The sequence below is a fragment of the Streptomyces sp. NPDC048352 genome (genome assembly GCF_040651895.1).
In the GTDB taxonomy this organism is placed as follows: domain Bacteria; phylum Actinomycetota; class Actinomycetes; order Streptomycetales; family Streptomycetaceae; genus Streptomyces.
The window spans coordinates 1-56,203 of the sequence record NZ_JBEZKZ010000028.1 but is presented as its reverse complement, the minus strand read 5'-3'; the positions used below and the strand labels follow the sequence as shown (position 1 = coordinate 56,203).

Annotated in this window: 49 protein-coding genes, 1 other RNA gene and 1 riboswitch (1 of these 51 cut by a window edge); of the genes, 21 read left to right on the top strand and 29 right to left on the bottom strand. The window is 74.5% G+C overall.

Translation table 11 applies throughout. From position 1 onward, the window contains the following. Positions 1 to 242, top strand: the final stretch of a protein-coding gene (locus AB0D45_RS17005; RefSeq protein ID WP_362459509.1) for a bifunctional DNA primase/polymerase. The gene continues 508 nt to the left of window position 1, outside the view; only the last 242 of its 750 coding nucleotides appear in the window; the start codon falls outside the window, past its left edge; the stop codon is at positions 240 to 242. Positions 243 to 336: 94 nt separating this feature from the next. Here the strand turns inward: AB0D45_RS17005 and yaaA are convergent, their stop codons facing one another. Then, positions 337 to 1,137, bottom strand: coding sequence for a peroxide stress protein YaaA (yaaA, locus tag AB0D45_RS17000; RefSeq protein ID WP_362459506.1), 801 nt, complete (start codon positions 1,135 to 1,137; stop codon positions 337 to 339). Between the two features lie 116 nt (positions 1,138 to 1,253). On the opposite strand from yaaA, the gene AB0D45_RS16995 reads away from it, so the two are divergent. Then, complete coding sequence (locus tag AB0D45_RS16995; protein WP_362459504.1) at positions 1,254 to 2,696, top strand: RNB domain-containing ribonuclease; 1,443 nt, start codon at positions 1,254 to 1,256, stop codon at positions 2,694 to 2,696. A 182-nt stretch (positions 2,697 to 2,878) separates the two neighbouring features. After that, positions 2,879 to 3,793 (top strand): helix-turn-helix domain-containing protein, encoded by a 915-nt coding sequence (locus AB0D45_RS16990; RefSeq protein WP_362459501.1) that lies wholly within the window; start codon positions 2,879 to 2,881, stop codon positions 3,791 to 3,793. Between the two features lie 114 nt (positions 3,794 to 3,907). Here the strand turns inward: AB0D45_RS16990 and AB0D45_RS16985 are convergent, their stop codons facing one another. After that, a complete protein-coding gene (locus tag AB0D45_RS16985; RefSeq protein ID WP_362459498.1) occupies positions 3,908 to 4,717 on the bottom strand; it encodes a hypothetical protein in 810 nt (269 codons plus the stop codon). Beyond that, positions 4,714 to 5,448, bottom strand: coding sequence for a MerR family transcriptional regulator (locus AB0D45_RS16980; protein WP_362459495.1), 735 nt, complete (start codon positions 5,446 to 5,448; stop codon positions 4,714 to 4,716). Before AB0D45_RS16980 ends, AB0D45_RS16985 begins: the two co-directional genes overlap by 4 nt. A gap of 77 nt (positions 5,449 to 5,525) precedes the next feature. Here AB0D45_RS16980 and rnpB point away from each other — a divergent pair. Further along, positions 5,526 to 5,928: RNase P RNA component class A (rnpB, locus tag AB0D45_RS16975), an RNA gene on the top strand. Between the two features lie 418 nt (positions 5,929 to 6,346). Here rnpB and AB0D45_RS16970 read toward each other — a convergent pair. Further along, on the bottom strand, positions 6,347 to 7,054 hold the full coding sequence (locus tag AB0D45_RS16970) for a hypothetical protein (RefSeq protein WP_362459492.1): 708 nt from the start codon (positions 7,052 to 7,054) through the stop codon (positions 6,347 to 6,349). A 187-nt stretch (positions 7,055 to 7,241) separates the two neighbouring features. Between AB0D45_RS16970 and AB0D45_RS16965 the strand changes: the two genes are divergently transcribed. Beyond that, complete coding sequence (locus AB0D45_RS16965; RefSeq protein ID WP_362459489.1) at positions 7,242 to 9,269, top strand: serine/threonine-protein kinase; 2,028 nt, start codon at positions 7,242 to 7,244, stop codon at positions 9,267 to 9,269. A 62-nt stretch (positions 9,270 to 9,331) separates the two neighbouring features. Here AB0D45_RS16965 and AB0D45_RS16960 read toward each other — a convergent pair whose 3' ends face one another. From AB0D45_RS16960 to AB0D45_RS16950, 3 genes are all read right to left on the bottom strand, one after another. Continuing rightward, positions 9,332 to 10,729: a bifunctional RNase H/acid phosphatase gene (locus AB0D45_RS16960; protein WP_362459486.1), complete on the bottom strand. Its 1,398-nt coding sequence runs from the start codon at positions 10,727 to 10,729 to the stop codon at positions 9,332 to 9,334. Next, positions 10,729 to 11,109 (bottom strand): C4-type zinc ribbon domain-containing protein, encoded by a 381-nt coding sequence (locus tag AB0D45_RS16955; protein WP_361604925.1) that lies wholly within the window; start codon positions 11,107 to 11,109, stop codon positions 10,729 to 10,731. The genes AB0D45_RS16960 and AB0D45_RS16955 overlap by 1 nt, the downstream gene beginning before the upstream one ends. Positions 11,110 to 11,468: 359 nt before the next feature. Beyond that, positions 11,469 to 12,329 (bottom strand): Nif3-like dinuclear metal center hexameric protein, encoded by an 861-nt coding sequence (locus tag AB0D45_RS16950; protein ID WP_361604928.1) that lies wholly within the window; start codon positions 12,327 to 12,329, stop codon positions 11,469 to 11,471. Positions 12,330 to 13,015: 686 nt separating this feature from the next. On the opposite strand from AB0D45_RS16950, the gene AB0D45_RS16945 reads away from it, so the two are divergent. Beyond that, positions 13,016 to 14,089, top strand: a complete 1,074-nt coding sequence (locus AB0D45_RS16945) for a hypothetical protein (RefSeq protein WP_362459482.1) — start codon at positions 13,016 to 13,018, stop codon at positions 14,087 to 14,089. A 397-nt stretch (positions 14,090 to 14,486) separates the two neighbouring features. Here AB0D45_RS16945 and AB0D45_RS16940 read toward each other — a convergent pair whose 3' ends face one another. Further along, positions 14,487 to 14,978 (bottom strand): SRPBCC family protein, encoded by a 492-nt coding sequence (locus AB0D45_RS16940; RefSeq protein ID WP_362459479.1) that lies wholly within the window; start codon positions 14,976 to 14,978, stop codon positions 14,487 to 14,489. Positions 14,979 to 15,162: 184 nt separating this feature from the next. Between AB0D45_RS16940 and AB0D45_RS16935 the strand changes: the two genes are divergently transcribed. Beyond that, entirely contained in the window at positions 15,163 to 17,514 is a 2,352-nt protein-coding gene (locus tag AB0D45_RS16935) for an arylsulfatase (RefSeq protein WP_362459476.1), read from the top strand. Here the strand turns inward: AB0D45_RS16935 and AB0D45_RS16930 are convergent. The 3 genes from AB0D45_RS16930 to AB0D45_RS16920 form a co-directional block, all read right to left on the bottom strand. Beyond that, on the bottom strand, positions 17,501 to 18,385 hold the full coding sequence (locus tag AB0D45_RS16930; RefSeq protein WP_362459571.1) for a formylglycine-generating enzyme family protein: 885 nt from the start codon (positions 18,383 to 18,385) through the stop codon (positions 17,501 to 17,503). The genes AB0D45_RS16935 and AB0D45_RS16930 overlap by 14 nt on opposite strands. A gap of 135 nt (positions 18,386 to 18,520) precedes the next feature. After that, positions 18,521 to 20,173 (bottom strand): SulP family inorganic anion transporter, encoded by a 1,653-nt coding sequence (locus AB0D45_RS16925; RefSeq protein WP_362459473.1) that lies wholly within the window; start codon positions 20,171 to 20,173, stop codon positions 18,521 to 18,523. 212 nt (positions 20,174 to 20,385) lie between these two features. Then, entirely contained in the window at positions 20,386 to 21,132 is a 747-nt protein-coding gene (locus tag AB0D45_RS16920) for an NAD(P)-binding domain-containing protein (RefSeq protein WP_362459470.1), read from the bottom strand. Positions 21,133 to 21,153: 21 nt separating this feature from the next. On the opposite strand from AB0D45_RS16920, the gene AB0D45_RS16915 reads away from it, so the two are divergent. Further along, complete coding sequence (locus tag AB0D45_RS16915) at positions 21,154 to 21,567, top strand: helix-turn-helix domain-containing protein (RefSeq protein WP_362459467.1); 414 nt, start codon at positions 21,154 to 21,156, stop codon at positions 21,565 to 21,567. Here the strand turns inward: AB0D45_RS16915 and AB0D45_RS16910 are convergent. The 3 genes from AB0D45_RS16910 to AB0D45_RS16900 are packed head-to-tail and all read right to left on the bottom strand — an operon-like array spanning position 21,564 to position 24,523. Continuing rightward, positions 21,564 to 22,505, bottom strand: coding sequence for a 3-oxoacyl-ACP reductase (locus AB0D45_RS16910; protein WP_362459464.1), 942 nt, complete (start codon positions 22,503 to 22,505; stop codon positions 21,564 to 21,566). The two genes, AB0D45_RS16915 and AB0D45_RS16910, sit on opposite strands and share 4 nt — an antisense overlap. Before the next feature lie 46 nt (positions 22,506 to 22,551). Then, positions 22,552 to 23,628 (bottom strand): Zn-dependent alcohol dehydrogenase, encoded by a 1,077-nt coding sequence (locus tag AB0D45_RS16905; RefSeq protein WP_361604946.1) that lies wholly within the window; start codon positions 23,626 to 23,628, stop codon positions 22,552 to 22,554. A 22-nt stretch (positions 23,629 to 23,650) separates the two neighbouring features. Continuing rightward, positions 23,651 to 24,523 carry a MaoC/PaaZ C-terminal domain-containing protein gene (locus AB0D45_RS16900; protein WP_362459461.1) on the bottom strand — a complete coding sequence of 291 codons (873 nt, stop codon included), beginning with the start codon at positions 24,521 to 24,523 and terminating at the stop codon, positions 23,651 to 23,653. A 249-nt stretch (positions 24,524 to 24,772) separates the two neighbouring features. Here AB0D45_RS16900 and AB0D45_RS16895 point away from each other — a divergent pair, with 249 nt between their 5' ends. Further along, positions 24,773 to 25,132, top strand: coding sequence for a DNA-binding response regulator (locus tag AB0D45_RS16895; protein ID WP_362459568.1), 360 nt, complete (start codon positions 24,773 to 24,775; stop codon positions 25,130 to 25,132). 60 nt (positions 25,133 to 25,192) lie between these two features. Here the strand turns inward: AB0D45_RS16895 and AB0D45_RS16890 are convergent, their stop codons facing one another. After that, positions 25,193 to 26,434: a cytochrome P450 gene (locus AB0D45_RS16890; RefSeq protein WP_361604952.1), complete on the bottom strand. Its 1,242-nt coding sequence runs from the start codon at positions 26,432 to 26,434 to the stop codon at positions 25,193 to 25,195. Positions 26,435 to 26,732: 298 nt separating this feature from the next. On the opposite strand from AB0D45_RS16890, the gene AB0D45_RS16885 reads away from it, so the two are divergent. After that, positions 26,733 to 27,911 carry an amidohydrolase family protein gene (locus AB0D45_RS16885; RefSeq protein ID WP_362459458.1) on the top strand — a complete coding sequence of 393 codons (1,179 nt, stop codon included), beginning with the start codon at positions 26,733 to 26,735 and terminating at the stop codon, positions 27,909 to 27,911. A gap of 16 nt (positions 27,912 to 27,927) precedes the next feature. Here AB0D45_RS16885 and AB0D45_RS16880 read toward each other — a convergent pair whose 3' ends face one another. From AB0D45_RS16880 to AB0D45_RS16855, 6 genes are all read right to left on the bottom strand, one after another. After that, positions 27,928 to 29,112 carry a beta-ketoacyl synthase N-terminal-like domain-containing protein gene (locus AB0D45_RS16880; RefSeq protein ID WP_362459455.1) on the bottom strand — a complete coding sequence of 395 codons (1,185 nt, stop codon included), beginning with the start codon at positions 29,110 to 29,112 and terminating at the stop codon, positions 27,928 to 27,930. A 12-nt stretch (positions 29,113 to 29,124) separates the two neighbouring features. Next, positions 29,125 to 31,263 (bottom strand): acyl-CoA dehydrogenase family protein, encoded by a 2,139-nt coding sequence (locus tag AB0D45_RS16875; RefSeq protein ID WP_362459452.1) that lies wholly within the window; start codon positions 31,261 to 31,263, stop codon positions 29,125 to 29,127. A 98-nt stretch (positions 31,264 to 31,361) separates the two neighbouring features. Then, complete coding sequence (locus tag AB0D45_RS16870; protein ID WP_362459449.1) at positions 31,362 to 33,143, bottom strand: protein kinase; 1,782 nt, start codon at positions 33,141 to 33,143, stop codon at positions 31,362 to 31,364. A 10-nt stretch (positions 33,144 to 33,153) separates the two neighbouring features. Continuing rightward, positions 33,154 to 34,764, bottom strand: a complete 1,611-nt coding sequence (locus AB0D45_RS16865) for a serine/threonine-protein kinase (RefSeq protein ID WP_362459447.1) — start codon at positions 34,762 to 34,764, stop codon at positions 33,154 to 33,156. Next, on the bottom strand, positions 34,761 to 36,350 hold the full coding sequence (locus AB0D45_RS16860; RefSeq protein WP_362459444.1) for a serine/threonine-protein kinase: 1,590 nt from the start codon (positions 36,348 to 36,350) through the stop codon (positions 34,761 to 34,763). The genes AB0D45_RS16865 and AB0D45_RS16860 overlap by 4 nt, the downstream gene beginning before the upstream one ends. Before the next feature lie 32 nt (positions 36,351 to 36,382). Next, complete coding sequence (locus tag AB0D45_RS16855; protein ID WP_362459441.1) at positions 36,383 to 37,387, bottom strand: WYL domain-containing protein; 1,005 nt, start codon at positions 37,385 to 37,387, stop codon at positions 36,383 to 36,385. 114 nt (positions 37,388 to 37,501) lie between these two features. On the opposite strand from AB0D45_RS16855, the gene AB0D45_RS16850 reads away from it, so the two are divergent. The 5 genes from AB0D45_RS16850 (at position 37,502) to AB0D45_RS16830 (ending at position 41,808) form a co-directional block, all read left to right on the top strand. Further along, complete coding sequence (locus AB0D45_RS16850; protein ID WP_362459439.1) at positions 37,502 to 37,915, top strand: DUF3224 domain-containing protein; 414 nt, start codon at positions 37,502 to 37,504, stop codon at positions 37,913 to 37,915. 96 nt (positions 37,916 to 38,011) lie between these two features. Beyond that, a complete protein-coding gene (locus AB0D45_RS16845; protein WP_361604227.1) occupies positions 38,012 to 38,659 on the top strand; it encodes a class I SAM-dependent methyltransferase in 648 nt (215 codons plus the stop codon). Positions 38,660 to 38,759: 100 nt separating this feature from the next. Continuing rightward, on the top strand, positions 38,760 to 39,752 hold the full coding sequence (locus tag AB0D45_RS16840; protein WP_362459436.1) for an N-acetylmuramoyl-L-alanine amidase: 993 nt from the start codon (positions 38,760 to 38,762) through the stop codon (positions 39,750 to 39,752). A 117-nt stretch (positions 39,753 to 39,869) separates the two neighbouring features. Then, positions 39,870 to 40,661, top strand: coding sequence for a hypothetical protein (locus AB0D45_RS16835; RefSeq protein WP_362459433.1), 792 nt, complete (start codon positions 39,870 to 39,872; stop codon positions 40,659 to 40,661). A gap of 136 nt (positions 40,662 to 40,797) precedes the next feature. Beyond that, positions 40,798 to 41,808 carry an LLM class F420-dependent oxidoreductase gene (locus AB0D45_RS16830; RefSeq protein ID WP_362459430.1) on the top strand — a complete coding sequence of 337 codons (1,011 nt, stop codon included), beginning with the start codon at positions 40,798 to 40,800 and terminating at the stop codon, positions 41,806 to 41,808. Here AB0D45_RS16830 and AB0D45_RS16825 read toward each other — a convergent pair. The 5 genes from AB0D45_RS16825 to AB0D45_RS16805 all read right to left on the bottom strand — a co-directional run bounded on the left by AB0D45_RS16825 (position 41,798) and on the right by AB0D45_RS16805 (position 46,167). After that, on the bottom strand, positions 41,798 to 42,184 hold the full coding sequence (locus tag AB0D45_RS16825; RefSeq protein WP_362459427.1) for a hypothetical protein: 387 nt from the start codon (positions 42,182 to 42,184) through the stop codon (positions 41,798 to 41,800). The two genes, AB0D45_RS16830 and AB0D45_RS16825, sit on opposite strands and share 11 nt — an antisense overlap. Positions 42,185 to 42,208: 24 nt before the next feature. Continuing rightward, a complete protein-coding gene (locus AB0D45_RS16820; protein ID WP_362459426.1) occupies positions 42,209 to 42,847 on the bottom strand; it encodes a hypothetical protein in 639 nt (212 codons plus the stop codon). A 97-nt stretch (positions 42,848 to 42,944) separates the two neighbouring features. Then, positions 42,945 to 44,033: a prenyltransferase/squalene oxidase repeat-containing protein gene (locus AB0D45_RS16815; protein WP_361604245.1), complete on the bottom strand. Its 1,089-nt coding sequence runs from the start codon at positions 44,031 to 44,033 to the stop codon at positions 42,945 to 42,947. Continuing rightward, positions 44,030 to 44,773, bottom strand: coding sequence for a class I SAM-dependent methyltransferase (locus tag AB0D45_RS16810; protein ID WP_361604248.1), 744 nt, complete (start codon positions 44,771 to 44,773; stop codon positions 44,030 to 44,032). The genes AB0D45_RS16815 and AB0D45_RS16810 overlap by 4 nt, the downstream gene beginning before the upstream one ends. Before the next feature lie 83 nt (positions 44,774 to 44,856). Next, entirely contained in the window at positions 44,857 to 46,167 is a 1,311-nt protein-coding gene (locus AB0D45_RS16805; protein WP_362459425.1) for a glycosyltransferase family 4 protein, read from the bottom strand. Between the two features lie 227 nt (positions 46,168 to 46,394). On the opposite strand from AB0D45_RS16805, the gene AB0D45_RS16800 reads away from it, so the two are divergent. After that, positions 46,395 to 47,033, top strand: a complete 639-nt coding sequence (locus tag AB0D45_RS16800; protein ID WP_362459422.1) for a TetR family transcriptional regulator — start codon at positions 46,395 to 46,397, stop codon at positions 47,031 to 47,033. A 483-nt stretch (positions 47,034 to 47,516) separates the two neighbouring features. Here AB0D45_RS16800 and AB0D45_RS16795 read toward each other — a convergent pair whose 3' ends face one another. The 3 genes from AB0D45_RS16795 to AB0D45_RS16785 form a co-directional block, all read right to left on the bottom strand. Next, the gene (locus tag AB0D45_RS16795; protein ID WP_362459419.1) at positions 47,517 to 48,116 is read right to left on the bottom strand and encodes a DJ-1/PfpI family protein; all 600 of its coding nucleotides are present in this window, start codon (positions 48,114 to 48,116) and stop codon (positions 47,517 to 47,519) included. Between the two features lie 448 nt (positions 48,117 to 48,564). Then, positions 48,565 to 48,798, bottom strand: coding sequence for a ferredoxin (locus tag AB0D45_RS16790; RefSeq protein ID WP_361604260.1), 234 nt, complete (start codon positions 48,796 to 48,798; stop codon positions 48,565 to 48,567). Then, positions 48,798 to 50,249, bottom strand: a complete 1,452-nt coding sequence (locus AB0D45_RS16785; RefSeq protein ID WP_361604263.1) for an aldehyde dehydrogenase — start codon at positions 50,247 to 50,249, stop codon at positions 48,798 to 48,800. Before AB0D45_RS16785 ends, AB0D45_RS16790 begins: the two co-directional genes overlap by 1 nt. A 205-nt stretch (positions 50,250 to 50,454) precedes the next feature. Between AB0D45_RS16785 and AB0D45_RS16780 the strand changes: the two genes are divergently transcribed. From AB0D45_RS16780 to AB0D45_RS16760, 5 genes are all read left to right on the top strand, one after another. Continuing rightward, positions 50,455 to 51,540 (top strand): MBL fold metallo-hydrolase, encoded by a 1,086-nt coding sequence (locus AB0D45_RS16780; RefSeq protein WP_362459416.1) that lies wholly within the window; start codon positions 50,455 to 50,457, stop codon positions 51,538 to 51,540. A 130-nt stretch (positions 51,541 to 51,670) separates the two neighbouring features. Beyond that, positions 51,671 to 51,801, top strand: a riboswitch (cobalamin riboswitch). Positions 51,802 to 51,914: 113 nt separating this feature from the next. After that, positions 51,915 to 53,162 carry a prenyltransferase/squalene oxidase repeat-containing protein gene (locus tag AB0D45_RS16775; RefSeq protein ID WP_362459413.1) on the top strand — a complete coding sequence of 416 codons (1,248 nt, stop codon included), beginning with the start codon at positions 51,915 to 51,917 and terminating at the stop codon, positions 53,160 to 53,162. Between the two features lie 17 nt (positions 53,163 to 53,179). Then, on the top strand, positions 53,180 to 53,845 hold the full coding sequence (locus AB0D45_RS16770) for an SCO2322 family protein (protein WP_362459565.1): 666 nt from the start codon (positions 53,180 to 53,182) through the stop codon (positions 53,843 to 53,845). Continuing rightward, positions 53,842 to 55,137 carry an energy-coupling factor transporter transmembrane protein EcfT gene (locus AB0D45_RS16765; protein WP_362459410.1) on the top strand — a complete coding sequence of 432 codons (1,296 nt, stop codon included), beginning with the start codon at positions 53,842 to 53,844 and terminating at the stop codon, positions 55,135 to 55,137. Before AB0D45_RS16770 ends, AB0D45_RS16765 begins: the two co-directional genes overlap by 4 nt. Then, a partial coding sequence (locus AB0D45_RS16760) for an ATP-binding cassette domain-containing protein (RefSeq protein WP_362459407.1) occupies positions 55,134 to 56,203 on the top strand: 1,070 nt, incomplete at its 3' end. The genes AB0D45_RS16765 and AB0D45_RS16760, both read left to right, overlap by 4 nt.

The window sequence follows — 56,203 nt, the reverse complement described above, 5'->3', positions numbered from 1 at the left end:
TGGACTGCCACCCCGAGACGATGGACGAACACCCCGGCCTGCGCTGGCACTGCCGCGGCAGCTACGTCCTGCTCCCCCCGGCGGCCCTCCCGGGCGACCACGCGGTGAGCTGGCTGCGCGACGTGCGCCACCCGCTGCCGGACCCGCTGACGCTCCTGGAGACCCTCACGGACGCCTGCGCCCAGTACGCGGGTGCGGCGGACCAGACCCCGGCGGCAGTGGCCTGGCCCCTGGGCCGGTAACCGCCCCGCCTCCGTGACGCGCCGCCCGTCGCAGCGGCGCCACGCCGGGGAGGCCCCCCCGGGGCCGAGCGGCGCGTCACGAAGGAGAAGGGGCTCAGTGGATGTGGGAGACCACCACGTCCAAGGACCACGCCTTGGCCGGCTTCGCCGGCGCCTCGGCCTCCACCACGTACCCCAGGTCCCGCAGCGCCGTCACCAGCTCCGCCGGCGACGCCGGCACGGCGCCGGTCAGCAGCAGGTCGCGTACCAGGCGGCCCTTGGTGGCCTTGTTGAAGTGGCTCACCACCGACCGCTTCTCCACGCCGTCCACGATCTGCGCGTGCAGCACCCGCACCGTCGCCGTCCGCCCCGCGAGCTCGCCCTTCGGCTTCCACGCGGACGCGTAGGCCGCCGAGCGCAGGTCGAGCACCAGCCCGTCCCCCGCCGCCCCGGGCATCACCTCCGCCATCGGCGTACGCCAGTAAGCGCCCAGCGCACCCAGCCCGGGCAGTTTGACGCCCATCGAGCACCGGTAGGAGGGGATCCGGTCCGTCACCCGCACCGCGCCCCACAGCCCCGAGAACACCAGCAGCGTCCGCTCGGCCAGCTCCCGCGCGGGCGCCGGCAGCCCCGCCAGGTCGAGGGCGTCGTAGAGCACCCCGGTGTAGACCTCCCCGGCCGGGCGGGCGGGCGCCGACCGCAGTGCGGCGTTCTTCGCGACCTCCCCGCGCAGGCCCTCGCTGAGCCCGAGCACCTCGCGCGCCTTCAGCTCGTCCCCCGCGCACAGCTCGACGAGCTCCTCCAGTACGGCCGCCCGCGCGCCGGCCAGCCCCGGCAGCGACAGGGACGCCGGATCGAGCGGTGCGCCGGAGCCGCCGGCGGCCTTTCCCTCGGAGGGCGGCAGCAGCACGAGCACGGTGGTTCTCCTTCATACGACGCGGCGCAGGGGGTGCGGCCCCCGAGCCAGGGTAGACGGCCCGCCCCCGGGTCCGGGCCCGCGCGGATCCGCCGGGCAGGGCCTAGGCTCGGTCCATGCCACGCCGTCACATGCACATGGCCGGAGCGGACGGGGCGGTCCTGCGCGCCGCGCTGGGCGACCTGCGGATCCGCCTCGGCGTGCCCGCGGCCTTCCCGGCCGAGGTCCTCGCCGAGGCCGGGCGGGCGGCCGCCGCTCCCCGGATGCCGTCCGAGGACATGACCGGCCTCCCCTTCTTCACCGTCGACCCGCCGTCCTCCGTGGACCTCGACCAGGCCCTGCACCTGGTGAAACGATCCACCGGCGGCTACCGCGTCCACTACGCCATCGCCGACGTCGCCGCCTTCGTCGACCCCGGCGGCGCACTCGACGCCGAAGCCCACCGCCGGGTGACCACCCTCTACTTCCCCGACGGGAAGGTCCCGCTGCATCCGCCGGTGCTCTCCGAGGGCGCGGCCAGCCTGCTGCCCGAGCGGACCCGTCCGGCCCTCGTGTGGCGGCTGGACCTGGACGCCGAGGGCCGGGTCGAGACCACCGACGTCCGCCGGGCCCTGGTGCGCAGCCGGGCCAGGCTCGACTACGCCGGCGTCCAGAAGGCCGTCGACACGGGCACCGCCGAGCCCTCCGTGGCCCTGCTGAAGGAGATCGGAATCCTGCGCGAGGCCCTGGAGGCGGAGCGCGGCGGCATCTCCCTGAACGTGCCCGAGCAGGAGGTCGTCGCGCGGGACGGCTCGTACAGCCTGGCCTACCGGGTCCCCCTCCCGGCGGACGGCTGGAACGCCCAGATCTCCCTGATGACCGGCATGGCGGCGGCCGACCTGATGCTCGCCGCCGGCACCGGCATCCTGCGCACCCTGCCCGCCGCCCCCGACGGCGCGGTCGGGCGGCTGCGGCGCGCGGCGAAGGCCCTGCGGATCGAGTGGCCGCACCACGTCCCGTACGCGGCGCTCGTACGCTCCCTGGACCCGCGCGTCCCCGCGCACGCCGCGTTCCTCCAGGAGTGCACCACCCTGCTGCGCGGCGCCGGGTACACGGCGTTCACCGGCGGCCGGACCCCGGACCCGGCCCTGCACGCGGCGGTGGCGGCCCCGTACGCGCACTGCACCGCCCCGCTGCGGCGGCTCGTCGACCGCTACGCCGGCGAGCTGTGCCTGGCGGCGGTGGCGGGGGCGGAGCCGCCGGCGTGGGCGGCCGAGGCGCTGGAGGCGCTGCCGCAGGAGATGGCGCAGGGCAGCCGGCTGGCCAACGCGGTCGAGCGGGAATGCGTGGACCTGGTGGAGGCGGCCCTGCTCAAGGACCGCGTCGGGGAGACCTTCGAGGCGACGGTCATCGACGTCAAGGAACACGAACCGCTGGTCGGGACCGTCCACCTGGAGGACCCCGCGGTGGTGGGCCGGGTCGAGTCCGGGCACGCCGGCCTGCCGCTCGGCGACCGCATCCGGGTGCGCCTCACCCACGCCGACCCGGGCACGGCGAAGGTCCTCTTCGCCCCGGTGTAGGCCAGGTGCGGCGCCGGCGCGGCGGGCGCGGCGCGGCGCGGCGTTGCGCGGGAGCGCGAACGGGGGCCGGCGGGGTGCTCCGGGCGGTGCGTCCGGGTATGGCCTGCGCCGCGGGGGGTCTGCCATCATCTGCGCACCCGGCGGTGTCCCCCGCCGCGCGAGCGCCTCGGGAGGGAGCGGAGTTGGCTGCCGTCGACCTGCCCGGCGGACCCCGCCCCGCCGGGGCCCCGGCCGGCGCCGCGCGCCGGCCCGCCGCCGTGCTGCGTCCGCACGTCCTCGGCTACACCGGCTTCCACACCCGCTTCCCCGCCCCCCGGCGGCGCCTGGAGCTGCCCACCGGCTTCGTCACCCTCGTCTTCACCTTCGACGAGGGCCTGTGGGTGAGCCGCGGCGGCCAGGCCGCCTCCGCCCGGCTGCGGCCCGCCGCCGCCCCGCGGGCCCTGGTCGCCGGCCCCGGCACGGTCCCCGTGATCGGGATGCACGCGGGCGCGGTGCACGGGCTGGAGGTCAACATGAGCCCGCTCGGCGCGTACCGGCTGTTCGGCGTTCCGATGGCCCATTTCGGGGAGAGCCTGGTGGACCTCGCCGAGGTGTTCGGGCCCGGCGGCCGGCAGCTGGCCGAGCGGCTCCAGGCCCTGGACGGCTGGGGCGCCCGCTTCGACCTGCTCGACTCCGTCCTCGCCGCCCGCCTGGACCGGGGTCCGGCGGCCGCCCCCGAGGTGCGCGGCGCGCTCGCCCGGCTGTGGGCCGACAGCGGGCCGGGCGCCCTGGCCCGCGCCGGCGCCGAGGCCGGCTGGAGCGCCCGCCGCCTGCGGGCCCGGTTCCGCGAGGAGGTGGGGCTGCCGCCCAAGGCCGTGGCCCGGCTGTTCCGGCTCCAGCACGCGCTGCGCCGGCTCGCGGCCGGTGCGGCGCCGGCGGAGGTGGCGGCCGCCTGCGGCTACCACGACCAGGCGCACCTGGGCCGGGAGGTGAAGGCCATGACGGGGCTGCCGCCCGCGCGGTTCGCGCTGCTCCGCGGGGGCCTGCCGCCGGGCTCGGCGCTGGACCGGGTGCCGGGCCGCATCACGAGCGTGCTGCTGCCGCCCCCGCGGGCCTGACCCCCCGTGGGGGTTGGGGGCCGTTTTGTACAAGACAGGTTCCGGGCCGGCTTGCCACGCTCGGCGTACGACTCCTCCTCCCCCCGGAGGGTCCCCACGCAGTGCGGCAGCCCGTCACGGGGGTGCGGGTTGCCGCAGTGCGCTCACCAGCGCGCGGGGGTCGTCGGCGTGGAAGCGGACCGTACGGGCCCGGCCGCGGGCCCCGAGCGGCCGGCGGAAGTCCAGCGGGCGGTTCAGCTCCAGCGTGACCGTCGTCTGGCCGCCGACGATCAGGTCGAGCACCCCGTCACCGGAGAGGGTGACGAGCCGCCCCTCGGGGAAGCGGTGCTCCACCCGCGCCGAGACCACCGCGTCCGGCGGGACGGTGAGGTCGAACAGGGCCCCGTAGCGGATCCGCAGCGACCCGTCGGCCCGCAGGACGTGCGGGCGGGTGACGCAGGCGGCGTGCAGGGCGAGCACCATCACCACCCCGTACACGTCGAGGACGAGCACCACGCGGTGCACGGCGGGCCAGGGGACCAGCACGGCCAGCCCGACGGTCTCGACCACCGCCACGAAGAGCAGTCCGTACATCATGGCCGTCTGCGGCCCGGTGTACGGAGCCGCACGGTCGCCCGCGCCCACGCCGTGCTCGCGGCGCAGCGCCCACCGCCCGAGGGAGCCGACCGCCCGCACCTCGTGCAGCAGCAGCTGCCGCACCGGGACCGGGACCGCGGCCCGCACGGTCTCGCGCCAGGACCGGGTCCGCGCGTACAGCCGGCCCAGCACCCAGCCCTCCAGCAGCAGCACCCCGAGCACGGCCGCCTCGGCGGCCGCGAGCGCCCACCCGGGCACGCGCACCCCGGCGACGAGGCAGAGTACGAGGACCAGCTCGCCGGGTATCACCACCGCGGCCGCCGTCCGGGCGGCGCGGAGGCCCGTCATCTCCGGCCCCTTTCCACGAAGGCCCGCATGACCAGGCGTACGACCTCGGCCTGCGCCGGCGGGTACTCGGCGAGCAGCGCCTCCCCCAGCCCGGCCACGACGGGCCCGTCGGACGGGATCGCGTCGAAGACGGCGTCGGGCACGGCCGCCACCATCTCCGCGGCGAGGGGGGCGATGCGGGGATCGCCGGCGGGGGCCTCGGCCAGCTCGTCCAGCCGCTCGTACAGCGCGAGCACGGCCGGGTCCGAGGCGAGCGGTCCGAGCAGGGCGTAGAGCTCCTCGCCGCCGGCGCCGGATGCGTCGAGCAGGGTGAGGTGCTCGCGGTCCTTGGCGGCGGCCGGGGAGCCGGTGGGCGGGACCTCGGCCAGCAGCGCAGCGAGCGCCGGCGAGAGGGGCTCCCCCTCCCCCGGCCCGGAGGCGAGCAGGACCGCGAGCCGCCTGCGGCGCCCGGCCAGTTCGGCCTCCTGCCGCGCGAGGTCGGCGTCCAGCTCGGCCAGGACTTCGCCGAGCTCCCGCCCGGCGTCGTCCGCGAGGACGTCCCGCACCTCGTCGAGGCCCAGACCCAGCTCGGTGAGCCGGCGCACGCGGGCCAGGAGGACGGCGTCGCGGACGGTGTAGGTCCGGTATCTGTTGGGTCGCCGCTCCGGCTCCGGGAGCAGCCCGACATGGTGGTAGTGCCGGATCGCCCGGGTGGTGACCCCGACGAGCGCGGCGATCTCTCCGATCCGCATGCCCTTCAGTAGAAACCCTGCCGCTGCGTCAAGGTCAAGCCGCCACGGACAGCCGGTAGCATGGTCGGCACGACAGACGAGTCGGCCGGGCGGCCGCGTCGGGATCCCCGGATCCCGCCGAGGAACGTCCGGGCTCCACAGGGCAGGGTGGTGGGTAACGCCCACCCGGGGTGACCCGCGGGACAGTGCCACAGAAAACAGACCGCCGGGGGCTTCGGCCCTCGGTAAGGGTGAAACGGTGGTGTAAGAGACCACCAGCGCCTGAGGTGACTCAGGCGGCTAGGTAAACCCCACCTGGAGCAAGGTCAAGAGGATCCGTCCCCGGACGGGTCTGCGCGAACGCTTGAGGGCTGCCCGCCCGATGTTCGCGGGTAGACCGCACGAGGCCGGCGGCAACGCCGGTCCTAGATGGATGGCCGTCTCCCCGGCGACCGCGAGGTCTCCGGGCGACAGAACCCGGCGTACAGGCCGACTCGTCTGTCCCCCCGCTTTGACCGTAGTCGGAGTGGGGCCCCTCTTCCCCGCACTGGGGGTCAGGGCTTCCGGTGTCGGCCGGGCGCCTTCTTCGCCACGGGCTGTGCGGGCTGCTGCGGCTGTGGGGCGGGGGCCGGGTACGGCAACGCGTCGGTCAGGCAGCCCGTCCCGTGACCAGGAGCGTGCCCCCAGTTCCAGCGCGGTCTTCGGGGTGCCGAGGATCTCGGCCCCAGGGCCGGTGCCAGCGACGCCGGTCCACTCGAAGCGGTCGGCGGCCGGGCGCTGCTGAGGCTCTTCACCCCGGTGGGGCCTGTACTTGTCCCCGTCCTCGGCGGGGGTGGCGGGGGCAGCAGCACCGGTCACGAGGAGACCTCCGGGAGGGCGACGAAGCCGCGGCCGGCCACTCGATGGCGGGGCCGGGTGGTCAGTTCACCGGGGCCGTGTACGTCTTGCCGATGAAGCCGTTCCGGAAGGTGACCGTCTTCGCGGCGATCTTGCCTTTGACCGTGATGGTGCCGGTGGCCTTCTCGCCCTTGGCGAGCTTGACCGTGTCGATCTGGTCCTCGGCCGCCGCCAGCTCGATCTGCCTGCGCGTGCCGTCCTCGCCCGTCACCTCGAAGTAGAAGACGTTGACGTCGACCTGCTTGGCGGCGTTGTTGACGATGGTCACCTGCACGGAGGTGTAGTCGCCGCTCTGGGCCAGGACGCTGGGCTTGAAGGCCGTGGGCGAGGCGGTCAGCGTCACGTCGGCGTTCTTGTCGGCCGTCCCGGCCGGCGCCTCGGAGTTCCCGGGCGCGGGCTGCATCGGTGCCGCGTTGGGGGCCGAGGGGGCGCCGCTGGGAACCGTGATCGGGGTGTCCTTCTTGGCGCTGCTCTTGGAGGCGCCGGTGAACACCGCGCCGCAGGCGAAGAGGACCAGCGACAGGAGGACGATGCCGCCGCAGCCGAAGCCGATGATCTTGCCGGCGTTGCTCTTCTGCGGGGGCGGCGGCGGGGCCGGGTAGCCGTAGGGCGGCGGGGGCTGCTGACCGTAGGGCGGCGGCGGGGGCTGCTGACCGTAGGGCGGCTGTCCGTAAGGCGGCTGCTGGCCGTAGGGCGGCTGCGGCTGCTGGCCGGGGTGAGGGGTGGTCATGAGGACTCCTCCGCTGGGTGGTTGCCGTCTGGCTCAGGGCCGGATGCCGAACACCCTCGGGAGGAGCGCCACGAACTCGGAACATGAGCGGTGCCCAGCTTAAATAAAATGTCAAAGCGAGCCATAGGGAGTTCCAAAAATGAGACGGTCGCTTCCGAATCAGCCGCGCTGACAGAGAGAAGCCCCCTTGAGAAGCACCGCCCCCGGCGGGCGGGTTCACCCCGCCCACCCCGGCGACCCGAAGAGGATCGGCCCCTATCGGATCATCGGGCGCCTCGGCAGCGGCGGCATGGGCACCGTCCACGCCGCCCTCGACCCCCGGGGAACGCGGGTAGCGGTCAAGGCCGTTCACCCGGCACAGGCCCAGGACTCGGAGTTCCGGGCCCGGTTCCGCCGCGAGGTGGCCCTGTCCGCCCGGGTCCAGGGCCCCTGCCTGGTGCCCGTGCTGGCGGCCGACACCGAGGCCGAACGCCCCTGGCTCGCGGCGGAGTACGTGCCCGGCCCGACCCTGGACCGGCACCTCGCCGCCCACGGCCCGCTCACCGGCGGGAGCCTGTACGCCTTCGCCGCCGGCACCGCCCAGGCGCTCGCGGCCATCCACCGCGCGGGCGTGGTCCACCGGGACGTGAAACCGCAGAACGTCATCCTGAGCCCGGCCGGCCCCCGGATGCTGGACTTCGGCATCGCCCACGCCGCCGACGGCACGTCCGTGACCCGGACCGGCGTCATGACCGGCACGCCGGGCTGGATCAGCCCCGAGCACTACCGCTCCGGCACGACCGGCCCGGCCGGGGACCTCTTCGCCTGGGGCGCCCTCGTCGCCCACGCCGCCACCGGCCGCCTCCCCTTCGGCACCGGCGCCCCCGACGTGGTCGCGTTCCGCGTCATGTCGGGGGACCCCGACCTCGACGGACTGCCCGCCGCGCTCCGCGAGGTGGTGGAAGGGGCCCTCGCCAAGGCCCCCGAAGCCCGGCCGACCGCCGAGCGGGCCGCCGCCCGCTGCGCGGACCTGCTCGCCGCGGAGGCCACCCAGCTGCTCGCCGCCGGCCTCGCGCCCACCCTGGCCGGCGACCCGATCGCCGCCCAGTGGCACCTGCCCGCCGTCGACGACCCCGCGTGGCCGGCCCCGCCCGCCCCCGGCCGGGGGCGCCTGCTGCTCGCCGTCACCGTGGGCGCGGCCGTCCTCGGCGGGGCCGTCGGCGGGCTCCTCACGCTGCCGGCCGCCCACCGCGACGACGGCCGGGCGGCCGGGGCCCCGGCCCTCGCCACCCCGGGGAACGCGTCCCGCACCACCGGCACCCCGTCCGCCCCCGGCCCCACCGCCGACGCCAAGGACACGCCGGCGGACGGCGGGCCGACCCTCGCCACCTGGCGCCAGGCCCGCCCGGCGCAGACGCCCGCCGAGCACGACGCCCACCCGTCCATCGGAACGGGCCCCTGGCTCGACACCGGCGACCATCCCGACCAGGCGTTCGCCCTGACCTTCCACCAGCCCCGGGGCGAGGTGTACGTCACCTCCGGCGGCCGGGCGCTCGACGGGGGTTCGCTGCGCGAGGTCGCCAGGGCCGCGTGCCTGGGACTGCGCCACCTCCGCAGCGCCTACCCGGACCTCCCGTACGGCACCTTCGTGATCGTCGACACCGGGCGGGCGGGCGGCCCGGGCATCGTGTGGTCGGACGACTTCCGTACCAACACCACCTGTTCCGCCTCCCTCACCGACCGGAGCACCGACCGGAGCACTGCCGGGGACACCTCCGGAGACACCTCCGGGGACACCGCCGCGGGCAGCGACCGCGCCACCGGCCGGCGGCCGGGGCAGGCCGCCGACTGGTACCCGGCCCCGGGCGGGCTGGCCGTCGCGAAGATCCCCTCCAGCGACGCCGACGAGATCCGCGTGGCCGACCGGACCGCCACGTCGGTCATCGACGAGTGGAACAGCGGCGCCGTCGGCGGCCGGCTCGGCCACGAGAACCTGGCCGTCGGCTTCGACCCGGCCGGCCGGGTCATGTACGTCTGGGCGGTCAAGCCCCAGTGGGACCGGTCCACCCGCGAGGACTGGGCGCTCAAGGCCGCGCGGCGGGCCTGCGCGGACCTCACCTCCGAGTCCGCGAGGTCGGCCGGATGGCCCTACACGCGGTACGCGGTCTTCGCCGAAGACGGCTCCGGAGGCGGCGAGTTCCTGCGCTGGGGCACCGCCGGCAGCTGCGGCGACTGACCGCGCGCGAAGGCCCCCGCCCGGGGACGGGCGGGGGCCTTCGGGTGCTCGCGGCGCGGCCGTCAGCGCAGGTGCGAGGTGTCGTTCAGGAGGCGGACGGAGGCGTTCCCGTCGGCGTAGTACGCCACCGCCGAGAGGGAGGCCGCGGACAGCTCCATCCGGAACAGCGACTCCGGCGGGGCGCCCAGGGCGAGGCGGACCAGCGTCTTGACCGGCGTCACGTGCGTGACCAGCAGGACGGTACGGCCCGCGTGCGCGGCCAGCAGCCGGTCACGGGCCGCCGAGACCCGGCGGGTGACGGCGGTGAAGCTCTCGCCGCCGCCCGTGGGGGCCGCCCTCGGGGAGTCCAGCCACGCCTGGAGGTCGTCCGGGAAGCGTTCCCGTACCTCGGCGAAGGTCAGCCCCTCCCACGCCCCGAAGTCCGTCTCGCGCAGGCCCTCTTCGAGCGCCACCGGCAGCCCGAGACGGTCGGCGACGGCCTGCGCGGTCTCCCGGCAGCGGCGCAGCGGCGAGCTGACGACGGCCGATACGGTGCCCCGCGCGGCCAGCGCCTCCGCCACGGCGGCCGCCTGGCGCCGGCCGGCCGGGGACAGCTCCGGGTCGGTGCCGCCGCTGCCGGAGAAGCGCTTCTGCGGGGTCAGGGCGGTCTCGCCGTGGCGCAGCAGCACGAAGGTGGCGGGGGTGCCCATGTCGGGCCCGCCCCACCCGGTGCCGGTCGCGGCCGGGACCCCTTGGACCGCGGGGCCGGAGACCGGGACGGCCGTGCCGGACGCGGGAGCCGGGACGCGGACCGCGGCCGGTGCCGGTGCGAGGGCCTCGGCTTCGCCGAAGAGCGCCGCCGCCTCGGTGGCGGCCGCACTCCGGGCGGCCCGGACGTCGGCGTCGGCCGCGCGGGATTCCGCCACACCGGCGGAGCCGGCGGCCGCGCGGGTGCCCGGGGCGCCGCCGGAGGCGAGGGCCGCGCGGACCGCCGCGGCACCCTTCGCCGCGTCGCCGGGCGGACCGGCGGGGGCCAGGTCGGCGGTGGAGGCGGACGGCTCCCACTGCTTGCCGCGCTTGCCCGCGTCCATCGCCTCGTTGGCGAGCCGGTCGGCGTGCTTGTTCTTCTCGCGCGGGATCCACTCGTACGTGACCTGGCCGCGCGGGAGGATCGTCGCCGCCTCCGCGGCGAGCGGCTTCATGTCCGGGTGCTTGATCTTCCAGCGGCCCGACATCTGCTCCACGACGAGCTTGGAGTCCATCCGGACGCGGACCACCGCGTCCGGCGCCAGCTCGCGCGCCGCCCTCAGACCCGCGATCAGGCCCTTGTACTCGGCGACGTTGTTCGTCGCGACGCCGATGAACTCGGCGCGCTCCGCCAGGGTCTCACCGGTGGCCGGGTCGAGGACGACCGCCCCGTAGCCGGCGGGGCCCGGGTTGCCCCGGGAGCCGCCGTCCGCCTCCACGACGAAACGCGGCATCAGATGCCCGAGTCCGCCGCACGGACCAGGATGCGGCCGCAGTTGTCGTGCCGGACGACCTGGTTGGCGGCCGCGGCCTTGATCTCGTTGATCTCGGCCATGTCGAGCTCCAGCCGGCAGCCCTCGCAGCGGCGCTGGTAGAGGCGCGCGGCGCCGACGCCGCCCTGCTTGACGCGGATCTTCTCGTACAGGGCCATCAGGTCGGACGGCATGGAGGCGACGATGACCTCGCGGTCCTTCGTGATCTTCGCGGTCTCGGTGTCGAGTTCACCGGCGGCGGCGTCGCGGCGCGCGGTCGCGTCCGTCAGCTTGGCCTCCAGCGCGGCGACGCGCGCGGTGATCTCGGTGACCCGCTCCTGGGCGCCTTCCAGGCGCTCCATGACCTCCAGGACGACGTCCTCCAGGTCGGCCTGCCGCTTGGCGAGCGAGGCGACCTCGCTCTGCAGGTTCGCCAGGTCCTTGGCCGAGATGCCCGCGCCGGACTCCAGGCGCTGCTGGTCCCGGGCCGCGCGCTGGCGGACCTGGTCGACGTCCTGCTCCGCCTTGGTCTGCTCCCGGGCGGCGTCGCTGGCCTGCGTCTGGGCGGCGACGAGGAGGTCGCGCTGCTGGCTGAGGTCCTTGGTCAGGGAGTCGACCTCGGCGTGCTCCGGCAGCGACTTGCGCTTGTGGGCGAGCTGAGACAGCCGGACGTCCAGGGCCTGGACGTCGAGAAGTCGGATCTGGTCGGCGGGCTCGGCGTTCAGTTGGGGGCTCCAGAGGCACTAGAAGGGGGTGTGGCGGACGGCGCGTGCGCCGTCCAGGGGTCGGTGACCGTGCGCGAGACGTGGGTCCGCAGACCCCAGCCGTGGCGCTCGGAAACGGCGTCGAGCTCGGCGGCGGCCTGCTCGCACCAGGGCCACTCGGTGGCCCAGTGGGCGGCGTCGACGAGGGCGAGCGGGCTCTGCTCGCGGGCCTCGGACACCGGGTGGTGGCGCAGGTCGGCGGTGAGGAAGGCGTCCACGCCGGCGGCGCGCACCTGCGCGAAGAGGCTGTCGCCGGAGCCGCCGCTGACGGCGACGGTGCGGATCAGCGCGTCCGGGTCGCCGGCGGCGCGGATGCCCTGCGCGGTGCGCGGCAGCCGGGCGGCGGCGCGGGCGGCGAACTCGCGCAGGGTCTCGGGGTGGTCCAGCTCGCAGATCCGGCCGAGGCCGCGGCGGCCCGCCGGGTCGGTGGGGTCGGGCACGAGGGGCCCGGTGACGCGGAGGTCGAGGGCGCCCGCGAGGGCGTCGGACACGCCGGGGTCGGCGGTGTCGGCGTTGGTGTGGGCGACGTGGAGGGCGATGCCGTTCCTGATCAGGGTGTGCACGACACGGCCCTTGAAGGTGTCCGCGGCGACGGTGGTGGTGCCGCGCAGGTAGAGGGGGTGGTGGGTGACGACCAGGTCGGCGCCGAGCTTCACCGCCTCGTCGACGATCTCCTGTACGGGGTCCACGGCGAACAGCACCCGGGTGACCTCGGCATCGGGGTCGCCGCAGACGGTGCCGACGGCGTCCCACTCCTCGGCCCGCGAGGGGGGCCAGAGAGCGTCCAGCGCGGCGATGACTTCAGAGAGACGGGGCACGGGGCAAGGCTACCGTCCGTGGCGCGCGGTGGTCCCCTGGCCGGGGCGGCAGCACAAGCGCATCCCCCGCCACAGGGGAATCGTCGGGTGGCCACCCGTACGTGTGAAGCGGGCTGGGTCGTGTTGTTCGGCTGGAAGTGCGAAAACTAGCTTCCTCTCCGGAGGTGACGGCCCGGATGACTGTCTGTGCCACCGAGATCACGACGACCAACGCGCTTCCCACCCCGGAGGACACGGGGCCCGAGGCCACGCAGCCCTTGGCCGCGGCCCCCGGGGCCGGGGCCCCCTTGGGCGCGGGCCCCGGAACCACGGCCCCCGGCGTTGCGACGCCCCTCGGCGGGGCTCCCGGAGCCACGGCCGCCCAGGGCGCGGGCCCCGGAGCCACGGCTCCCGGAGCGGCTGCCTCCTTCGGTGCGGGCCCCGCCCCGTCCCCGGCGCCCTTCGACGCGGCCCCTGGAGTTACGGCCCCCCTGGGTGCGGGCCCCGGTCCGGTGCCCCTCGGCGGGACTCCCGAAGTCACGGCCTCGCAGGGCGCGAACTCCGGAGCCACGGCTCCCGGAGCGGCGGCCCCCTTCGGTGCGGGCCCCGCGCCGTCCCCGGCCCCCGGCGTCATGGCCCCGCAGGGTGCGGGCCCCGGAGCGACAGCCTCCGGCGTAGCGGCGCCCCTGGGTGCGGGCCCCGGTCCGGTGTCGGGCGGGGGCGCGGCGTCCGCGCCGCCCGCGTTCGCGATCTCCGCCGACGGGGCGTACGCGGCGCGGCTGGCCGGGCAGGGTGATGCCCTTTACCCGGAGCGCTGGACGTTCGACGGTCCGGAGCCCTACGCCGTGCCGCTTCCGCTCGCGCAGCCGGAAGAGGCGGACAGCGAAGTGCTGGCGCTGGCCGACGGGCAGGTGCTGATCCACCGGCGGGTCGCCGACCGGCACGCGTTCGCCCTGCTCTACCCCTCGGGCGCCGCCGCCGGCCCCCGTACCGGGGAGCACCAGCTCGGCTCGGTCGAGGCCGGGGAGGGGCTACGGGTCCGCCTGCTGCCGCCGTCCCCCGACGGATGCGGGGCCTACGCCCTGGCCGTGGGGGCAGAGGAGAGCACCGTCTGGCAGGTGGCCGGATGCTCCGGCGGGCCCCGGCGGGCCGCCGTGGTCCCGGGCCGCTGCTCCGGCGGCGTCTGGCTGGACCGCGCGGGCCGGCTGCTGGCGCTGGACCGGGAGGTGGACGGCCGTACCAAGGCCGTCGCCGTGGACCTGGGGCGCGGCGGGGTGGTCAGTCCGCTGCTGCAGATCGCCGAGGACAGCGACGACCGGCTGCTGCTGGCGGCCCCGGACAGCGGGCTGCTGCTGATCCGCTCGGACGCCCCCGGGGAGCCGCGGCTCGGATGGGGGGTGCTGGGCAGCCGGCGCCCGGTCCGCTTCCCGGAGTGCCTGCGGCTGGAGGACGCCCACCCGTTCGCGGTGCAGCCGGGCCAGGTCCTGATGCCGGAGACCTGCGGGGTCGCGCTCCGGGTGGGCGCGGCCGGCCTCGCCCTGTGGCGTCCCGCCGACCGGTACGTCTTCCGGTTCGGCGCCCCTGCGGGCTGGCTCGGGAGCGGGCGGTGGACCCCGGACGGGCGGCTGCGCCTGCCCTGCGCCACCCCCGAGGTGCCCTGCGGCATCGTGAGCCTGAGCCAGCCGCCGGCCCCGCCGCCGCCCGTGCGCGTGCGTGTGCGCGTGGACCCTCCCCCGCCGCCCGCCCGGCCGGTGCCGCTCCAGCAGGCACCGCTGCGCTGAGCGGACGCGCGCCCCGGCCCACCAAGTGCCGTCCACGGCCCCCGGTACGGACCGGCCCTTCGACGCGGTCCTCTGCGACCTCGACTGAGCGCCTCGCCGGACTGCCCGAGGGCACCACGGCGGCGCTGGCCTTCTCCGCGGAGCTGGACGGACCGCTGCTGCTCGGCCGGATCACCCGGGACCAGTGGCAGGAGGCGGTCGCCGACGGGCTGGCCCGCTCGGGCCGGATATCCGGGGAGGGGGCGCGGGAGCGCCACACCGCCTTTGACGCACCCGACGACCTCGACCGCAAGCTCCGCCGCGAGTTACGCGGGATCCAGCTCCGCCCCCACCTGATCGACGGCTGCCCCACCGCCACGGGCCTGGCCGTCAACCCACCGACCCCACCCTGAGAACCTCAGTAAGAGCGCGGCATGCGGTCCAGACGCCGCATCGCTTTGCCGAAGGTCTTGTCCACCCGGCTGCGGCCGGCGCGCATCAGCAGGCGTACGGGCCGGGAGCCGTCGGCGGCCATGGTCCAGCGGACCCTGGTCACCGTCCGGGACAGCGGGGTCAGTCTCCACTCCTCCATCAACGCCGTGATGCCGGGAACGTTCGTCTCCTCGATGCGGTAGGCGAAGCGCTCGCCCGGATCCCAGGCGATGACAGCCTCATGGAAGCGAAGGCCCCCGGCGACGCGCAGTCGCCGGGTCGTGCCGACGCCGAACGGGGGTGCTCCCTGGTACTGGCATTCCCGCGCGAAGCCGAGCCAGCGCGGCCAGTCGCGTGGGCGGGCGGCAAGCTGCTCGAAGAGGAGGTCCGCCGGCGTATGGAGGTCGCGGGTGCATGCCTGCCGGACAGGTGCGCGTGCGAGGAACCCCTGGTCTTCGAAGCGCAGCCGGTGCGTCATGGTGCCATCGTCGAGCCTCCGTGCCACGTGCGCAGCACGGGTGCTTCGGAAGGGGTAGGAGGTTCGGCCGTCGGGGGCGGCCGGTGCCCTGTCGGGCTATTCGCGGGCCTCAGCAGGGGCCCGGTCCTGGGGACGGACTTACGGTGCTAGAGCCCGTGCCCGCCGCGAATCCGAGGAGACAGGAATGGCTGGGGCCTTCAAGGGAGTGATTCAGCAGGACATCCGGGAGTCGGTGCCGGACTGGGAGCCGTACGCGGAGCCGCAGGCTCCCGAGGGTGCGCCGAACGTGCTGTACCTGGTGTGGGACGACATCGGCTTCGGTACCCTCGACGTCTTCGGCGGGCTGGTGGAGGCTCCGGCGATGCGCCGGATCGCCGACATGGGCGTGAAGTTCACCAACTTCCACACCACCGCACTGTGCTCGCCGACCCGGGCGTGTCTGCTGACGGGCCGGAACGCGACCAGTAACGGGGTGGCCTGCGTCATGGAGGCCACCAGCGGGTTCCCCGCGTCCAACGGCCGCATGCCGTTCGAGAACGCCACCCTGGCGGAGGTGCTGGTCGAGCGGGGATGGAACACCTACGCCCTGGGCAAGTGGCACATGTGCCCGGGGGAGGAGGCCAATATGGCGTCCTCCAAGCGGTACTGGCCGCTGGGCCGCGGGTTCGAGCGCTTCTACGGATTCCTCGGCGGTGAGACCGACCAGTACACCCCGGACCTGGCCTACGACAACCACCGCATCGAGCCCCCGTACCCCCCGGATCAGGGTTATCACCTGTCGAAGGACCTGGCGGACAAGGCGATCGAGTTCATCAGGGACGCCAAGGTGATCGCCCCGGACAAGCCCTGGTTCAACTACTTCTGCCCGGGTGCGGGGCACGCTCCCCATCACGTGCCGCGCGAGTGGGCGGACCGGTACGCGGGCAGGTTCGGCGACGGGTACGAGGTGTACCGGCAGCTCACGCTGCAGCGGCAGATCGAGCTGGGCATCATGCCGCAGGGCACCGAGCTCACGCCGATCAATCCGCACGGCGAGCCGGACGCGTCCAGTCCCAGCGGGAAGCCGTGGCCCGAGGGAGAGTTCGTGCGTCCCTGGGAGTCGCTGAACGCCGAGGAGAAGCGCCTGTTCACCCGGATGGCCGAGGTGTTCGCCGGGTTCGTCTCGTACACCGACGAGCAGATCGGGCGGGTACTGGACTACCTGGAGAAGTCCGGCCAGCTGGAGAACACGATCATCGTCGCGGTCTCGGACAACGGCGCCAGCGGGGAGGGCGGCCCGGACGGCTCGTTGAACGAGAACAACTTCTTCAACGGTGTGCCGGACGACATGGCCGAGAACCTGCGCCACATCGACGAGCTGGGCAGTCCGACCACCTACAACCACTACCCGACGGGGTGGGCCTGGGCGTTCAACACCCCGTTCAAGTACTGGAAGCGATGGGCCTCCTACGAGGGCGGAATCGCCGACCCGATGATCATCTCGTGGCCCAAGGGCATCAAGGCGCGGGGCGAGATCCGTCACCAGTACCTGCACGCCATCGACATCGTGCCCACCCTGTACGACCTGATGGGCATCGAGCCGCCGGCCGTGGTGAAGGGCTTCAAGCAGAGCCCCCTGGAAGGCGCCAGCTTCCGGGCCCTCCTGGAGGACGCGCAGGCCCCCGAGCCCCGGCAGACGCAGTTCTACGTCATGCTCGGTACGCGCGGGATCTGGCACGACGGCTGGCACGCCACGGCCTTGCACCCGCCGGTCCCGTCGGCGTGGGGCCGCTACGACGAGGACGTCTGGGAGCTGTACCACCTGCGCGAGGACCGCTCCGAGAGCCGGGACCTGGCCGCCGAGCATCCGGAGAGGCTCGAAGAGCTCAAGCGCATGTGGGCGCAGGAGGCCGCCAAGTACAACGGTCTGCCGCTGGACGACCGCGGCGTCGTGGAAGTCATGGGCTCGCCGCGGCCCCAGCTCGCCAAGCCGCGCGAGCGGTACATCTACTACCCCGGCTGCGCGGACGTGCCGGAGTCCGTGGCGGTCAACATCCGCAGACGCTCCTACTCCGTCGTCGCCGAGGTGCTCCTGGACACCCCCGAGGCACAGGGCGTGCTCTTCGCCCACGGCGGCCGGTTCGGCGGCCACAGCCTGTTCCTCAAGGACGGGCGCCTGCACTACGTCTACAACTGGCTCGGCAGCGTGGAACAGAAGATCGTCTCCTCGGAGCCGGTCCGCCCCGGCAGCCACCTCCTCTCCGCGACGTTCACAGCCGGCCAGCCGGACAGCCAGGGCAGCATGCAGGGCACGCTCACCCTCCACATCGACGATCGGCAGGTGGGCCAGGGCGACATCAAGACCCAGCCGGGCGCCTTCTCGATGGTCGGGGAAGGGCTGACGGTCGGGCGCGACAGCGGCCAGCCGGTCTCCACCGACTACGCCGCGCCGTTCCCGTTCATCGGCGGGACGATCGAGCAGGTGGCGGTGGACGTCAGCGGGGAACCCTTTGCGGATCTGGAGAAGGAGTTCGCCGCCATGTTCATGCGCGACTGACGCCGCCGCCGTCGGGCGGGACGTCTTCCTGGCGGTCGTCCGCCGCACAGCGGAAACCCTGGTGGCCGGTGCTGCTGTCGGGCGTACTGGAGCTGCGGGCGGCCACCCGGTAGCGGCGGCAGTAGGAGGCGTGGCACAGGTAGGACCCGCCGCGGATCACCCGGGCGGTGCCCGAGGCCGGGCCAGACGGGTTGCGGCGCCCACCGCGCGCGTGGGTGGTGGCCGAGTGCCAGTCGGCGCACCACTCCCAGACGTTGCCGCACACGTTGTACAGGCCGTGGCCGTTGGGCGGGTAGGCGGTCACCGGGGCGGTGCCGTACCAGCCGTCCGGGCGGGTGTGGTGGTCGGGGAAGCGGCCCTGCCACACGTTCATCCGACGCTCCCCGCCCGGCTCCAGTTCGTTTCCCCAGGGGAACGCGGCCTGCTCCAGCCCGCCCCGGGCGGCGTGCTCCCACTCCGCCTCGGTCGGCAGCCGCTTGCCCGCCCACGCCGCGTACGCGGCGGCGTCGTTCCACGACACATGCACCACCGGATGGCTCCTGCGGGCCGCGACATCGGAGCCGGCGCCCTCCGGACGGCGCCAGCACGCCCCGTGGACCTGACGCCACCACGGAGCCTGAGCCACGCCCCGGGTGTCGGGGAACCCGGGCGGCAGCAGCCCGGCGAAGACGAACGACCAGCCGTACCGCTCCGCGTCCGTCACGTACCCCGTCGCGGCCACGAAAGCGCCGAAGTCGGCGTTGGAGACCGCGCACCGGTCGATCCAGTACGGCGCGAGCTCCACCTCACGGACCGGCCCCTCGCCGTCACCCGGCACCACCCACTGGTCCGCAGCGCCCATCAGGAACCTCGCCGCGTCCAGCCGCACCATCCCGTCCCTGCCGGAACCGCTGCTCCCCTCGGGCGTCACCCGCTCGGCGCCGGACGGCGGCGCGGCGACCGGCGCCCCGGGACGTGGCCGGGACGGGCTGCAACACCCTGAACCCATACGACTGCCGGACATGCGTCACCTTTCTTCGGGCTCCCGCAAGGCGGCGTACGCCTCGCGGACGGAGGAGAAGACACGGAGCTGCCGGGTGGCGCCGTCCCGGAACGGGTTGGCGCGCAGCACCGCCAGGACACGCTCGCGGGGACGGGCCAGGACGAAAACGCAGCCGTGCTCCCGCAGGTCGGCGGTCAGCTGTGCCAGGACCTCCGCCGCGGTGGAATCGAGGTAGAACACGGCCTCGGCGTCCAGGACCACGTACCGCGGATATGGTGCCCGCGCCGCGGCGAGGGACAGGACCCGCTGGTGGACCCGGTTGATGTTGGCGAAGAAGAGCGGTGCGTCCACCCGGTAGATCAGCACGTCCGAGGAGGCGGACTCGCCCGGCGCCACCTCGTGGGGCACCCCGCCGTCATCGGGGACGGCCAGCTCGGCGTCACGGGGCCAGGCGGTGCGGCGGAGCAACTGCCCCAGTGCGAGGATGACGGCGACCAGCAGTCCCTGGAGGACGCCCAACGCCAGCACACTGACCGCGGCGACGAACGCCAGCACGCACTCCCCGCGCCAACCGCGCCACAGCCGCACGAATCCCGCGGCGTCGATCAACCGGAACCCCGACACGATGACCACGGCAGCGAGCACCGTCAGCGGAAGCAGCCCGATCACCGGGCCACCGGTGACCAATGCGAACACCACGAAACCGGCGCCCACCAGCTGGAACAACTGTGAGCGGGCCCCCCGCTGGGGGTCCTTCGCCGTCGGCGCGAAACCTCCCAGTACACCCGCACCCGCGCTCGCCACGCCCAGGGCCAGTGACTCCCGCGCCAGCGAGGCCTGCTCCCGGGAACCCGCATCGGCCACCCGGAGGGCGTCCACCGCCTCGATCGAAATGATCATGGCCATGCCGGCTGCCGGCGGCAGCAACGCCCACACGTCCGCGACGGTCACATCCGGCCAGGCCGGAACGGGCAAGCCACCGACAACCCGCCCGGCCACCGCCACACCGTGCCCTGACAGACCCGCCGCAGCCGATACCACGACCGCCACCGCACAGACGACGAGTGAGCCGGGCACGGCCGGCAGGACCCGCTTCAGCACCACGAGGACGGCCAGAGCGGCAAGACCCACCCCCGCGGTCACCAGCTGCACCTGGTCCACATGGGTGAGCACTTCCCACACCCTGACCAGTGGACGGTCGCTGGAGGTCTTCACGCCCACCAGCGTGCCCACCTGACTGGCCACGACTTCCACACCCGTCCCTGCCGCGTACCCGAGCATCACCGGCGCCGACAGGAAATTGGTGAGCCCCCGCAAGCGCCCGGACGGCAACAGCAGAACACCCGTCAGCAGCGCCAGACACGCCGCCAGCGACGCCATCCGGCCGGCGTCGCCTCCGGCCCGGGCGCTCACCGCGGCGAACGTCATGATCGCCAAGGTCGACGAAGGGCCGACCGACACTCCCCGGGTGGACGACAGCAGGGCGAACACCGCCATGCCCCCCACCGCGGTGTACAGACCGGCGGCCGGACCGAGGCCGGCCAGCTGCCCGTAGGCCAGAGCCTGCGGCACGAGCACCACCGCGACGGCGAATCCCGTCACCACGTCGGCGCGCGCCCAGCGCACCGAATAGCCGCGCAGCTGGCCGAGGAGCGGCACCACGTTCTTCGCGGACACCCGCCGTACATCCATCCGATCATTGTCGGGGGATGAAACCAACATGTGTGCCGCAAACCCCGCATGTCGCCCATACGTATGCGCGTCGTCGCCACCTGTCCACGACTGGCTCGCCACCATCCGGCTCCCGCCGTGTGCACCCCCACCGGAGGACCTCGACCGCACACGCCGCCGCGATCGACCCCCGCCTCACCGACCCCACCCTGAAAACCTCAGTAGTCGTCCACGGCCCCCGGGGCCAGGGCCGGCGCCGGAAACGCGGAACGGACCTCGGCGCCCGACCACCAGACACCGATGGCGAACACGGCGGCGGCCTCCAGCAGGGCCGCCCGACCGAGTCCGCCGCAGGGCAGCGGTGTGCAGCCCATCGAGGTGATGAGCTCCGCCACCCGCGCGGCGGCGTCCGGCTGGTCGGTGCAGAACGGCACCGCCAGCGGGGCCCCTTCGAAGCTCGGCCGGTCCAGGGTCCAGATGCTCTCGTGGCACACGTTGAACGCCTTCACCACCTGGGCGCCGGGGGCCGCGTCCGCGACGAGCCGGGCGACGGAGGTGGCGCCGCCCGTGGTCAGGACCGGGCCGTCCGCTCCCGGATCCATCGGGACGGTGCAGTCGATCAGCGTCCGTCCGGCGAGCAGGTGGGCCAGTTCCCCGGCCAGCCGCGGGGCGGCCTGCGCCGGTACGGCGGTCAGTACGACCTCCCCGTGGGCCGCGGCTTCGGCGAGGCTGCCGGCCCCGGAGGCACCGGTGCGCCGGGCGGTGCGGGAGGCCGCCTGGGCGTCCCGGCCGCCCACCCTGACGTCATGACCGGTCCGTACCCAGGCCGCGCCGAGGGCCGTGGCCATGGCCCCCGTCCCCAGAATGCCGATGCGCATGTGTTCGCTCCTGTCGTCCGTGCGGCGATCCGCGAGGTGTGACGGACAGGACGCTAGGCGCGCCGACGCACACCATCCGGTGTGCATCGGGCCGGGCAGGATGAGCGCATGGCCGACGCGACGGAAGAGACCCGGGAACAGGACCTGGACGGCGGCGGGTACGCCGCGGACTGCCGGGCGAGGGTGGCCTTCGACGTCCTGTCGAACCGCTGGGACAGCGTGATCGTGTACGTCCTCGGCGAGAACGGACCGATGAGGCCGCGCGCGCTCCTCACGCGCATCGGCGGGCTCAGCCCCAAGGTGCTCAACGAGGCCCTCCGACGCCTGGAGTGCAACGGCCTGGTCGTACGCGAGGCGTATGCCGAGGCCCCGCCCCGCGTCGACTACTCCCTCACCGAGGCGGGCACCGCGCTGCTGGGCCCGATCCGCGCGATGGGCGCATGGGCGGGTCGCCATGCCGAAGCCGTCCTGGCGGCCCAGGAGCGCTTCGGCCGCCGGGAGGACCGGCCGGACAGCACCTAGCCGTGCTTGAGGCCCAGGACCTCGGCCGCCGCGAAGGTCTCGTTCGCCGGGCGGGATTCGTAGTGCGGGGTGAGGAGGGCGTCGAGCTCCTCGAAGGAGAAGGCCTCCTTGGCCGTGTCGAACTTGGCGGCCACCCGGGGGCGTTCCATCACGACGACGATCCCGCCGTGCACCACGAACAGCTGTCCGTTGGCCTTGGCGGAGGCCGGCGAGGCCAGGTAGCCGACCAGTGGGGCGACGTGCTCGGGGGCCAGGGCGTCGAGCTGGCCCTCCTGCGGGACCTGGAAGCCGGCGAAGACGTCCTCGGTCATCCGGGTCCGGGCGCGCGGGCAGATGGCGTTGGCCGTCACCCCGTACTTGGCCAGGGCCAGGGCGGTGGAGGTGGTCAGGCCCACGATGCCGCCCTTGGCCGCCGCGTAGTTGGGCTGGCCGGCCGAACCGCCGAGGAACGCCTCGGAGGAGGTGTTGACGATCCGCCCGTACACCGGGCCGCCCGCCGCCTTGGAGCGCTCGCGCCAGTGCGCGGAGGCGAAGCGGGTGGTGTTGAAGTGGCCTTTGAGGTGGACCCGTATCACCGAGTCCCACTCGTCCTCCGTCATGGAGAAGACCATCCGGTCCCGCAGGATGCCCGCGTTGTTGACCAGGACGTCGAGCTTGCCGAAACGCGACACCGCCAGGCCCACCAGGTCCCGCGCCTGCTCGAAGTCGGCCACGTCGCCGAGGTGGGCCACCGCCTGGCCGCCGGCCGCGCGGATCTCCTCGGCCACCTCCTCCGCGGGGGTGGCGGAGGCCTCTCCGGAGCCGTCGCGGCCGCTCTGTCCGTAGTCGTTGACGACCACGCTCGCGCCGAGCCGGGCGAGTTCGAGCGCCTCGGCCCGGCCGAGCCCGCGGCCGGCGCCGGTGACGATGGCGGAGAGCCCCTCAAGTGGGAGTGACATCCGTAACGTTCCTCTCAGCGGTGTCGGATCGGCGGTCTCGCAGTGCTCAGAGTTCGATGCAGGTGCGCAGGGCGACGCCGGTGCGCATCTGGTCCAGGGCATCGTTGATCTCGGCCAGCTTCACCCGGTGGGTGATCAGGTTCTCCAGGTCGATGCGGCCCGCCCGCCACAGCGCGATGGTGCGCTCGTAGGAGCGGAGCACGTCGCCGCCGCCGTACATCGACGGCAGGATCTTCTTCTCGTCGAAGAACAGCGAGAACATGTTGACCTTGAAGTCGTCGTCGAGGGCGCCCGCGCCGACCACGACGACGGAGCCGCCGCGCCGCGTCATCTCGTACGCCTTCTGCGCGGTCGCGGACCTGCCGACGACCTCGAAGACGTAGTCGAAGCCCTCGCCGGCCGTGATCCGGTTCTTGGCGTCGGCGAACTCCTCCGGGGCCACGGCCTCGGTCGCGCCGAACCGCAGCGCCGCCTCCCGCCGCGAGGCGACCGGATCGACGGCGATGATCTGGGCCGCGCCCTGGACCTTGGCGCCCTGGATGACGGAGATGCCCACGCCGCCGCAGCCGATGACGGCGACCGAGGAACCCGCCCCGACGGCCGCGGTGTTGATGGCCGCGCCGAGTCCGGTGGTGACCCCGCAGCCGATCAGCGCGGCGATGTCGAAGGGCAGGTCGTCGGGGATCGGGATGGCGCAGGCGGCCGGGACGACCATCTCCTCGGAGAAGGTGCCGGTGCCGGCGAAGCCGAAGACGTCGCTGCCCGCCCGCCTGAAGTTGGGGGTGGCGACGTTCCCGAAGGCCTCCAGGCACAGGTGGCCCTGGCCGCGCGTGCAGGCGGGGCAGTGGCCGCACGGCGGCAGCCAGCAGACCAGGACGCGGTCCCCGACCGCGTGGCCGGTGACCCCGTCGCCGACGTCCGTGATCACGCCCGAGCCCTCGTGGCCGGGGACGAAGGGGGCGGGCTGCGGCAGTACGCCGCTCATCGCGGAGAGGTCGGAGTGGCAGAGGCCGGTGGCCTTGACGCGGATCCGGACCTTGCCGGGGCCGAAGCCCACGGCTTCCATGTCGTCGACGACCTCGAGCTTGTCCTGGCCTATCTCGCTCTGCAGTGCTGCGCGCACGGTGCGGCTCCTTGGGTGGGTGCTACGAGTGTTCGACGACGGTGTCGGCGAGGACCGGCGCGTCGTCCCGTTCGACGGCGGTCGCCGAGACCAGGACGCGGCCCGCCTCCTGCCACATCCGGATGCGCAGCGTCTCCCCCGGGAAGACGATCCCGGCGAAGCGCGTCCGGTAGGCGCGGACCCGGGAGACGTCCCCGCCGAGCAGGGTGTCGACGACGGCCTTGAGGGTCATCCCGTACGAGCACAGGCCGTGCAGGATCGGCTTGTCGAAGCCGGCCAGCTTGGCGAACTCCGGGTCGGCGTGCAGGGGGTTCCAGTCGCCGGAGAGCCGGTAGAGCAGCGCCTGCTCCTCGCGGATCCCCCGCTCCTCGGTGCGGTCCGGGTCCCGCGAGGGCGCCTCGGCGCTGACGGAGGGCCCGCGCTCGCCGCCGAAGCCGCCCTCACCGCGTACGAAGAGCTGCGCGTCGCTGGTCCACAGCGGCCCGTCGGCGTCCGCGACCTCGGAACGCAGCACGATCACGGCGGCCTTGCCCTTGTCGTAGACGGCGGCGACCTTGGAGGTGGAGGTGGCACGGCCCTTGACGGGGATCGGCCGGTGCAGCTCGATGGAGTGCCCGCCGTGCAGGACCGCCGCGAGGTCCACGTCGAGGCCGGGGGCGGCGAGACCGCCCAGCATGGCCATGCCGGCTCCGGCGACGGTCGCGAAGCTCGGCAGGACGTGGAGCCTGGACTCCAGGGTGTAGCGGAGCTCGTCGGGGTCCGTCGCCAGGCTCTGCCCGTGCCGGGGCGCTCCCGCTCCGAGGCCCAGGTGGTAGAGCTGGATGTCCTTGTGGTCCCAGCCGATGTCACCCCGGCGGGGTTCGGCGGCGAGGGCCTTGGCGGCATCGATCGGCATGAGGATGCTGCTCCTTCGGTTCCTTGGAAGACCTCGGCACGGCCGTCCGCACCGTCGGCCGCACCGAGGTCGTATGCGGGGCCGCCCGCCGGCACACGTTCTAGAACGCGTTCTAGCGTCGGCTGAAGGCATGTATAACGCACGCCCCAGCACTTGGGAAGACTGCTGACCCGACGTCAGATCGTTGTTGGCCGCGGCGTGTTGCCGCCTCCACCGGTCACGTCCCGTTACGCTGCGGCGGTGGACGAAATGCCCGTGACGCACCGGCCCGCTCGCTCGCTGCGCGTCCTGCTGGAACCGCCGGACCCGCCCCTCGCGCTCCGCCTCGGCCTCCAGCCGGACATCGAGGTGGTGGACTCCGCCCTGGCCCGGCCCGCGGTGGCGCTGGTGGAGGAGGTCACGGCGGTGACGGCCCTGCTGGCCGAGGATCCCGAGTGCCGGGTCCTGGTGAGCGCCGGCTCGGCGCGGCCCGGCCTGCTCGACGCGGCCCTGGCGGCGGGCGCGGCGGGGCTGGTCCTGCGGGACGGCCCGGTCGAGGACCTGGCGGACTGCCTGCGCCGCGCCTCCGCGGGCGAGACGGTGGTGGACCCGGCGCTGGCGGGTCCGTAGGCGCACGGCGCGGCCCCCCGCCCATGACGGCGGGGGGCCGCTGGACGCCGGCGCCGGGGCTCAGCCGGAGGGCTTCGTCCAGTCGTCGACGGTCCGTGAGGGGTCCAGCGCCACGGGGAGCCGCTCCAGCCCCCGGAAGGCGGGGAAGGGGCTCTTGAGCCAGTCACCGCCGTGCGTCGACGGCAGCGCCAGCACCATGTCGGGGAAGCGGTCCAGCAGCGACGTCAGGCAGATCTCCAGCTCCAGGCGGGCCAGCGGCGCGCCCAGGCAGTAGTGCGTCCCGAAGCCGAAGCCGAGGTGGTTGCCCTGGAGACCCTCGCGGCGGACGTCGAGCTTGTCGGGCTCGGGGAACTTCTCCGGGTCGCGGTTCGCGGAGGCGATCGCGATCTGGACGACTGCGCCCCGCGGAATGACCGTCCCGCCGATTTCCACGTCCTCCAGCGCGTACCGGAAGGTGGACGTTTCCACGGAGCCCTCGAAACGGACCATTTCCTCGATCGCCTGCGGCAGCAGCTCCGGATTCTCCCGGACGGCCTTCAGCTGTTCGGGATGGGTCAGCAGGCTGTGGACGCAGTTGCCGATCTGGAGGGTGGTGGTCTTGTGGCCGGCGAAGAGCAGCACCCAGATCATCGAGACGAGTTCGTCGTCCGTCAGCGGTTCCTCGTCGTGCGGGGTCTGCACCAGCAGGCTCAGGAAGTCGTCGGCGGGATTCTCGCGGGTGCGGTGGATCAGCCCGGTGAAGTAATTGCGCAGCCAGTGCTCCGCCTCGACGAGGTCGTCCTTCAGGTCCCGGCTGAAGCGGGAACGGGTCACCTGGGCGAACCACTCCAGCACCTCGACGCGCTCGGCCCCGACGATGCCGAGCAGCTCGCAGATGACCATGATGGGCAGCGGCAGGGCGAAGGCCGTCATCAGGTCGACGGGCCGGTCGGTCGGGCACCGGTCCAGCAGGTCGTCCACCAGCTCCTGGATGTGCGGGCGCAGGTCCTTGACGTGCCGCGGGGTGAAGGCGGTCTTGGCGATGTGGCGCAGCCGGGTGTGCCGGGGCGGGTCGGCGAAGAGGAGGTTGTCGTCGAGCGCCTCGCACGCGTCGCCGAAGAGGGCGTGGTAGGTGTCGATGGCCTCGTGCATGTCCTTGCCGATGCGGTGGTCGGCGAAGAGCGCGTGGGCGTCCTCGTACCGGGTGACGAGGTACGTGTCCACCCCGTGCCCCGGGGTCAGCCGGGCGATCGGGGCCTGTTCGCGCAGCGACCGGTAGACCGGGTAGGGGCACTGGCGGTATTCGGGCGTGCCCTTCGTCACCGCCGCCACCGCTTCTTCGAGCCCGGGCCCGTCCCCCACTGCCACTGTCGGTTCAGTCGTCACGCGCGCATGCCTCTCGGGTAACCCGGAATTGACAGTCGGCTCCTTTCCCTGGGCCGAATGACGGCAAAACCGCGTTGCGCCGTTCGGCGCCGAATCCTCCCCCTCTGGAATGTCCGGGCGGCGGCCGGGCGGGCCCGTCCTAAGGTGTTCGCTGACCCGTTCCGCGGCCCGTTCGCGAACCGCTCCGCACCCGTTCGCGAAACCGCTCCGCGGCCCGAAGAGAGGGAATGCGCGCATGCCGGAATACGGCGTCGGCGGTTTCACCGCCAGTGGAGCAGCACGGCCCGGCTCGGCGGCCGCCGAGGACGACGGCAGCCGGGCGGTGATCGACGTGCACCACCACTTCTGCGCGCCGGCCTGGCGGGAGTGGGGGGAGGCGCAGGGACTGGTCGACCCGCGGGCGCTGCCGCCCTGGGCGCACTGGGACGCGGAGTCCGCGCTGGCGCTGATGGACCGGGCGGGGATCGCCACGGCCGTGCTCAAGCCGATGCTGCCCGCGCGGTACGAAACCTCCGCGCAGCTGCGGGAGGCCATCACGGTGACGCTGCGGGCGGCGGTGGAGGCCGTGCAGGCGCATCCGGGGCGGTTCGCGTTCCACACCCCGCTCTTCCTGGACGACCTGGAGGTCTCCTCCTGGGCGCTGCGGCTCGGGCTGGACGAACTCGGCGCGGCCGGGGTGAACATCACCGCCAACTACGGCGGGGTGTACCTGGGGGACCCGGTCTACGACGGGATCTTCGCCGAACTGGACGAGCGGGCGGCCGTGGTGGACACGCACCCCCACAACCTGCCGGCCACCCCGGCGGCCGGTCCGGCCCCGGCCGGCGGGCCGGGCGGGGGCGGGCGGGCGGGTGCGGGCGGTGCGGCCGAGCCCGGCGCCGGGTCCGGGGCGCCGGAGGGCGGGGGGCCGCGTACGCCCGAGGGCGGCGGGCGGCCGGGGGCCGGCGGGCCGCCGGGGGTCACCGTGCCGGGGGTGCCGAACTTCCTGTGCGACTTCCTCCTCGACACGACCCGCGCCGCCGCCAACATGATCCGCACCAGGACCCTCGACCGCTTCCCGAACCTGTCGGTGATCCTGCCGCACGGCGGCGGGTTCCTGCCGCACATCGCGACCCGGCTGGAGGCCTTCGCGGGCTCCTTCCACCCGCCGGTCGACCCGGCCGCCGTCCGGGACCACCTGCACCGGTTCTACTACGACACGGCCGGCCCGATGTCCCCGGCCGGCACCCTGCTGGCCACCGTGGACCCGGCCCGGATCCTGTTCGGCAGCGACTGGCCGGCCTGCCCCGCCGACATGGTCGCGGACATCGCCGTCCCCGCGCTGGCCGCGGACCCCGCGCTGACGCCCGCGCTCCGCCGCGCCGTCAACCGGGAGAACGCGCTGCGCCTGATGCCGCAGCTCGCGCCCGTGTAGGCAGTCCGGGAGCCCGTCACCTGCGCAGCAGCGTCACCACCGCCGCACCGCCCAGCCCGATGTTGTGCGCGAGCCCGACCCGGGCTCCGGGCACCTGGCGGGCTCCCGCCTCGCCGCGCAGCTGCCACACCAGTTCCGCCGCCTGCGCCAGCCCCGTCGCCCCGAGCGGGTGGCCCTTGGAGATGAGGCCGCCCGAGGGGTTGACCACCCACCGCCCGCCGTACGTGGTGGCGCCGCTCTCCACGAGCTTGCCGGAGGCCCCGTCCGCGCACATGCCGAGGGCCTCGTAGGTGAGCAGTTCGTTGACGGAGAAGCAGTCGTGCAGTTCGACGACGTCGACGTCCTCGATGCCGAGCCCGGAGGCCTCGTACACCTGCCGCCCCGCGGCGGCCGTCATCGGCTTGCCGACGACGGCCATGCAGGAGCCGCCGAAGCTCTCGGCGGTGTCGGTGGTCATGGCCTGGGCGACGATCTCGACGGCCTTGTCGTGCAGTCCGTGCGCCACCACGAACCGCTCCGAGACGACCAGCGCCGCCGCGGCCCCGTCGGAGGTGGGGGAGCACTGGAGCTTGGTCAGCGGGTCGTGGATGGTCTTGGAGGCGAGGATCTCCTCGACCGTGTACACGTCCTGGAACTGCGCGTTCGGGTTGTTGGCGGAGTGCCGGTGGTTCTTGGCGCCGACCGCCGCCAGCTGGGCGGGCGTGGTCCCGTACCGCTCCATGTGTTCGCGGGCGGCGTTCCCGAAGATCTGCGCGGTGGGCGGGGACATCTCGAAGCCGTGCGCGGCCGCCATGATCCCGTAGTGCCGGGCCACCGGCGACGTCGCGAAGTCGCCGCCGTCGGCGCCGCCGCCCAGCGCGCCGCGCTTCATCTTCTCGAAGCCGACGGCGAGCACGCAGTCGGCCAGGCCGCCCTGGACGAACTGCCGCGCCATCATCAGGGCCGTCGAGCCCGTCGCGCAGTTGTTGTTGACGTTGTAGACCGGGACGCCGGTCAGGCCCAGTTCGTACACCGCCCGCTGCCCGGCGGTGGAGGCCTGGAAGCAGTACCCGGCCGGCACGTGCTGCACCAGCCCGTAGTCGACGCCCGCGTCCGCGAGCGCCGCGCCGCCGGCCTCCCCGACCATGTCCCAGTACTGCCAGTCCCGTGACTCCGGCTTCTCGAACTTCGTCATGCCGACGCCCACGATGTACGACTTCATGCCCGATGACTCCTAGTCCCTGGGGAGGCCGAGAATCCGCTCGGCGACGACGTTGAGCTGGACCTGTGTGGTGCCCCCGGCGATGGTCAGGCAGCGGGACATGAGCATCCCGTGCACCGCCCGCTCCCCCGCGCCCTCGCACACGGCGCCCGCCGGGCCGAGCAGTTCGAGGGCCAGGTCGGCGGTCCGCTGCTGGTGGGGGGTCTGCACGAGCTTGCGTACGGACGCCCCGGCGCCCGGCTCCAGTCCGGACACCTGCTGGAGGGTGGTCCGCAGGCCGATGCAGGCGAGGGCGTGCGCTTCGGCGGCCAGCGCGCCGATGCGGGCCGGGTAGGAGCCGTCGAGCTCCGCCGAGCGGGCGATCAGCGCTTCCAGCCCGGTGTCGAAGGTCATCTGGTCGGCCATGTGGACGCGTTCGTTGCCCAGGGTGTTGCGGGCGACCTTCCAGCCGCCGTCGGCCGCCCCGACCAGGGCGTCGGCCGGCAGCAGCGCGTCCTCGAACCAGACCTCGTTGAAGAGGGCCTCGCCGGTGATCTCCTTGAGCGGGCGGATCTCGATGCCGGGGGTGTGCTTCATGTCGACGACGAAGTAGCCGAGCCCCTTGTGCTTGGGCGCGGCCGGGTCCGTCCGGGCGAGCAGGATCCCGAAGTCGGCGGTGTGGGCGGAACTCGTCCACACCTTCTGGCCGTTGACCTTCCAGGAGCCGGACCCGTCCCCGGTCCGCTCGGCCCTGGTGCGCAGGGAGGCCAGGTCGGAGCCCGCGCCCGGCTCCGAGAAGAGCTGGCACCAGGTGACGTCCCCACGCAGGGTGGGCAGGAGGTGGGCGGCCTGCTGTCCGGCGGTGCCGTAGGCGAGCAGTGAGGGCACGACCCAGGTGGCGATGCCGAGGTCGGAGAGCCTGACCCCGGCCTCCTTCAGCTCCTGCTGGACGACGAGCTGTTCGACGGGCCCGGCGCCGAGCCCGTACGGCGGCGGGAGGTGGGGGGCCGCGTACCCGGTGGGCGCCAGCGCCCGCCGGGCGGCGGCCGGGTCGAGGCCCCGGGCGCCCTCGGCGGCGGCGCGGGCGGCCGCCCGGTGGGCCTCGGCGGCGGGCGGGAGTTCCAGGCGCAGTTCGCGCCGGGCGCCGGCCGCCGCGAGGCGTACGGCGCGGGCGCGGTGGCCGTCGCCGGGGCCGAGGAGCTGGCGGGCGACGAGGGAGCGGCGCAGGTAGAGGTGGGCGTCGTGCTCCCAGGTAAAGCCGATGCCGCCGAGGACCTGGATGCAGTCCTTGGCGCAGGAGTACGCGGCGTCCAGGGCGGTGGCGGCGGCGAGTGCGGCGACGAGCGAGCGCACCGCGGGGGTCTCGGCGGCGCTGTTCGCCGCGTCCCAGGCGAGCGCGCGGGCCTGTTCCAGGCGGACCAGCATGTCGGCGCACAGGTGCTTGACGCCCTGGAAGCGGCCGATGGGGCTGCCGAACTGCTCGCGCGTCTTCGCGTACTCGGCGGCCGTGTGGACCGCCCAGGCGGCGGTGCCGCAGGCGTCGACCGCGAAGAGGGTGCAGGCCAGGTCCTGGACGAGGGCGGCGTCCAGGTCCAGCAGCCGGCCGGGCGCGACGGTGACCGCCCGCGCGCGGACCTCGGCGGTGGGGCGGGTGGGGTCGGCGCCCTCGTGGGTGCGGACGTCCAGCGCGTCGGCGTCCACCGCGTACCAGCGGGTGCCGTGCGCGGTTTCGGCGGCGAGGAGGACGAGGTCGGCCTCGCCGGCGCCGAGTACGGGGGGCGCGACCCCGTCCAGGAGGTGTGCGCCGCCTTCGACGGGAACGGCGGTGAGGGTGCCGGGGCCGAGGGCGACGGCCCCGATGCGGCCGTCGAGCGGTGCGGCCCCCGCCCGGTCCAGGAGTACGGAGGCCAGCGCGCTCGGCAGGAAGGGCCCGGGCAGCGCCGCCCGGGCGGCCTCCTCCACGACGACGGCCAGGTCCAGCAGGGTCCCGCCCTCCAGATGGGGCACCGCCAGCCCCGATTCCACCAGGCCGTCCCAGTAGCCGGGCCGCGCCCCCGTCCGCGGCGGGGCGTCGAGCAGCTTGCGCACCTCCTCGGGCGGTACGGTCCGCGCCACCCAGCCGCGTACGGCCTCGGCCAACTCCCGCTGTTCCTGCGTGATTCCGATGCCCATGCGCGGCAGATTAGAACACGTTCCAATCTGACGGAAGGTCAGATGACGGTGTTCTTCGCACGGGTCGCCCGCCTCCCGGCCGGGGGCGGGCGGCCCGCTCAGCCGGCCGGCACGGCCTTGATGGCGGCGCGGGCGATCGCCTCGACCGTCGGCCGGCACTCGGCCGGATCGGCGTCCGCCCCGGTGGCGCTCCACACGGAGACCCTGAGGTTCCCGTCACGCACCACGAGTTCGCAGGGGGCGCTCCACAGCTTCTCGTCGCCGATCTTCGTGCCCGTCTGCGCCACCTCCTGCACGGCGGTGTCCGACGTCTGCCGCTCGGCGGCGAACCGCTTGCGCTGTTCCTCCGGCCCGTCGCGGCCGCCCTCGCCGTCGAGCTTCAGGGACCAGTCCACGATCACGCGGGTCTTCCCCCCGCCGAACCAGTAGCAGCGCACCGCGGTGGTGGGGCCGTATTCGCTGCGGATCGGCAGGGCGGTGTCCAGGGTCGGCGCCCGTTCCGCGCCGGGCGGTACCGGGAGTCCGGCGGCCGCGGCGTCGCAGCGGTCCAGCCGGGTGTGCACCGCCTCGCCCCACCAGCCGCCGGGCTGGCGCCCGGTCACCCACACGCCGGCACCGGCCGCCGCCAGCACGACGGCCGCCACCAGCGGAACGGCCACGCGCCCCACTCCCCGGCGCGGTCCGGAGGCCGGCGCGGTCCGGGTGGCGGGCGGCGCCTCTGCCTGCGGCGCCTCCGCCCGCGGCGCCTCTCCCGGTCGTACGGCGGCCGGCCGGGCGGCGGGCTCCGGATCCGGAGTCCGCGCCGGCCCGGGCCCGCGGTCCGGGATCCGGACCCGCCCGGGCTCCGGCTCGCGCGCCGGCTCGGGAGTGCGCTCCGGCTCCGGACGGCGTGCCGGCTCCCGATCGCGCTCCGGCTCCGGCTCCGGGACCAGCTCGGCGACCACCGTCACCGGGTCCGGCTCCGCCGCCCGCCGGGGATCGGCGCCCCCGCGCAGCAGGCGGTCGATGGCCGCTCCCTGGTCGGCGATCATCCGGTGCACCGCCGGCGGCCACGGCAGTCGGCCCGCCGGGACGACCGGCCCGAGCAGCGCGAACAGCTCGGCCGGGGCCGGCCGGGCGGCCGGTGCCTTGGCCAGGCACCGCTCCACGACCTCGCGCAGCCCCGCCGGGACCGCGTCCAGGTCGGGCTTTGCGTGCACCACGTCGTACAGGGTCTGGAGGGTGGAGGAGCCCGCGAAGGGGTTGCGGCCCGTGACGGCCAGGTACAGCACCGACCCGAGGGAGAACACGTCGCTGGCCGCCGTGAGTTCCCGCCCCTCGGCCTGCTCGGGCGACATGAACGGCGGCGAGCCGATCACCAGCCCGGTGTGCGTCAGCCGGGTGTCGACGCCGCTCTCGGCCGCCCGCGCGATGCCCAGGTCGATCACCCGGACGCCGTCCTCGGCGAGCAGCACGTTCTCGGGCTTCAGGTCCCGGTGGACCAGCCCCGCCCGGTGGATCTCCGCGAGCGCCGACGCCAGACCGGCCGCGAGACGGCGTACGGTCTCCTCGGGCAGCGCCCCCACCGCCTGGACGGCCGCCCCCAGCGAGGGCCCGGAGACGAACACCGAGGCCAGCCACGGGGTCCTCGCGTCCGCGTCGGCCTCCATCACCGCCGCCGTGTACGCCCCGGACACCTTCCGGGAGGCGGCGACCTCCCGCCGGAACCGGGCGCGGAAGCCCTCGTCGTCGGCGAACCGCGCGAGGACCTGTTTGACGGCGACCAGCCGCCCGTCCGGCGCGGCACCCAGCAGCACCCGGCCCATCCCGCCCTCGCCGAGCACGCCCAGCACCCGGTACGGCCCCACGTGCGCCGGACCCGACGGTCCTATCGGCTCCATACCCGTCCCCTCATCGCGGCATCACCGCCAGTGCGGCGCGGGCCGTCGCCTTCGCCTCCGTCTCGCAACTCTCGGCCGGATGCCGGTCGCCGCCCAGCTCCACCCGCACGACGAGGTTCCCGTCGCGGACGGCCAGTACGCAGGTCTCCCCCGTGGCCGGGGTGTCCCAGTAGGCGGCGTCACCCGCCCCCAGTCCGGTCTCGGGTCTCCCCTCGCCGAACTCCGCGCGCTGGCGCTCCGTCCCGTTGGCGAAGCCGCTCCCGCTGCGCTTGAGATCCCAGCCGACGGTCGCGTGCGGTCCCGGCGGCTGGTAGGTGCCGCCGCCGCTCACCTCGTACGGCGGCTCGTACCAGGAACAGGCGGCCTTGGCGTCGTTGTCCAGCTCCGTGTAGCGGTCCTCGTCCTGCCGGCGCTCCGCCTGCGGCAGCGGCAGCTGTCCCGCCACCTCCGCGCACACCGGCATCCGCGCGTACCGGTCGGGTACGGCCGGCCCCTTCGCCGACGGTGACACCGGTGACCACGGGCTCAGCAGGTACGCCCCGCCGCCGAGCACGGCCGCCCCCGCGGCGGCGAGCACCACCAGCCCGCCCGAACGGCGGCGCGGCCCGCCCGCGGCCGGACCCACCGCCTGCGTGAGCACGGCGGTCGGCGCGGCCGCGGACACCCGGTCCGGGCCCGCTCCGGGCCGCCGCCCGGGCTCCCCCGCCGTCACCGCCGTCCGCTCCGGGTCACCGCCGAGCAGCCGCTCGATGTCCGCCCGTTGTGCGGCGATCAGCCGGTGCACGGCGGGCGGCCAGCCGCCGGGCACCGCCGGAACCGGCCCCAGCAGCTCCAGCAGCTGCTCCGGGACCGGGCGGGCGGCCGGCTCCTTGGCCAGGCACCACTCGACCACCGGGCGCAGCCCCGGCGGCAGCCCCGCCAGGTCGGGCTCCGCGTGGACCAGGTTGAACAGGGTTTGGAGGGTGGACGCCCCCGCGAAGGGGCTCCGGCCGGTGGCGGCCAGCGCGAGCACCGAGCCGAGCGCGAACACGTCGGCGGCCGGGCCCAGTTCGCGGCCTTCGGCCTGTTCGGGCGCCATGAAGGCGGGCGAGCCGACGACCAGTCCGGTCTGCGTCAGCTCAGCGCCGTCCGCGCCCTCCGCGGCCCGTGCGATGCCGAAGTCGATGACCCGGACGCCGTCCTCGGACAGCAGCACGTTGTCCGGCTTCAGGTCGCGGTGGACCAGCCCCGCGCGGTGGATCTCGGCGAGCCCCCGCACCAGCCCGGCCGCGAGGCGGCGCACGGTCTGCTCGGGCAGCGGCCCGCCGGCCTCCACCGCCGCGCCCAGCGACGGCCCGGGCACGAACACCGAGGCCAGCCAAGGGGTTTCCGCCTCGGCGTCGGCTTCCATCACCGCCGCGGTGTACGCGCCGGACACCCTCCGGGAGGCGGCGACCTCCCGCCGGAACCGGGCGCGGAAGCCCTCGTCGTCGGCGAACCGGGCGTGCACCTGCTTGACGGCGACCAGCCGCCCGTCGGGCGCGGCGCCCAGCAGCACCCGGCCCATCCCGCCGCGGCCGAGCTCGGCGAGCAGCCGGTACGGGCCCGCCGCCCGCGGGTCGCTCTCCCTGAGCTGCCTCATGGCCGCGCCATCACCGCCAGCGCGCTGCGGCCCGCGTCCCGGGCGACGGTCTCACACGAACCGGCGGGGTAGCGGTTGCCCTTCACCTGGACGTAGACCGTCTGGTTGACGTCGCGCAGGTACAGGACGCAGCCGGGGTCCTTGTCGTCGTCCGGCGGCAGCCACATCCCCTCCTCGGCGAATCCCAGGCCGAGGTCGCGCCGGATCCTGCCGCGGATGTACAAGTCTTCGTGCTCCTTCTTCGCCTGCTGGGCTCCGGTGCCGACCCCCGGCTCCGTGACGTACAGGCCCCACGAGACGTAGATCTCGTCGCCGTAGCGGCTGTGCCAGACGCACAGGTGGGACGGGCCGCCCCAGCCGTAGTTCTCGCTCTTGGTGAAGCCGTACCCCTGCGGGGCGTCGAAGTCGGCGGGCACCGTCACCTTGCCCGCGACGTCGGAGCACGAGAACGGCTGGGGCACGTACTTGTCGGCCACCTGGGACAGGGGCGTGGTGCCGGGCGTCGGCACGGTCTCCGGTACGACGGTGTAGTAGACGTCCTCGACGAAGGGCCGCCCGACCGTCAGTCCGGCGGCGGCGCAGGCCGTCAGCACACCGGCGCCGACCAGCAGCCGCGTACGCCGGCTCCACCGGCGCCGCGGCCGTACGGTCCGGCCGGCCGCCCCCGCGGCGGCGGCCGCCACGGGCTCCGGCCCGGGGGCCTGCGCGAGGAGCGCCTCGACCTGCGCCTTCTGCGCGGCGATGAGCGCGTTCACCGGCTCCGGCCACGGCCGGGCCGCCGGCGCGAGCGCGCCCACCATGGTGAGCAGCTCGCGCGGGGTCGGCCGGGCGGCCGGATCCTTGGCCAGGCAGGGGGTGATGATCCCGCGCAGCGCGGGCGGCACTCCGTCCAGGTCGGGTTCGGCGTACACCACGTCGTGCAGCAGCCTCGGGACGGAGTCCGCGGCGAAGGGCGGCCTCCCGGTGCAGGCCATGACCAGGGTGGCGCCGAGGGAGAACACGTCGCCGGCGGCGGTCGGTTCCCCGCCGGTGATCTGCTCGGGCGACATGAAGGCCGGCGAGCCGATCAGGGCGCCGGTGTGGGTGATCCTGGTCTGGTCCCCGGCGGCGCGCACGATGCCGAAGTCGATGACGCGTACGCCGTCCTCGGCGAGCAGCACGTTCGACGGCTTGAGGTCACGGTGGATCAGCCCCGTGCGGTGTACGTCGGCCAGGGCGTGGGCCAGCCCGGCCGCCAGTCGGCGCACCGGTTCCTCCGCCAGCGGACCGGCCGCCTCCAGGGCCTGCGCCAGCGAGGGACCGAGCACGAACTGCGAGGCCAGCCACGGTGTCGGGGCGTCGGGGTCGGCGTCCACGACCGGCGCCGTGTAGGCACCCGACACCTTCCGGGAGGCGGCGACCTCGCGCCGGAACCGCGCCCGGAAACCGTCGTCCTCCGCCAGTTCGGCGTGCACCTGCTTGACCGCGACCAGGCGGCCCTCCGGCGCGACGGCCAGCACGACCCGGCCCATCCCGCCCTGCCCGAGCACACCGACGGCCCGGAACGGCCCCGTCCCCGCCGACCCGCCCGGCCCTAAACCCTGCATGCGGCCCCCGCCCTCCCCGGTACGGGAGGGGATCATACAGATCCCTCGACTCCCGCCGCCGGTACGGGCACCGCATACCGGCCCGCCAGCACGGCCACCGCCCCGGCCACGGCCGCCCGCAGCTCCGGCGGACCCAGCACCTCCGCCTCCGCGCCCAGCCGGAGCAGGTCCCCCACCGCGACGTTCAGGGACTCCACCGGCAGCTCCACCTCCGCCCAGCCGTCCGCGTCCGGCGGCCCGGCCCCCTCCAGGGCCCGCACCCCCGGTGCCCCGAACTGCACGGGCAGCAGCCGCTGCGCGCGCGGCGAGAGCCGCAGCCGCGCCACGCCCTGGCGCAGCGCGGCCTCCAGACGCCGGGAGGACTCCGCCCAGTAGGCCGCCAGCCCGAACCCGACCGGCCGCTCGAAGCCCTCCCCGGTCTCCCGCACCGCCAGCAGCCGCGACACCCGGTAGGTGCGTACGCCGCCCTCGGCCGGCGCCGCCACCAGGTACCAGATGCCGCCCTTGAGGACGAGGCCCAGCGGGTGCAGCTCCCGCCGGCGCAGCTCCCCCGACCAGCGCCGGTACTCCGCCTCCACCACGCGCTGCTCCCACACCGCCCGCGCGGCCGCCGCCAGGTGGGGGACCGGGTCGGCGTCCCGGAACCAGGCGGGCGCGTCCAGGTGGAAGCGGTCCTGCACGCGCCGGGCCCGGTCCGCCGGCCCGGCCGGCAGCGCCGCCTGGAGCTTCAGCTGCGCGGTGGCCAGCACCGCCCCCAGCCCCAGCTCCCGCGCCGGTCCCGGCGCCCCGGCCAGGAACAGCGAGCCCGCCTCGGCGTCGGTGAGTCCGGTCAGCCGCGTGCGGTAGCCCTCCATCAGCCGGTAGCCGCCCGCGGGCCCCCGGTCGGCGACGACGGGCACGCCGGACGCGCCGAGCGCCTCGACGTCCCGGTAGACGGTGCGGACGGACACCTCCAGCTCCGCCGCCAGCTCGGGGGCGGTCATCCGGCCGCGGTTCTGGAGCAGCAGGAGCAGGGACAGAAGCCGGTCGGCGCGCATGGGGCCCATTGTCGGCCGGGCGGGACCGTACCTGACAGGGGGTGTCAGGTATGCCGCCCAGGCTGGTCGCAGCGCGGGGCCGGAACCCGCGCCGCCCGTCGAAAGGACCCGCCCATGCCCCCGCGCACCGCCACCGGCCACTTCACCTTCACCCGCTGGGAGGAGGACCCGGCCGGCCCGGCCGACGTGCTGCCGAGGCTCGCCCGGGCCTCGGTGGCCAACACCTTCTCCGGCGGCATCGAGGCCGCGGGCACCACCTGCGCGTACACGATCGCGTACCTGACGGCGACGACCGGCACCTACACCGGCATCGAGCTGCTCACCGGAAGCCTCGACGGCCGCGAGGGCGGCTTCGCCGTCGAGCAACGCGGCACGTTCCACGAGGACGGCACCACGCGCTGCTCCTTCGAGGTCGTCCCCGGATCCGGCACGGGCGAGCTGGCCGGCCTGCGCGGCACCGGCAGCTTCCTCGCCCGGCACGGCGAACCGTCCGTCCCCTACACCTTCGCCTACGAGCTGGACCGCTGACCCGCCGCCGGGGCGGACCCCGGCCATGGTGCCCTACCGGCCGGTAGGGCACCATGGGCGGCCAAGCCGCACCCGCTCACCGCCGGAGGAACACCCATGGCCGCCGCCGCTCCCAAGCCGGAGACCCTCGCCGCTTTCGAGGCCGCCAAGGGGTTCATGCCCGTGCGCGAGGGCCTCGCCCTGTACGCGGCGGCCGCCGGGGCCGCGGCCCTCGGGCTGCCGCTGCTGGAGGTCGGCACGTACTGCGGGCGCTCCACGATCCTGCTGGCCGACGCGGCCCGCGAGGCGGGGGTCCCCGCGATCACCGTCGACCACCACCGCGGCAGCGAGGAGCAGCAGCCCGGGTGGGAGTACCACGACCCGACGGTGGTGGACCCGGAGATCGGTCTGATGGACACCCTGCCGACCTTCCGCCGCACCCTGCACCGGGCCGGTCTCGAGGACCACGTGATCGCCGTCGTCGGCCGCTCGCCGCAGGTCGCCGCGGCCTGGGGCGGGAAGCTGGGCTTCGTCTTCATCGACGGCGGCCACACCGACGAGCACGCCACGGGCGACTACGAGGGCTGGGCCCCGCACGTCGCGCCGGGCGGCACGCTCGTCATCCACGACGTGTTCCCCGACCCGGCGGACGGCGGCCAGGCCCCGTACCGGATCTACCTCCGCGCCCTGGCCTCCGGCGCCTTCGAGGAGGTGTCGGCAACGGACTCCCTGCGCGTCCTGCGCCGCACGGCCGAGGGCGTCTGAGGGCGGTCCGGGCTCCGGTCCGACAGAACGACCATCACACCACGCCCTCGGATGGCGGATGGTCCGTACGGGGCCGGGGCGGGCGTTCTAGCATCGCGAGGTGCGCTACGACGACAGCCCCCCGCTTCCCGAGTCCCGATCCTCGATCAGCCCGGACCGGCCCTGGTTCGCGCGCCGGCCCGCCCTGACGGTGGCGCTGGCCGCGCTCGCCCCGGCCTGCCTGGCGGGCTGGGTGCTGACCCAGGTCCTGACCGGCCCGGGACCCGACGGGCGGCAGCCCGCGGGCATGCCGCTCACGGCCTCGCGCCCGGCGGCGGCGTCGGACGCGAAGTCCAGCGCCACCCCGGGCACCGGCCCGAGCGCCACCCCCGGCCCCGCCGCGGCGGGTACCGGTGCCCCGTCGGCCGCCCCGGCCAAGGGGCCGCTCGCCGGGCGGACCGTCGTCATCGACCCCGGCCACAACACGGGCAACTTCCAGCACGCCTCCGAGATCAACAAGCAGGTGGACATCGGCACCAACCGCAAGGAGTGCGACACCACCGGCACCACCACCAACTCCGGTTACATGGAGGCGGAGTTCTCCCTCGACGTCTCCCGCCGGACGCGCGCCCTGCTGGAAGCCAAGGGCGTCAAGGTGGTCTTCACCCACGAGGCCGACCGCCCGTGGGGTCCCTGCATCGACGAGCGGGCCCGGATCGGCAACGAGGCCGCGGCCGACGCCGTCGTCTCCGTGCACGCCGACGGCGCCTCCGCCGGCAACCGCGGCTTCCACGTCATCCTCCCAGCCCGGGTCAAGAGCGGTGCGGCGGACACCGCGCGGATCGTCGGGCCCTCCCGCGACCTCGGCGAGCGCATCGCCCGCAACTTCGGCCGCACCACCGGATCCGACCCCGCCAACTACCTCGGCAGCGGTACCGGATTGGTGGTCCGCGACGATCTGGGCGGACTCAATCTCTCGACCCGGCCCAAGGTGTTCCTCGAATGCGGCAACATGCGTGACGACAAGGACGCGGCGCAGCTGATGAATCCGGAGTGGCGGCAGAAGGCGGCCCAGGGCATCGCGGACGGCATCGTGGGCTTCCTGGGCGGGTAGTTCACGGGGAGTCGTCCAGGGGCGGCCCGCCGCCCCGATCCTCTCGGCCGCGTGAACCTCCGTACCATGGGGGCGCCCGCTCCGCCCCAGCCAAGACCGAGAAGGACACCCCAAGACGTGAACATCCGCTCCCTCACTCGAGGTGACGGCGTGGTGATCGGAGCAGCGGTACTGCTGTTCATCGCCTCGTTCCTCGACTTCTACTCCGCCACCGGCCTGGACCTCCCGAGTGCGTGGGACACCGACGTCTACGGGCTGGCCCTGCCGACGGTCTTCCTGACCGGCTTCATCGCCGCCGGCCTGCTGATCGCGGCCCGTTTCCAGCCCGAGGGCCGCAAGCTCGGCGGCCTGACCCTGACGGCGTGGGGCACCGTACTGGCCGTGGCGGCGGCCTGGGCCGCGCTGTGGTCGCTGATCACCAGCCCGGCCAGGGCCGACCTGGGCGCCGGCTGCATCATCGCCTTCCTCGCCAACCTGGCCCTGGCGGGCGTGGCCATCGCCGGTCCGAAGATCCCCGCGCTGGCCGGGCCGCTCGTGCCCGAGCCGCGTCCCGCCGCCCCCCAGCCGTACGGCGCCCAGCCCGGCAGCGGGTACGGGTACCCGGGCGGGCAGCAGCCGCAGGGCTACGGGGGCAACCCGCAGCCGGTTCCGCCCTACGGCGGCACGCCGGCGCCCGGCCCGCAGGACGCGGCGGCCGCCCCGGCGGCGGACTTCACTCCGTTCTGGTTCGCGGTTCCGGTGGCCCGGCCCCTCTACGGCGAGGACGGCTCCCCCGTCCCGGTCGCCGAACTGACCCCGGGCACGTGGTACCTGGCGGTCGACCAGCGCGGCCCGTCGGCCCTGGTGGCGCAGACCCAGGACGGCCGGCGCGGCGTCCTCAACGACACCTCCGGGATCCAGCGCGGCTGACCGCCCGCCCCGTCACGGCCCCCCGCCCGCCCGGGCGGGGGGCCGTCGCGCACTTCCCGGCGGGACGCGCGTGCCCTACAGTCGCCTTCCGCTACCTGACGCACCGTCAGATCCGGCTTCGCGGAGGGGACCGTCCATGCGCCTGGGACTCGCACTCGGCTACTGGGGGCGCGGGCCCGCCCCCGCCCACCTCGACCTCGCCACCGAGGCCGAGCGCCTCGGCTACGACTCGGTGTGGACCGCCGAGGCCTGGGGCTCCGACGCCTTCACCCCGCTGACCTGGATCGCCGCCCACACCTCCCGCATCCGGCTCGGCACCGCCATCGCCCAGATGGCCGCCCGGACCCCCACCGCCACCGCCATGCACGCCCTCACCCTCGACCACCTCTCCGGCGGCCGCATGATGCTGGGCCTCGGCCTGTCCGGGCCGCAGGTGGTGGAGGGCTGGTACGGCCGCCCCTTCCCCGCGAGCCCGCTCACCGCGACCCGGGAGTACGTGGACGTCGTCCGCCAGGTGCTGCGCCGCGAGGCCCCGGTCACCCTGGACGGCCGCTTCCACAGCCACCCCTACCGCGGGCAGGACGGCACCGGCACCGGCCGACCCCTCAAGCCCATCACCCACCCGCTGCGCGCGGACCTCCCGCTGCTCCTGGGCGCGGAGGGCCCGAAGAACATCGCCCAGACCACCCGCATCGCGGACGGCTGGCTCCCCCTGTACTGGTCGCCCACCCGCACCGACGTCTACCAGGCCTCGCTGACGGACCTCCCCGACGGGTTCATGATCGCCCCGATGGCCCGGGCCCAGGTCTGCGACGACGTCACCGAAGGGCTGCTCCCGGTCAAGGCGATGCTCGGCTTCTACATCGGCGGCATGGGCCACGCGGCCCGCAACTTCCACGCCGACCTGATGGCCCGCATGGGCTACGAGGCCGAAGCCCGGCGCATCCAGGAACTGTTCCTGGCCGGGCGCAGGCAGGAGGCGGTGCTCGCCGTCCCCGACGCGTTCGCCGACGAGATCTCCCTCGTGGGCCCCCGGGAGCGGATCGCGGAACGGCTGGAACTGTGGCGCAAGGGCCCCGTCACCGACCTGCTCGTCACGGCCCCGGACCCCCGCACCCTGCGGGTGCTGGCAGAGCTCAACTGCTGAGGCCGGGCACCACGTCGAGGAGTTCGCGCAGGTCCAGCGGCATCACGGCGATCTCCATCGTCCCTGCGCCTTCAAGGGCGCAGGCCACGATCCGCGAGCCCGGGTTGATGGAGATCCCCTCCCGGACGGAGGGGGCCCGTACGGCGGTGGCCCGGGCGCCCGCCAGGGGCACCGCCGGGCCCCGCCCGGGCTGCCAGCGGGCCGCGCCCTGGTCCGCGTACACCCGGCCCGGGCGCCAGCGGCCCTCACCGGCCGGGATCCGGGCCATGCCCGGGATCCCGGCGGGGGTGCCGGCGGCGAGGCGCTGCCGGTGCCTGCGCCGCAGCAGCCACCCCAGGCCGGCCGCCGCGAGGGCGCACAGCAGGAACTCGATCACACCGGCCATTCAAGCAGGCGGGTCTCAGCCGGTCAGCTGCGAGGTGCTCGGCACCCTGTCCGTCACCACGGCGCCCGAGCTCTTGCCCGCGTCCTTGACGCCGTTGATGACGCTGTCGAAGGCGTCGATGTCGGCGTCGCCCGCGTCGCCCTTGCGGAGCTTGCCGGCCAGGCCCTTGAGGGAGTCGATGCCGGCGGTCAGCGGGCCCATCGCCTTCGACAGCAGCGGGTCGCCCTTGGCGTTGTCGGCGGCCGCCTTCAGCCGGTTGTACGCGAAGGCCCCGGCCAGACCCGCCTTGATCAGCGCGAAGGTACGCCCCTTGGCGCCCTTCTTGAACTTGCCCTCGCGGTACGGCTTGATGATCCACTGGTACGTCGCCCCGGCCGCGAGACCGGCGTTGGCGACGAACCGCGTCTTGGCGAACTTCTGCTTCTCGGCGGAGGTGCTCGGCGAGGGGGCCGCGGCGGCCAGCTCGTCGGCCTCGGCCGCGTCCGGCTCCGCCACGGCGAGGACGGCCAGCTCCGTGGCGGCGGCCGAGGAGACCTCATCGCGCCGGCCACGGTCGCCGCCGTTGCCGCACGCGGCGGCACCGGCCAGCAGCGCGGTGGACAGCACCACCGCCGTGAGGGCTCGACGGAAACGGACGCTTGCGGGTACGGGCACGGTTGCCTCCGGGGGGCTGAGGTGTCCCCCGCAGCCTCACCCCGGGCTCCGGCCCCCACCACCCGGGGGACCCGTTCGGGGGTCCCCCGCACGGAACTCAGCGGCAGCAGTCCGGTTCCAGGCCCGCGGGCAGGGCCAGCCCGCCGAAGACCTCCCCGGTGGCCTCGTCCCCGCCCAGCGCCGCCACCGCGAGCAGCAGCGAACCCGCCGTCCAGGTCGTCTGCTCCACCGGCCACACCGCCCGGTCCTGGAAGACGTAACCCGTCCAGTACATGCCGTTCTCGGCGCGCAGGTGCCCGATCGAGCGCAGGACCTCCAGCGCCCGGTCCGACTCCCCCATCACCCACAGGGTCAGCGCCAGCTCGCAGGACTCCCCGCCCGTCACCCACGGGTTCGGCAGCACGCACCGCACCCCCAGGTCCGGGACGACGAACTCCTCCCAGCGCCGCTCGATGCGCGCCTTCGCCTCCGGTCCGGACAGCGCCCCGCCCAGCACCGGGTAGTACCAGTCCATCGAATAGCGGTCCTTGTCCAGGAACCGCTCCGGGTGGCGGCGTATCGCGTGCCCGAGTGCGCCCGTGGCCAGCTCCCAGTCCGGCTGCGGGTCACCGCGGTGGTCCGCGATGGCCAGCGCGCAGCGCAGCGCCTGGTGGATGGAGGAGGAACCGGTCAGCAGGGCGTCGGTGACGGCGGTGCCGTCCGCCTCCCGCTTCCAGCCGATCTCGCCGCCCGGCTGCTGGAGGGCGAGGACGAACTCGACGGCCGCCACGACCGACGGCCACATGCGGTCCAGGAAGGTGTCGTCACCGGTGGCCAGGTAGTGGTGCCAGACACCGACGGCTATGTACGCGACGAAGTTGGTCTCCCGGCCCGGGTCCTGCGGCGCGCCGGTGTCCACCCCGTCCGCCCGGTCCGCGTACGCCGCGTACCAGGAGCCGTCCGGGTTCTGGTGCCGGGCCAGCCAGGTGTAGGCGCGCTCGGCCGCCTCGTGCTCGCCCGCCGTGTCCAGGGCCATGGCGGCCTCGGTGTGGTCCCACGGGTCGAGGTGGTGGCCGCGGAACCACGGTATGGCCCCGTCCGCGCGCTGCACGGCGAGGATCCCCTCCACCGTCTGCGCCGCCTGCTCGGCGGACAGCACCCCGTCCAGGACGAGGTGCTCGGGTACGGTGCGCCCCGGCGAGCTCACTGGGCGGAGCCGGCGGCGCCGACGGGCAGGTGGGGCTTGGTCGCGTACGCCACGAAGCTCTTGCCGATGAGCGGGTTGAGGGCCTGCTCGGCGAGGCGGGTCGCCAGCGGCTTCTTCATGATGTCCCAGACCAGCAGCTTGTGGTACGCCTTGACGGGCAGCGCCTTGTCGTTGTCCACGCCGAAGGCGCACTTGAGCCACCAGTACGGGGAGTGCAGGCCGTGCGCGTGGTGGGTGCCGTACGGCTTGAGGCCCGCGGCCTCCATCTTCGCGAGCAGCTCGTCCGCCCGGTAGATGCGGATGTGGCCGCCCTCGACCTCGTGGTAGGCGTCGGACAGCGCCCAGCAGATCTTCTCCGGGCCGTAGCGCGGCACGGTGACCGCGATGCGGCCGCCCGGCTTGAGCACGCGGACCATTTCGGCGAGCACGCCCTTGTCGTCGGGGATGTGCTCCATCACCTCGGAGATGATGACGACGTCGAAGGACTCGTCCGGGAAGGGCAGGGCGAGGGCGTCGCCCTCCATGGCGGTGGCGGTGGCGCCCGCCGGGGCCTCACCGGCCTCCTTCATGGCGGCGAACCACTTGGCGACCTCGCGGATCTCCTCGCCGTTGCGGTCGACGGCGACGACCTGGGCGCCGCGCCGGTAGCACTCGAAGGCGTGCCGGCCTGCGCCGCACCCCAGATCGAGCACTCGGTCGCCTGCGGCGAGCGGGAACCGGGAGAAATCGACGGTCAGCACGGGGTCCTGCCTTCGCGGTCACGGGGGTGAAGGGTGGTGCGGATGCACTGCGGTGGGGCTCGGTGGTGCGCTGGGCGGCGCGCTCAGCGGGTACGGGCGGCGGCGGCCTGCGCGATGGCGGCTCTGTAGTGCGCGGCGGTGCCCTCGGCGGCCTTGGCCCACGTGAACCGGGTCAGGACCCGCTCCCGTCCGGCGGCCCCGAGGCGGGCGCGCAGCTCGGCGTCGCCCAGCAGCCGGCCCAGCGCGCCGGCCAGCGCCCCCGCGTCGCCGGGCGGCACGGCCAGGCAGGTCTCCCCGTCGGGGCCGGACACCTCGGGGATGGCCCCGCCGGTGGTGGCGACCAGCGGCGTGCCGGTGGCCATGGCCTCGGCCGCCGGGAGCGAGAAGCCCTCGTAGAGGGAGGGGACGCAGGCGACCTGGGCGCTGCGCACGAGGTCCACGAGTTCGGCGTCGGTGATGCCCTTGACGAACCGCACCGCGTCCTGGAGCCCGTACGTCTCGATCGCGCGGGCGACCGGCCCGCTCTCGGCGCGCTTGCCGACGACGACGAGGTGGGCGTCGGGCTGCTCGGTGCGCAGCTTGGCGAGGGCCTCGACGAGGTGGACGAGCCCCTTGAGCGGGACGTCGGCGCTGGAGGTGGTCACGATCCGCCCGGGGACTTCCGTGACGGAGGGGTCCGGAGACCACAGGTCGGTGTCCGCGCCGATGTGCACGACGTGGATGCGGTCGTCGCGCACGCCGAGGTGCTCGGCGATCTCCTGCTGGGAGGAGCCCGAGACGGTCAGCACCGAGGGCAGCCGGCGGGCCACCCGGCCCTGCATGCGCGTGAACGCGTACCAGCGCCGGACGGAGGCGCGCTTCTTGCGGTCCTTGGCGGCGGCGAGGTCGAGCTTGCGGTCGACGGTGATGGGGTGGTGGACGGTGGTGACCAGGGGCGCGCCGAGGTCGCCCAGCAGTCCGTAGCCGAGCGTCTGGTTGTCGTGGATGACGTCGAACTCGCCCGCACGGGCCCGCAGGTGGCGCCGGGCGCGCAGCGAGAAGGTCAGCGGCTCGGGGAACCCGCCGGTCCACATGGTGGCGACCTCGAGGGCGTCGATCCAGTCCCGGTACTCGCCGCGCTTGGGCGTGCGGAAGGGGTCGGGGCTGCGGTACAGGTCCAGGCTCGGCAGCTCGGTGAGCGTGGCACCGGTGTCCAGCACCGGATAGGGCTGCGCGCCGATGACCTCGACGGAGTGCCCGAGCTTGACGAGCTCCCGGGAGAGGTGGCGGACGTAGACGCCCTGGCCGCCGCAGAACGGGTTCCCCTTATAGGTGAGGAGTGCGATGCGCAACGGGCGGTCGCCGTCGGTGGCGGACCCTGCGAAAGGGCTCGTCACCATGGCCTCTGCGGTCACTCTCGGCCCCCTTCTCCCTGCACTTTCGCCGGAGCGTAACCGCTCGGATAATGTAGAACAAGTTTCAGAGTTGATCCCCTGAAGACCATTGAATCTACCGGCCGGAAACCACACCGTAAGAGGCGGAGCAGGTGATTCGCGCCACGGCTCGGGCGCCTGACATGCTGACCCGCGGACCATCCCGGAATCAGCCGCCGCAACGACACGGAACGCCAGGAACGGGACACATGACAGCGGAAGCGAAGGCCGTGACGCCTCCCCTGACGGAACGCCAGGAGGCGCGCCGGCGCCGCATCCTGCACGCGAGCGCGCAGCTGGCCAGCCGGGGCGGCTTCGACGCCGTGCAGATGCGGGAGGTCGCGGAGTCGTCGAACGTCGCGCTGGGCACCCTCTACCGCTACTTCCCGTCCAAGGTGCACCTGCTCGTCGCCACCATGCAGGACCAGCTCCAGCACATGCACACCACCCTGCGCAAGCGCCCCCCGGCGGGCGAGGAGCCGGCGGCCCGCGTCGCGGAGACCCTGATGCGCGCCTTCCGCGCCCTCCAGCGGGAACCGCACCTCGCGGACGCGATGGTGCGCGCCCTGACCTTCGCGGACCGGAGCGTCTCGCCCGAGGTGGACACGGTCTCGCGGCTGACGACGGCCATCATCCTGGACGCCATGGGCCTCGACGCCCCGCCGACGGCGGAACAGCTCTCTGCGGTCCGGGTCATCGAGCACACCTGGCACTCGGCCCTGATCACCTGGCTCTCGGGCCGCGCGTCGATCGCCCAGGTGAAGATCGACATCGAGACGGTGTGCCGGCTGATCGACCTGACGGGGGCGGGGGCTTCGGCGGGGGCGGCTGCGGCGCGGAAGGCCTGATTGTGGCGTAGGGGTGGGGGTGCGGGTACGGGGTCTCCCGGGACCGGATCAGGGAGGGTTTGGGGGCTTCCCGTCAGTCCCATCGTCATTCCGCGTCGGGCCGGCCCGTCAAGGGCGCTCCTTCGTCGCGTCGCTTCGCGATCGCCTTCGGCGACCCTTGACCGACCGTCCCGCCCCGGAAAGCCGAAAGACTGCCGGGAAACCCCCAAAAGAACGGTCACCAGGGACAGGTCCGAGGGGCGGGTCTCTCAGGGACGAGGCGAGGGGCCAGGGCCATGGCCCGCCGGGCATCCGGGCCCCATATCCGCGTCCAGGACCGGGGGCCCGGCCCCACCCGCACCGAACGGCGACCAGAGCAGCGCGGGAAGCTGATGGGCGCGACAGATCGCTACGCACTTCTCATTGCTTGGCGTCCGGCGGCCGTCTGGGGCTGGTACCTGCACCAAATGTTGATCAGGAGCCCATCCGGCAGCAGTAGGCGGGTCAGATCACGGCACTCTCACCGGCGTGGACAGCGCGCAGGGAGCGCTGGACGGTCTCCAGCTTCTCGCCGACCGGGGCGGCGTAGTCGATGGCGGCGCGAGCGGCTTCCTCCCCGAGGGTGCGGCTGATCACCCAGGTAGCGAGGTACTGGGAGGCCAGGCAGCCGCCGGCGGTGGCGATGTTCCCCTCGGCGTGGAAGGGGGCGTCCAGCACGGTGACGCCGCAGGCCTCGACGAAGGGCCGGCTCGTCATGTCCGTGCAGGCGGGCATGTCACCCAGCAAGCCGAGCCGCGCGAGCACGAGCGCGCCGGAGCACTGCGAACCGATCAGCTGGCGCGAAGGGTCGAGCGGCAGCATGGACAGGAGCCGGTCGTCGGCGACCACGTCACGCGTCTTCACCCCACTGCCGATCAGCACGACATCCGCCTCGGTCACGAAATCCATCGACCGCTGCCCGGTCACCTCGACGCCGTTCATCGACGTGACCACCGGGGTAGGCGTCGTGATGAAGGCCTCCAGACCGGACCGGTTGATCAGTGCTGAGGCGATGAAGCTGTCGAGTTCGTTGAACCCGTCGAAAGTGACCACGGCTACCTGCATCACAACTCCCTGAGTAGTCAGGCGTCGAGTCTGTCAGGCCCATCACCCCCCGCACGCGGGCCAATTGGCGGCTGGTGGCCTGCGCAGCCCGCCGGACGGTCTCCTGGTCAACCTCTGGTGCGGTTATCAGCCCCAGACACGGGCCCGGATCCGGGAAGGGGTCATGACCCCTGGCCCCTCGCCTCGTCCCTGAGGGACCCGCTCCTGCCTGTCCTCCCTGGTGACCGTTCTTTCGGGGGCTTCCCGGCAGTCTTTCGGCTTTCCGGGGCGGGACGGGCTGTCAAGGGTGGCCGAAGGCCATCGCGAAGCGACGCGACGAAGGAGCGCCCTTGACAGGCCGGCACGACACGGAACGACGATGGGACTGACGGGAAACCCCCGAACCAGCCCTGACACCGCCCCACCGAAACCCCGCTCCCCCACCCCGCCCCCCACCCCACCCCACCCCTCACTCCTCCGGCGGAAACACCGCCTCCCCCGACGGGGACAGGGTGATGAGGATGGCCTCCACCGGGCAGCCCTCCGCCGCCGTCAGCGTGGGTTCGTTGGCGTCCGTGACCGGGGAGCGGGGGTGGGACTGACGGGCCGAGTCGAGGGTGAAGGCGTCCGGGGCGTGGTTCACGCACATGCCCGCTCCGATGCAGACCCCCCGGTCGACCTCGACCTGCCAGCGGTCCCCCATCACGCACCCGCCGGGAGGTGGATCATCTTGTGCTCCAGGTATTCGCTCAGCCCCTCCGGGCCGAACTCCCGCCCCACGCCGCTGTTCTTGTAGCCGCCGAACGGCCCCAGCATGTCCAGGCTGAAGGTGTTCACGTTGAAGGTGCCCGTGCGCACCCGGCGCGCGAAGTCGATGCCGTGCTCGACGTCGGCCGTCCAGACGCTGCCGCTCAGGCCGAAGTCCGAGTCGTTGGCCACCCGCACCGCCTCCTCCTCGTCCCCGTAGGGGATCAGGCACACCACGGGGCCGAAGATCTCCTCGCGGGCGATCCGCATCGAGTTGTCGACGTCGCCGAAGAGGGTGGGTTCCACGTACCAGCCCCGTTCCAGGCCGGCCGGGCGGCCGCCGCCCGCCAGGATCTTGGCCCCCTCTTCCTGGCCGATCCGGATGTAGTCCAGGGAGCGCCGCTGCTGGCGCTCGGCGACGAGCGGGCCGAGCTGCGTCGCGGGGTCGAGGGGGTCTCCGACGACCAGGGCGCCGGCCGCCGCCGCGAGGGCTTCGGCCACCTCCGCGTACCGGCTGCGCGGGGCGAGGATGCGGGTCTGGGCGACGCAGGCCTGACCGTTGTTCATCCAGGCGGCCGGGACGATCCCGGCGACGGTGCTCTCCACGTCGGCGTCGGGCAGGATCACGGCGGCGGACTTGCCGCCGAGTTCGAGGGTGACCCGGGTCAGGTTGCGCGCGGCGACCTCCATGACGCGCTTGCCGGCGGCGACGGAGCCGGTGAAGGCGACCTTGTCGACGCCCGGGTGTCCGACCAGGTACTCGCTGACCTCGCGGTCGGCGGGCAGGACCGAGAGCACGCCCTCCGGCAGCCCGGCCTCCCGTGCGATGTCGGCCAGGATGAAGGAGTCCAGGGGGGCTTCGGGGGACGGCTTGAGGATGACCGCGGAGCCGGTGAGCAGCGCGGGCGCGAGCTTCGCCGCCGCGACGAACTGGGGGACGTTCCACGGGATGACGGCGGCGACGACCCCGACCGGTTCGCGGCGCACGAGGATCGGGCCGAGCGCGCCCTGACGGCGCTCCTCGTAGGGGTATGCGGCGGCGACCTTGATGGCGGAGTCGTAGACCATCATCGCGCCGAGGGCCTGGGCGAGGATGCTCCAGGAGTACGGGGAGCCGTTCTGGGAGCTGATGGAGCGGGCGATCTCCTCGTGCCGGACGGCGATGGCGTCCTTGATCCGGGAGACGACGGCGGTCCGCTCCTCCAGCGACAGGCGCGGCCAGGGGCCCTCGTCGAAGGCCTTGCGGGCGGCGGCCACGGCGCGGTCCACATCGGCCTCGGAGGCGTGCGGGACGCTGCCGATGACCTGCTCGGTGTGGGGGGAGACGACCCGGATGGTGCCGGTGCCCAGCGGATCCGTCCATTCCCCGCCGATGAACAGTTGGGCGTGTTCCACGAGCTCGGTCATGTCCGATGCCTCCAGGGGCTGCGCACGATCTCACCGATGTCGCAGAACTGATACCAGTTCTAGTTCGAGGAGTCCACGGTCCGCACACGGCCGGGCGCGGGCTGCCGCAAGATCCTGCGGGTAGTCAGGAAGCCCGCGAGATGGTCGACTTGGGCTCCTACTGAAACGCGTTCTCGTCACCGGCCAGTCAGCAGGGAGAGCCCCCATGTCAGAGGCCGCACCCCAGCCCACGCCTCACCCCACCCCGACCACCACCCCCCACGTCACCGACCACGGCGGGGGTGTCTGGGCCCTGAAGGTGCCCATCCCCGACAACCCCCTCGGCCACACGCTCGTCCACGTGCTCGACACCGGCCGCGGGCCCGTCCTGGTCGACACCGGCTGGGACGACCCCGCCTCCTGGGACACCCTCATCGCCGGGCTGGGCGTGCTCGGCCTCGCGGTCGCCGACGTGCACGGGGTGGTCATCACCCACCACCATCCCGACCACCACGGCCTGTCCGGCCAGGTCCGGGAGGCCTCGGGGGCGTGGATCGCCATGCACGCCGCCGACACCGAGGTCGTCGTGCGGACCCGTTCCGCCGAGCCGGGCGTCTGGTTCGACTACATGGGCGAGAAGCTCGCCGCCGCCGGGGCCCCCGAGGAGCACGTCGCCCCTCTGCGCGCGGCCCGGGCGAGCGGGCGGATGCGGACCCTGCCCGGGCTGAGCGCCGCCGTCCCCGACCGGGAGATCGTCCCCGGCGAGCTGCTGCCCCTCGCCGGGCGCCGCCTGCGCGCGATCTGGACCCCGGGCCACACCCCCGGCCACGTCTGCCTGCACCTGGAGGAGGCCCACCCCGCGGGCCTGCCCGGCAACGGCCGGCTCTTCTCCGGAGACCACCTGCTCCCCGGGATCTCCCCGCACATCGGCCTGTACGAGGCCCCCGGGGACACCCGCGTCACCGACCCCCTGGGCGACTACCTCGACTCCCTCGAACGCGTCGGCCGCCTGGGGCCCGCCGAGGTGCTCCCCGCCCACCAGCACGCCTTCACCGACGCCCCCGCCCGCGTGCGGGAGCTGCTGGAGCACCACGAGGAGCGGCTGACCGGGCTGTGGCGGCTGCTGGCCGAGCCCCTGACCCCCTGGGGGCTCGCGGAGCGGATGGAGTGGAACCGGCCCTGGGAGCAGATCCCGTACGGATCCCGGAACATCGCCGTCTCGGAAGCGGAGGCCCACCTGCGGCGGCTGGTGAAGCAGGGCCGGGCGGAGGCGGTGCCGGGCACGGACCCGGTGGCGTACCGGGCGCTGTGATCCGGTGCGGCCGGAGCCGGCCCTCGCCCGCCGCGCCCGGCCACGGGGCCGCACTCCGCGCCGCACTCCGGGCCGCCCCCGGTAAGGGGCACTGCCGCCCCGGGCCCCCCGACCCGCCGGCTACGGGCCGGTACAGTGAGCCCGTCGTCCACACTTCCGTATGGGGGGAAGCCGGTGCGAATCCGGCGCTGACCCGCAACCGTGACCCGGCCCGCAGCACGCGGGACGGCGAGCCGGAATGCCCCGTACCGGAGGTGCGCGGCTCGTGCCGCCGGGTCCTCCGGCGGCCGGCACCGTCGAGGTAAACGGAGCCGGAGCCCGGTGCCTGCGCGTGCCTGTCTCCCGCCCCCCGTACGAGAGGCACCCGCCCCGCCATGAACGTCCGTCGCAGCGCCGCAGCGCTCGCCGCATCCGCCGTGCTCTGCGTCGGCGTCGCTCCCGCCGCCCTCGCCGACACCCCGCCGCCCTCCCCCTCCGCGCCCCCGGTCGTCCCCTCGGGCCTGTTCGGCAAGGCCGACCCGACGTACGACGGCGTGTGGCGCCAGTCCCTCGCGCTGCTCGCCCAGCGGACGGCGGGCGTGAAGCCCGCCCCGCAGGCCGTGGCCTGGCTCACCGGCCAGCAGTGCGCGAACGGCGGCTTCGCCTCCTTCCGCGCGGACGCGGGCGCCGTGTGCGACGCGAAGACGGTGTTCGACACCAACGCCACCGCCGTCGCCGTGCAGGCGCTGAAGGCCCTCGGCGGCAAGGACGCCGAGGTCAAGAAGGCGGCCGACTGGCTGAAGTCCGTACAGAACGAGGACGGCGGCTGGGCCTACGTCCCCGGCTCCCCCAGCGAGGGCAGCTCCACCGCGATCGTGATCAGCGCGCTGGCCACGGCGGGCGAGACGCCGGACCAGGTGAAGTCGAAGGCGGGCAAGTCCGCGTACGACGGCCTGCTCTCCTTCCAGCTGGGCTGCTCCACCGAGCCGGCCTCCGACCGGGGCGCCTTCGGCTACCAGCCCGCCGACGGCAAGCTCGCCGCCAACGCCGACGCCACGGCCGCCGCCGCCCTGGCGGGTCTGGGCAAGGGCATCCTCGTCGAGCCCGCCGCCTCCGACACCGCGGCCGCCGCGCTCGCCTGCCCGGCCGCCCCCGCCGATCCGGCGGGCGCCGCCCGGGGCGCGGCCGGCTACCTGGCCGAGGCCCTCAGGAAGGACGGCCACCTCACGGCCGTCACTCCCGGCTCCGACCAGCCCGTGGCGGACACCGGCAACACCGCCGACGCCGTCATCGCCCTCGCCGCGGCGGGCCACCGGCAGTCGGCGGCGGGCGCGCTGGAGTGGCTCCAGAAGAACTCCGCGCAGTGGTCCAAGGACAACCCGGCCGCGCTGGCCACCCTCGTCCTGACCGCGCACGCGACGGGCACCGACCCAAAGTCCTTCGGCGGCACCGACCTGGTCTCGGCGCTGAACGCCACGGGCCCGGCCCCGCAGCGCGCGGACGCCGACGCGCAGAAGGTGGAGGGCAAGGAGGAGCCGGGCTCCGGCAACCAGAGCATCTGGTGGATCGTCGGAGCGGGCGCCGCCGCCGGCATGGGCATCGGCATCCTGCTGAGCGGCCGCCGGAAGAAGAACCAGCTGTGACCGGCCGCCGTCCGCACATGGCGGCGGGTGCGGTCGCGGGCGTCCTGGGCGTCCTGGGTCTGGCCCTCACCCTGTTCGCGGCCTCCCCGGCCCTGGCGGCGGGCTACCGCTACTGGTCGTTCTGGGACGGTGCGGGCGGCAGCTGGGCGTACGCCACCCAGGGCCCCTCGACGGCCCGCCCCGCGGACGGCGCCACGCTCGGCTTCCGCTTCTCGGTGAGCAAGGACGCCGCCGACGAGGCCGCCCGGCCGCGCGCGGCCGCCGACTTCCAGGCCGTCTGCGCCGGCACCGCCCCGGCGGACGGCCGCAAGCGGGTGGCGGTGGTCATCGACTTCGGGGTGCCCGGGGACGCGCCCGGCGGCGAGACCCCGCCGCAGGACACCCCGCGCACCGCCTGCGCCCAGCTGGCCCCGGAGGCCACGGCGGCGGAGGCGCTGGCGGAGGTGGCGAAGCCGCTGCGCTACAACAGTGCGGCGCTGCTGTGCGGGATCTCCGGCTTCCCGAAGACGGGCTGTGGCGAGCCGATCGCCGACGGGGAGCCGCGGAGCCCGGCGCCCGCCGAAGCCGCCCCCTCGGCGCAGGAGGACTCCTCCGGTCCCTCGGCGGGCCTGTTCCTCGGGGTCGCGGCGCTGCTGGCCCTGGGCGGGGCCACCGTCTGGCAGTCCCGCCGCCGCAGGCGATGACGGCGCGCCCTCCCGGCGGGCCGGCCGGCGCCGGCCGGCCGCCCACGGGGTCCACCCGCACGGGTGGGTACCCCGCCCGGCGCGGCGTCGGGCGCACCACGCACGGCGCGGCACCCGCGCACGTACCCCCGGCCCGGCCCGGTGCCGCCGGGCGGGCGGGCGCCCCGCACGGGCCGGCGTACGAAAGGGAAAGGCCCTGGCGGGCCCCCGAGGCCCGGCGCGGGAACGCCCTGCACGCGGGGGCCTGGTGGCTGTGGGCCCTCGGGCTCGCCACCGCCGCGTCCCGGACCACCCATCCCCTCCTCCTGGGGCTGATCGTCGCCGTCGCCGGGTACGTGGTCGCCGCCCGCCGCACGGAGGCGCCGTGGGCGCGTTCCTACGGGGCCTTCGTCAGGCTCGGCCTCTTCGTCATCGGGCTGCGGCTGCTCTTCTCCGTGCTGCTGGGCTCCCCGATCCCCGGCACGCACACCCTCGTCACCCTGCCCGAAGTCCCGCTCCCGGCCTGGGCGCAGGGCGTCCGGTTCGGCGGTCGGGTCACCGCCGAGCAGCTGGTCTTCGCCTTCTACGACGGCGCGAAGCTGGCCGCGCTGCTGATCTGCGTCGGCGCCGCCAACGCGCTCGCCAACCCGGCGCGGCTGCTGAAGTCGCTGCCCGCCGCTCTGTACGAGGCGGGCGTGGCGGTGGTCGTCGCCATGACGTTCGCGCCGAACATGGTCGCCGACGTGGCCCGGCTGCGGACCGCCCGCCGGCTGCGCGGGCGCCCCACCGGCGGGGTGAAGGCCGTCCTCCAGATCGGCCTGCCGGTGCTGGAGGGGGCGCTGGAGCGCTCGGTGGCGGTCGCCGCCTCGATGGACGCGCGCGGGTACGGGCGTACGGCGCAGGTTCCGCCGGCCGTGCGGCGCACCACCAACGCCCTCACCCTCGGCGGCCTCCTCGGCATGTGCGCCGGTACGTACGGGCTGCTCGCGGCGGAAGGCGCCGCGTACGGGCTGCCCGTGCTCGGCATCGGCCTCGTGCTGGCCCTCGCGGGGCTGCGGCTCGGCGGGCGGCGCAGCATCCGCACCCGCTACCGGCCCGACCGGTGGGGGGCGCGGGCCTGGCTGGTCGCCGGGTCGGGGGCGGCGGTGGCGGCGCTGCTGGTCCACGCCGGGTCGGTGGACCCGGAGGGGCTGCGGCCGGGGGTGGTCCCGCTGGTGGTTCCCGCGCTGCCGCTGTGGCCGGCGGCGGCCGTCCTGATCGGCCTGCTCCCGGCCTTCGTGGCCCCCGTTCCTCCCGAGGAGTCTTCCCGTTGATCCGCTTCGAGCAGGTGTCGGTGACGTACGACGGCGCCACGCACCCCTCCCTCCGCGACGCGGACTTCACCGTCCCGGAGGGGGAGCTGACCCTCCTCGTCGGCCCGTCGGGTGTCGGCAAGTCGACACTGCTGGGCGCGGTGTCCGGACTGGTCCCGCACTTCACGGGCGGCACGCTGCGGGGGCGGGTGACGGTGGCGGGGCGTGACACCCGCACGCACATGCCGCGTGAGCTGGCGGACGTGGTGGGCACGGTGGGGCAGGACCCCCTGGCGCACTTCGTGACGGACGTGGTGGAGGACGAACTGGCGTACGGGATGGAGTCGCTGGGCCTGCCGCCCACGGTGATGCGCCGCCGGGTGGAGGAGACGCTGGACCTCCTCGGACTGAACGAGCTGCGCGACCGTCCGATCGCCTCCCTGTCGGGCGGGCAGCAGCAGCGGGTGGCGATCGGCTCGGTCCTCACGCCGCACCCGCGCGTCCTGGTCCTGGACGAGCCCACCTCCGCGCTGGACCCGGCGGCGGCGGAGGAGGTCCTGGCGGTGCTGCAACGCCTGGTCCACGACCTGGGCACGACGGTCCTGATGGCGGAGCACCGCCTGGAACGGGTGGTGCAGTACGCCGACCAGGTGCTGCTCCTGCCGTCCCGCGGGGCGGCGCCGGTGCTGGGCTCGCCGGCGGACGTCATGGCGGTGTCCCCGGTCCACCCGCCGGTCGTCTCCCTGGGCCGCCTCGCGGGCTGGTCCCCGCTCCCCCTCTCGATCCGCGACGCCCGCCGCCACGCCGCCCCCCTCCTGTCCCGCCTGTCCCCGCCGCCCAAGCCGACCGATCCGGCCCCGCCGACCTTCGAGGCCCGGGAGCCCGGAGCCGAAGCCCCCCTCCCAGCCCCGCCGACGTGCGAGGCCCGGGGGGCCGGGGCCGGAGCCCCCACCTCGGCCCCGCCGACCTTTGAGGCCCGGGGGTCCGGGGCCGGAGCCCCCACCCCGGCCCCGCCGACCTTCGAGGCGCGGGAGTGCGCGGACGGATCCCCCCTCCCAGCCCCGCCGGCGTTTGAGGCGCGGGGGTC

Excerpts from the sequence above, each read along its gene's own strand:
- AB0D45_RS16985 (WP_362459498.1), bottom strand. The coding sequence starts at position 4,717 with ATGACGGGCCTCCGCGCCGCCCGGACGGCGGCCGCGGTGGTGATACCC.
- AB0D45_RS16780 (WP_362459416.1), top strand. The coding sequence starts at position 50,455 with ATGTCAGAGGCCGCACCCCAGCCCACGCCTCACCCCACCCCGACCACC.
- AB0D45_RS16775 (WP_362459413.1), top strand. The coding sequence starts at position 51,915 with ATGAACGTCCGTCGCAGCGCCGCAGCGCTCGCCGCATCCGCCGTGCTC.
- AB0D45_RS16845 (WP_361604227.1), top strand. The coding sequence starts at position 38,012 with ATGGCCGCCGCCGCTCCCAAGCCGGAGACCCTCGCCGCTTTCGAGGCC.
- AB0D45_RS16900 (WP_362459461.1), bottom strand. The coding sequence starts at position 24,523 with ATGCCGATCGATGCCGCCAAGGCCCTCGCCGCCGAACCCCGCCGGGGT.
- AB0D45_RS16875 (WP_362459452.1), bottom strand. The coding sequence starts at position 31,263 with ATGGGCATCGGAATCACGCAGGAACAGCGGGAGTTGGCCGAGGCCGTA.
- AB0D45_RS16935 (WP_362459476.1), top strand. The coding sequence starts at position 15,163 with ATGGCTGGGGCCTTCAAGGGAGTGATTCAGCAGGACATCCGGGAGTCG.
- AB0D45_RS16995 (WP_362459504.1), top strand. The coding sequence starts at position 1,254 with ATGCCACGCCGTCACATGCACATGGCCGGAGCGGACGGGGCGGTCCTG.
- AB0D45_RS16955 (WP_361604925.1), bottom strand. The coding sequence starts at position 11,109 with ATGGAGCGCCTGGAAGGCGCCCAGGAGCGGGTCACCGAGATCACCGCG.
- AB0D45_RS16940 (WP_362459479.1), bottom strand. The coding sequence starts at position 14,978 with ATGACGCACCGGCTGCGCTTCGAAGACCAGGGGTTCCTCGCACGCGCA.
- AB0D45_RS16895 (WP_362459568.1), top strand. The coding sequence starts at position 24,773 with ATGCCCGTGACGCACCGGCCCGCTCGCTCGCTGCGCGTCCTGCTGGAA.
- AB0D45_RS16770 (WP_362459565.1), top strand. The coding sequence starts at position 53,180 with ATGGCGGCGGGTGCGGTCGCGGGCGTCCTGGGCGTCCTGGGTCTGGCC.
- AB0D45_RS16920 (WP_362459470.1), bottom strand. The coding sequence starts at position 21,132 with ATGCACACCGGATGGTGTGCGTCGGCGCGCCTAGCGTCCTGTCCGTCA.
- AB0D45_RS16865 (WP_362459447.1), bottom strand. The coding sequence starts at position 34,764 with ATGAGGCAGCTCAGGGAGAGCGACCCGCGGGCGGCGGGCCCGTACCGG.
- AB0D45_RS16880 (WP_362459455.1), bottom strand. The coding sequence starts at position 29,112 with ATGAAGTCGTACATCGTGGGCGTCGGCATGACGAAGTTCGAGAAGCCG.
- AB0D45_RS16980 (WP_362459495.1), bottom strand. The coding sequence starts at position 5,448 with ATGCGGATCGGAGAGATCGCCGCGCTCGTCGGGGTCACCACCCGGGCG.
- AB0D45_RS16795 (WP_362459419.1), bottom strand. The coding sequence starts at position 48,116 with ATGCAGGTAGCCGTGGTCACTTTCGACGGGTTCAACGAACTCGACAGC.
- AB0D45_RS16910 (WP_362459464.1), bottom strand. The coding sequence starts at position 22,505 with ATGTCACTCCCACTTGAGGGGCTCTCCGCCATCGTCACCGGCGCCGGC.
- AB0D45_RS16855 (WP_362459441.1), bottom strand. The coding sequence starts at position 37,387 with ATGCGCGCCGACCGGCTTCTGTCCCTGCTCCTGCTGCTCCAGAACCGC.
- AB0D45_RS16970 (WP_362459492.1), bottom strand. The coding sequence starts at position 7,054 with ATGACCACCCCTCACCCCGGCCAGCAGCCGCAGCCGCCCTACGGCCAG.
- AB0D45_RS16930 (WP_362459571.1), bottom strand. The coding sequence starts at position 18,385 with ATGGTGCGGCTGGACGCGGCGAGGTTCCTGATGGGCGCTGCGGACCAG.
- AB0D45_RS16870 (WP_362459449.1), bottom strand. The coding sequence starts at position 33,143 with ATGGAGCCGATAGGACCGTCGGGTCCGGCGCACGTGGGGCCGTACCGG.
- AB0D45_RS16960 (WP_362459486.1), bottom strand. The coding sequence starts at position 10,729 with ATGCCGCGTTTCGTCGTGGAGGCGGACGGCGGCTCCCGGGGCAACCCG.
- AB0D45_RS16765 (WP_362459410.1), top strand. The coding sequence starts at position 53,842 with ATGACGGCGCGCCCTCCCGGCGGGCCGGCCGGCGCCGGCCGGCCGCCC.
- AB0D45_RS16785 (WP_361604263.1), bottom strand. The coding sequence starts at position 50,249 with ATGACCGAGCTCGTGGAACACGCCCAACTGTTCATCGGCGGGGAATGG.
- AB0D45_RS16860 (WP_362459444.1), bottom strand. The coding sequence starts at position 36,350 with ATGCAGGGTTTAGGGCCGGGCGGGTCGGCGGGGACGGGGCCGTTCCGG.
- AB0D45_RS16915 (WP_362459467.1), top strand. The coding sequence starts at position 21,154 with ATGGCCGACGCGACGGAAGAGACCCGGGAACAGGACCTGGACGGCGGC.
- AB0D45_RS16790 (WP_361604260.1), bottom strand. The coding sequence starts at position 48,798 with ATGGGGGACCGCTGGCAGGTCGAGGTCGACCGGGGGGTCTGCATCGGA.
- AB0D45_RS16885 (WP_362459458.1), top strand. The coding sequence starts at position 26,733 with ATGCCGGAATACGGCGTCGGCGGTTTCACCGCCAGTGGAGCAGCACGG.
- AB0D45_RS16800 (WP_362459422.1), top strand. The coding sequence starts at position 46,395 with ATGACAGCGGAAGCGAAGGCCGTGACGCCTCCCCTGACGGAACGCCAG.
- AB0D45_RS16830 (WP_362459430.1), top strand. The coding sequence starts at position 40,798 with ATGCGCCTGGGACTCGCACTCGGCTACTGGGGGCGCGGGCCCGCCCCC.
- AB0D45_RS16850 (WP_362459439.1), top strand. The coding sequence starts at position 37,502 with ATGCCCCCGCGCACCGCCACCGGCCACTTCACCTTCACCCGCTGGGAG.